Source organism: Acidithrix sp. C25, from assembly GCF_904848545.2.
This window is the reverse complement of sequence record NZ_CAJHCI020000007.1, coordinates 57,672-115,342: the sequence shown is the minus strand read 5'-3', so window position 1 is coordinate 115,342 and position 57,671 is coordinate 57,672. Positions and strand designations below refer to the sequence as shown.

Below are 57,671 nucleotides of genomic sequence, written 5' to 3'. Positions count from 1 at the left end.
GCTTCATCTGAAGATACCCTAGATGTAATCTGAGCCGGTGTTAGCCACTGATCCCCAGCCGGACGAATAGCCTCGTGGGCCTCTTGGGCGTTTTTCACGGAATTTTTATAGTCTCTGGCTCGAGCTGGAACAAATTCATTTCCATAAAGCTCTTTTACAATCTCGCGGGTCTGAACCAAGGCGGCATCGGCAAGGTATGTCGAGTCCGTTCGCATATAGGTAATGAATCCGGCCTCGTATAACCTTTGGGCCGCCGACATCGTTCTAGTCGAGGAAAAACGGAGCTTCCGCCCGGCCTCCTGTTGAAGCGTTGAGGTTCTAAAGGGCGGAGCAGGACTTCGGCGATAGGGCTTGGGCTCGACAGATTCAACCAAAAGGCTTTTGTTCTTCAAATCTGATGCGATCAAGATTGCAGACGGCTCATCCAAGACGACAAGAGGAGCATTTTTAATTCGAGCTGGATCGATCGATCCAGCTGAAGAGAAGTCTCGCCCTGTTGCCACTCGAAGCGAATCCAAACCGATCAGATTAACACGGAATGCGCTCTTGGCCTTGGTTGCATTAGCCATTACCGAAAAATAACCAGCAGAGACGAAGGCCATCCTCTCGCGCTCTCGCTGCACCAAAATTCGAGTCGCCACGCTCTGCACTCTTCCCGCCGAGAGCGAGGGTTTGATCTTTTTCCAGAGAACCGGGGAGACTTCGTATCCATATAATCGATCTAATATCCGTCTAGCCTCCTGAGCGCTGACGAGCTGCTGGTCGATGTCTCTGGTATTTTCAATCGCCTGAGATATCGCACTTTTGGTGATCTCATGAAAGACCATTCGGCGAATCGGGACCTTGGGAGCCAGAACTTCAGCCAAATGCCAAGCTATCGACTCACCTTCACGGTCCTCGTCTGTTGCTAGAAGAACTTCGCTCGCTTGGCTTACAAGTGACTTTAAATGCTTGATGTGAGCTTTTTTCTTGTCAGAGATGACATAGAGAGGCTTGAATGAATTTTCGACGTCTACACCTAAACGAGCCCATGGCTCTTTCTTGAGCGAATCTGGAATCTCCGATGCACTCTTTGGGAGGTCTCGTATGTGGCCGATCGATGACTCGACAAGAAATTCTGATCCCAAAAACTTCGAAATTGTCTTAGCTTTAGCCGGAGATTCTACGATTACAAGTGGCTTAGCCATCAGTTTGCTTCAACCTACCCAATATTTAATGTGCCCACATAACAGACTCAGATCTATTACCATACGAGCAATTGCGGTCAACTACCGCTATTTACTGCGATCGAATACCAAAGTTTCAATCAATTGCACTTTATCAAATACAAAACTACAAGGTCATTACGGATTAGGACCTTGTAGTCGTAACAACTTTTTTTATTTAATCACTGGCATCAGATTCAGATGCCAGAAGTTCAAAGGTTGGATTCATGATTGCTATGTGCCCATCGATGTCTCCTACGGTCCCTTGAGCTATTAGGCGTTTACCTGGTTCTATGCCAGGCACCCGGCGTTTACCAGGAAAGACCAGCATAAGTCCACCACTTGAGTCCTCAAGACGAACCGCCAACGAGGCAATTGAATCCAGAGATTGAACGCGAACTGACTTTACCCTGCCAACCACCTTTGCGGGACGTCGATAGACAACGCTCCCAATGGCAATCGCTCCGGGAACATCGGAGGTGGGCGAAGTGTTTGTGTTCCCCACTGCTCGCTTGATCTCATTTTCAGTCTCATTTTTACGACGAAGGCTCGTGCGCAGGCGATCCTTGCCTGGCAAATTGACCTGGAAAGGAATTATCGTAGCATTTACATGAGGTAATTGGCTCAAAACTCGAGCTATCGAATCCGCAGTCCGATCGTGTAAGATTCGACGAAAAAATCCCGGATAGCTGCGTCGCGGTAAAAGAGCAGTAACCTCAGCATCCCCAGGGGAGACGGCTTCGGCAACGACATCAAGCGCGGCGCGACGTATCCGACGATCGGAACACTCTACAACTTCCAAATCGATTCTTCGAACACCAAGACGGCTCCAATCGGACTCGAGTTTCCTCGCCACTTTGACATCGAGCTCAATATGGACTGCCCGAATCTCATCAGGAACCAAAGTTCGTGCATACTGAAGTGCTCGAGCTGTTGCTAAATCAAGCTCTTCCACAAAGAGAATCACCTTGTGCTTTCGCAAAACAGGCACCTCACAGGCGAGCGCGACATCGCCTTCGAGGCGCTCTTCTTCAGCAACATATTGACGGTTGAGACGAATGAATAGATAAACAAGGATTGGCCCAACTACAACTACAACCCATGCGCCTTGGGTAAATTTGGTTACCAGAAAGACTATGACCACGATAAAGGAGAGGATTGAAGCAATGAGGTTTACAACGAAGCCGCGTTTGTAACCCGGCTCCTTCTCTCTGAGGTGATGCTTTAGCATTCCCGTTCCGGCCATCGTAAAGCCGGTAAAGACTCCAATTGCGTAGAGGCCGATTAGTGCATTTACGCTCGCATTAGTTCCGATAAGAATAACTTCAGCAATTACCGTAAGGAGAATAATCCCATTTGAAAATGAAAGTCGGTGGCCACGCCTTAGAAATTGTCGAGGCAAAAACGAGTCCTCTGCCGCAAAGGAGACTAGAAATGGAAATCCATTAAAACTTGTATTCGCCGCGAATATAAGGATCAGATATGTGCCAATCTGCAATAAGTAGTACATGACAGTACCAAAGGTTGAAGAGCCATACACGGTCTTAGCGATAACGGAAATTACGGTAGGCGTTCCAGAGATTCTTGGAACTGGATGAATGTACGAAGCCAAAATTGACAGACCAAAGAACAAAGTTCCCAGGATAATAGCCATATACATAAGCACCCGTTGTGCATTTTTCCATTGAGGCGCCCTAAAGAGCGAAACTCCATTTGAAACGGCTTCAATACCCGTTACCGCAGAGCCACCATTGGCAAAGGCCTGAAGAAAGATAAATAGTGAAGCGCCCATCAAAAGGCCCGATCCTGGATGACCAAGGTGATAGCCGCCTGGAACGTGGGTTGAAAGTGGGTGTAGCTGTCCGCTTAGAGCCTTATAGATTCCCCAGCCCAACATTACAAACATATTCAAGATAAAGAAATACGCAGGTAGGGCAAATAGCCGGCCGGCCTCTTTGATCCCGCGCAAATTTCCATACGCAAGAACTAGGACAAATAAGAGCGAGAGTTCAAGATTGTATGGAGCTAGAGCTGGAACCGCCGATGATATCGCATCGACTCCAGCGGCAACCGACACAGCTACCGTGATCGTATAGTCAATCATGATCGCGACCGCGGCGATCTGTGCAATTCGTGGTCCAAAGTTGTCACGGGCTACCACATAGGCGCCACCGGCCTTTGGATATGCTTTGATAACCTGAAAATACGAGGCAGCGACCGTTACCAAAATTATCAAGATCAAGATTGATATCGGCAAAACCATGGAAAAGGCAGCTACGCCAATTACCGGTACCAGAATCGTCAAAATCTCTTCTGTCGCATAAGCAGAAGATGAGATGACATCAGATGACAGTACCGCCATTGCGGTAAAGTTTCCGAGTCGCTCTCCCTTTAAATCCTCGTTGACAAGTGGTTTGCCTAGGAACTTATTTTTCAGGCGATAGATTCTCGACTCTGGAAGATCATAAGAGCCCAAAGGCGCAAGAGTAGTTGGCTGCGATTCAAAACTCCGCGCACCGCGAAAACGTTCGCCACGACCGTCACCGGCTGGTCCCTCTTCACCTTTAGATAAGGGGGGAACTTTTGGATTGCTTTCTGGCAAGGGAAAAAGCCTCCGAACTCAATTTTAATAAATAGCATTTATACTGTGTCGCGTCTTTGTGTCTAGAATCTAGCCACAGAATCTCTAAAATACTCAACGCGACCAGAATAGATTACTAGGTGATAGACCGTGCATGTAATTGTTGTAGGATGTGGCCGCGTCGGATCTGAATTAGCGGCACGACTCTCCTACGAGGGCCACTCAACCGTAATTATCGACAAGAACTCATCAGCCTTTCGTCGGCTAAGTCCGACATTTAACGGAAAGACCATAACGGGGCTCGGTTTCGACCGAGAGCGCCTCGAGGCAGCAGAGATAGATCGCGCCGACGCACTAGCGGCAGTCACAAGTGGAGACAACTCAAATATATTGACTGCAAGAATTGCAAAAGAGACCTTTGAAGTCCCAAAGGTAGTTGCCAGAATCTACGACCCCAAAAGAGCCGAGATCTATCAGCGACTTGGGATCGCTACGGTAGCTACGGTTACTTGGACGACAGAACAAGCTATGCGTCGCCTCTTCGAAGACTATGCACAGCCGGATTGGATAGAACCACACGGTGGATATGTCCTTTTGGAGAGGGGCCTTCCGCTTCACATGACTGGCCATCGTCTTACAAACCTAACCGAAATACCAAATGCCCTTCCGATTCTATTGACACGGGGAACCTCTGCAAAGCTCTTCAATAATGAGCTGGTCGCACAAGAGGGTGACGTAGTTCATTTCATGGTGGAACGCGGATCGATTCAAGGCCTCGACAAGGCGCTTTTCGAGATTGGAAAAACGCAATGAAAGTCGTAATCGCAGGTGCTGGAAGCGTGGGTGCGTTCATCGCTCAAGATCTCTTTGAAGCTGGCCACGACGTTATGGTCATCGAACAAAACGGTGACGAAGTAGCCAAACTCAAAGATCACATCGGATGTAAATTCTCTGTCGCCGACGCATGTGAAGTTTCATCGCTTCAAGCCGCCGGCTTGGCAGATACCGACGTCGTAGTAGCAGCGACTGGTGATGACGAAGATAATCTTGTCATCTCGCTCCTCGCAAAGCAGGAGTTTATGGTTCCCAGAGTTGTCGCGCGTGTGAACAATCCAAAGAACCACTGGCTCTTCAATAAGACATGGGGCGTGGACGTCTCGGTTTCAACACCTCACCTTCTCTCTTCGTTGGTCGAAGAGGCAGTATCAGTAGGATCGCTTGTAAGGTTGCTCTCCTTTGAAAAGAGTGGTGCTCGCCTCGTCGAAGTTACATTAGCAGATAACTCTCCAGCCAATGACTTTGAACTAGCAACGCTTGCTTTCCCCAAAGAGGCCTCGATCGTCGCTATTATTCGCGACGGCAGCATTATCGTACCTCGAGGAGAGACGATATTTCGCTGTGGCGACGAAGTTGTAGCACTCGTGACAATCGATTCCGAGGCAGAGTTGAAGGCAATTTTGATCGGCACCGCCCCCATGGGCTAGCAGAGATTAACAAATTAGCTGCAAAGCTCTAGAGTTTTTTACCAATGCCAGTCTCTCCAAAAAAAAACTGCCACCTTTACCCTAAATCCCTACTTCATCCCTACTTCGTCAAGAAAATTTGACGAAGTAGGGATTTGAATCGATTGAAAGATTCATGGTTTGCACAAAGATCAAGTGGAATAACCCAATTGACTTCTGACAAAAATGCAATATTAAAAGTCCCAACTAACACCTCTGGGGAACCTTTAAATTTTGGCGTAATCTTTAAATATTCTTGGAACACAAGAGCCAAAACTGCAAATGGCTAAGGATATTATGGCTAGAGGATCTCTGGATGCTGCACAACAGAAGGCTTATTCACTACTTGAAGAGATGATCGCTCAAGGCACGCAAATAGTCATCGAATCGAACACTCCCACCGATGAACAAGGCGGTGCCACCGAGATAACCGAAAAGATCCTAGAGTCAATCAATCAGATCGGTCCACTTAGTCAAAGTCGCTTCAGCGTCATAGAGTGCTCTGAGACTACCGATGCATTAGACCTCCTACTAGATGCGATACAAATCACAAAGAGATCTAACGAATCGATCTTGGTCTTTGTTGAGGGCGCATCAAGTGCAAGAAGCACGCTTCGGATCCTAAAGGCAAAGAACGCTTCGTTGGAGATTCTGGATCTATCGCAAAAACATTCCCAAAAGAGTCTCGCCACAAATGGCCTAAGGGCCGATCTAATAATTGCGACACCCGAATCAATCCATAGACAACTTCTCCCTGAACAGTTCAGCCTCTATCGTATTATCCAACGGATTTCGTCACTATGGATCTTTGATATGGTGGAGTTTCGTGGTCTTTTAGGTTCAAACCTTTTTCACATCCTAAAACGCTTCGAACTCGCGGCTAAAGATCTCGGCCGAGATATTTCCCTTGTTGGGGTCGGAATTGAATTAGGCGACGCCGATCGATTTGCGTGTGAATTATTTGACTGTGGAGGCGACCAACTCGCCAAAATCTATCTACCACCTGACCGACCGGGCTCTATTTCAATTGGGTTTATCGATCCAAATATCGAGGTAGATCCTTCTTCTGCACTTACAATCGCCTCTAAACTTGCTCGACTCGGATGGCAGGCAAATCTAAAGACGGCAGTGATCACCTCATCGCGACTCAAGGCAGAGCTAATCTCCAACTTCATAATCGAATCATCCAGTAACATTCCAGCAGAAGATCTCGTTCTCTATCGAGGAGGATACTTGGGGGAATTGAGAGTCGAGCTAGAAGAGCGACTCCTTGTGGACAGGGTGAAGATCGCAGTAGCCACATCCGCCCTAGCTCGAGATCTGACCCGCTTTGATCTAGTAGTTTTAGTTGGATTTCCAGGCACGATTGCTCGTTTTCGGCGCGATTTTCAGCGAATTTCAAAGGCGGGCGGGATGATAGTTTTGGTCGCCTCCGCAGATCAATTAGACCGTTGGATAACTAGAAATCCCCACGAAATCATCACACGTAAAAATGAGGGGGCGGCCATCAACCCCTTCAATAAAAGTGTATGCCACCACCAGCTCATCGCAGCGTCTTCAGAAAGGTCGATCACTGCGAGTTCTTACCTTAGGGGAGAAAATGGAATTAGAGAGGTAACCGATTCACTCGAGCAACTAGTTGCCCAATCGACCTTGATAAAGACGCCGTTGGGATATCAATATGTAGGTTCAAGGCAACCAACAAGAAACTATGGTCTCAGGGGTTACATAAGTCGGAAATACCGAATGATCACCACTACTGGTGAAGTGCTAGAAGAGATAAACGAAGATCAAATTCCAACGAGCGCCTTTATTGGAGCGGTCTATCGCCATCGCAGAGCAAGATTCAGGATCGTAGCGATCGACGATGACAATAGCTTTATCTTCGTCGAAAAGACCGAAGATCAAATTTACACAAAAGCACTCATCGAATCCAACTACCAATTTTCAAAGATGAGATTACTTACCTCTCCATCGCTTGGCCTTTGGATTGGCGTAGCCGACCTCTTCGTCACCGAAACACACCTTGGATATGAGACCTACTCTGAGGCCGGAGCACTCTTGGGCATTCAGCGAAATCGCCTTCCATCAAAAGAGTTAGATACTGAGGCATTCTTTATCTCCTTTAGTGATGATGCCACCTCTGATATTGAGACCGAACTCCTTCCAGGCGCCCTTCATGCCATGGAACATTGTGCCATTGGAATACTTCCTATAGTTTCAATCTGCGATCGATGGGACGTCGGAGGCGTCTCCTTTGTGGCCTCACCAGGCTCTGCTAACGGCCTTGATCTGGACGAAATCTCCGGCGCTGTGGCAATTTACGATGGCTACGCTGGTGGAGTTGGAATTTCTTACGCCACCTACGAAGCCCAAGCTACTTTAATGGCCTCTACCCTTGAGACTCTCGTCAACTGTCCCTGCACCACAGGATGTCCCTCTTGCATAGTAAGCCCAAAGTGTGGAAACAATAATGAGCCGCTATCAAAACGCGGAGCCCTAGAACTGACACGACTTGTCGCAGATTCCTTAGCAGGCAAGAGAAATCTCAAAGGATCCTAATCTCAAGGCGATCATTAATCTGCAAACCTCAGAGTAAGGTAAGTCACCAAAGAATGATAGAACCGTCCACTAGCAATCCCACTTCATGGAGACCTGGGCGTTAGCCCAAATAAAAGTCAACCAAATAATTTACCAAATCACCAAAGAGAGGTTGCAACTAGGATGTTATTGTGAGAGCTGCCTTCTTTGACCTTGATAAAACTGTAATTGCCAAAGCATCTATGCTCGCCTTTGGAAGGACCTTCTACAAAGAGGGGTTACTATCCCGCCGAACCATTATGCGCTCCGCTTATGCCCAGGTCTTGTATAAATACACCGGGGCAAACGAGCGACAACTTCAAAAGCTCAGAGAAACAGTTCTTTCTCTGACCAAGGGTTGGGAAAAGTCATTGGTCTCAGCAATCGTTTCGGAGACAATGACCGAGATAGTGGAGCCTCTTATCTTCAAAGAAGCCCTCGACTTGATAGAAGAACATAAAAAAAATGGGGACCTTGTATTCATTGTTTCGGCATCGCCCAGCGAGATCGTAGTTCCCCTTGGTGAACGACTCGCCGTCGACGGTGTAATCGCGACTATATCAAAGGTTGACGCCGACGGAAGATACACCGGGGAGATGGAGTTCTATGCATACGGCCCATACAAGGCCGAAGCCATGCAAAAGTTGGCCGAAGAATATGGATTTTCTCTAGAAGAATCGTACGCCTATTCCGACTCATACACTGACCTCCCAATGCTTGAAGCCGTAGGAAATCCAGTCGTAGTCAATCCAGATCGAGTCTTAGCTAAAATTGCCAAAGATCGATCCTGGAAGATACTCAGTTTCACCAATCCCGTGCGAGTTCGTGAAGGACGCGTCCGACCATCTACACCAACCGCACTTGTAGCATTGACCCTGGGAATCGCATCCGTCGCGGCCTCAAGCTTCTACCTGCTCTATCGAGTACGACGTTTGTCTGCTCAGATTCGTTCCATTCTTTTGTCAGCGGCAGATTAAAAAAGAGGTCTCTGGCGCGGTCGAGCTATCGATATAGTCGATCCGTAATTGAGCTTTAGGGTTATGAGCTAAATTAACAAGGTGTCCGGCAAGCCAAAAGGCCACCGGACACCAGTTTTTTTACATTAAATATTCGAATCGTTCGCCTGCTATCAATTTGACACAAGACAACTCATCCAATAGATATCTTCATATCGTTGGTCCCTTGAATCTATGAGACAAAGCGATCACCGCCGAAAAAGACGAATCTAGCCTACGCAGTGGCACGAAGTTTCTTGGCAGCAAGCGCTCCAAGGCCCGCAAGCAAAATTACAAATATTAGCTTCTTCATAAACAGCCTCAATCTTTCAATACATCTATAGTTTTACAATATTTCATCAATCCTAGTTTCTCTTTATTTTAGGTCGCCTATCTCATCGACTCCAAAACCCCGATAACTAAAGTTCGAAAAACGATCATCCATCCGAAAGCAAGCTCCAGATTCGCCCGACTTCTGATTGAAAAAACAATTCCTACTCGTCAATCTAGCCTAGGCGCCCTCAAAGCCAAGAATCAACTCTTCGTCAATCGCCTCAGCAAGTCGCTTTGGCGACTTCGGTAGCATCAATGCGGAAAGCGAGGCGAATACTGCAATTACCGCTGACGCTGTCATGGCGACACCGTACCCATGGGAGGCAGCCATTAAAACTGCGGCATGATGGCTCACGTGCACATTTGAGGCTAGCGAGCTCAGATTCGAATTAGTGACCGCTAAAGCCAGCGAAGAGAGCCCCGCAAGCCCGACCGCACCTCCAACCTGCCTAGCAGTATTCAAAACGCCTGAAGCCAATCCTGCGAGGTGACGATCGATTCCCGTCGTAGCGGAAAAGGCCAATGGAGTGAAACAAAGCCCCATCCCGAGTGTCACCAAGATGCTTGGAAGAAAGAGAGATCCTAAATAGCTCGAAGTTGGGGAGATGTTACCCAACATCAAAAGACCTATAGCAGTTATTATCGGACCACCAATCACAAGTGGCCGCGACCCGATCTTAGATATCAATCGAGACGATATCTGTGCACCGGTAATGATGGCCAAGGTTTGAGGTACGAAGGCAAGACCTGCCTTTAATGGGGAATAGCCGAGGATCTCCTGCATAAATAGCGACAAGAAGTACCAGCTCGCAAAGATTGAGCCGCCTACCAAGAACATGGCAATATTGGCTACACTCAAAGCCCGATGTCTAAAGATAGCGAGCGGAATGATTGGGCTTCCAGCGATTTTGGCTTCATAATAGACAAAGAACATCATCGAGGCTGCCCCAATAGCAAACGCTACGAGGGTTTCAACGTTAGCCCAGCCTAGATTTCCCCCTTGTACTAGGCCATAGACGACCGCCGTGAGGCCAAATGTAATTAAGGCAGAACCCACAACATCAAGGCGCGCTCCTTTTGTTGCTTGGCTTCTCTTGAATTCAGAGAGAAACATCCATGCCAGAACGACTTCGAAGATGCCGATTGGCACATTGATGAGAAAGGTCCATCTCCAGCTCAAGTAATCAGTCAAAATACCGCCAAAGAGAGCACCTGCAGCACCACCTGCGCCCGCTACGGCACTCCAGGCACCCAAAGCTTTAGCTCGTTCACGGCCCTCTTCAAAGGTTGTAGTAATAATCGTCAATGTCGATGGAGAAAGGATCGCTGCTCCGACGCCTTGAAGCGTTCGAGCAATGATGATCTCCCTTTGTGACGTAGCGATAGCACCAACGAGCGAAGCCACCGAAAAGAGAAAGATGCCGCTGAAGAAGACTTTGCGTCGACCGATAATGTCTACCAGGCGGCCACCGAGCAATAAAAGCCCCGCGAAACTCAAGGTATATGCATTTAGGATCCACTGCAGGTTAACCTGACTAAATCCCAAGGAGTTACGAATCGACGGTAGAGCGACATTCACAATCGAGACATCGAGCACCACCATGAACTGAGCCACACAGGCGATCGTTAAAATCAAACCCTTATGGGTCGAAATACTTTCCGATCTACCTTTAAAGCGTTGGCGCATTGAGCGAGCGCTACCCTGAGAAGTTGTTGGAGTCATCCGTACCAAACCGTTCTATCTATAAAATCTGTAATTCACTGCCGAATACTTTTAAAATGTTGCCAACTTATGGAGCACAAAACATTGAATAGCCCATCTAGGTATTCTTTGTGCTTTATGCAAATCAACTCATGCCAGCAATTTAATTGGGCAATCGAATAGTTCGCATTGCAACTAACGACGCAAGCAAACTATAAATTCCCCCAAAGCTGAGAGAAATCAACCAAGTTGGCATCTACCAAAGGTTGAAGAATCAAACTGTATCCAAAACTATCGCCTAGCGGCAAAACTTTTGGCCCCTACATTCCGAGGTAGAACTTTACACGAAGTGATAAGCAAATTCGACCCCTCGTTAGAATGAATAGTGCTTTTCTATCTGCAATCGATCACTCCTGGCCAAAGTTCTAAAATCTACGTTGAAAATCTCGGGGTCCGAGGTAGAAATTTTACCTTCATCACAGCCCACACGTATTTTGGCAGTTTTTGGTCGAGTTCATTTACTATCCTTTTTCTAGCCAATGTGGATTAAATGAGCTAGGTGATTCGAGTGCTAACAAAATTTGACAAAGATATAGAAGCTTCGTCGATTGGAAACAATAAGTTTCTCGGAGAAATTGCAACCGGATGGTCAACTGGAAGAGGCCCCAACGGCGGATACATCGCCGCGTGTCTTATGTCTGCGATGAACAAAACGATCGACGATCCCACACGTTTGATTAGGTCACTCACCACCCATTATCTCTCCCCACCATCATTAGGCGAATATGAAATAACCCTAGAGACTGAAAAATCAGGGAGATCAGCTACCTTTATTACCGCTCTTATGAGGCAAAGAGAACGAGTAGTCGCCAAAGCATTCGGGGCATTCGCCATCAACCTTCCCGGCCCTTTCTTTCAAGACGTTCAACTAGGGGAGCCTCCCAGACCGAATCAAATTGCACCTTCAAGAGTAAATGAAGGTCGACTGGTCGAAATGCATGAACGATATATCTCCAAGGTGGTTCCTGATAAAGAGTCATTTCCCAGTGGGAGACTAGCTAAGAGCAGTGGTTGGCTTCGCCTAAGTGAAAATAGAAAAACAGACTCCTTGCTTCTCGCGGCATATAGCGATGCTTGGTTGCCATCCATCTTCACGAAGTTGGATGGGGACTTCGCCGTTCCAACTCTAGATCTAACGATTCACTTTCGCTCCGATTGTGATCCGTTAGATCTAGATGAAGATGCCTTTTGCTTTGTGAAGTTCAAATCACAATTAGCAAACGGCGGATTCATAGAAGAAGACGGCGAGATCTACGACCCCGGCGGCAGACTTCTGGCCCAATCACGACAACTTGCACTTTTAGCGCCAATGTAGTCGTCCTCGCAGGGTCCACAAAAATAAGATGCTGGCTTTAGTGGCGACTTGAGCCAAAGAAAACCAGCATCTTAATCCAACGACCCACGACAAAGAAATTTCATGTAACTAAGCAACTAAAGAGTTAACAAGTCTCTCGCACCTGTATCCGAGGAAGGATGGCGAAGCTTTGACATGGCTCGGGCTTCTATCTGTCGAATTCGCTCGCGTGTCAAATTAAAATGCTCCCCCACCTCTACTAGAGTCCTGGGTTCACCTCGGTCAAGACCAAAACGTAACTTCAATATATCTCGTTCACGATCATCCAAAGGTGCCAACAATCGAGCAATCTCGACTGGTAACAGCGTCGTCGCTGCGACTTCAAATGGAGATTCCGCAGCGCGATCTTCCACGACGTCTCCGAGTTCCGCGTCACCATCATCCCTCAGTGGCTCTGAGAGTGAGAGAGGCTCGGCACGAAACTTAAGAGCATCCAAAAGCTTAATTTCATCTATTTCAACCTCTTTAGCTAGCTGGGCCAAGGAAGGTGGGTAACCCAGTTTGAGCTCTAGACGCGCTGAAGCTTTTTGAACACGAGAAAGCGTATCTCCTGCATGAACAGGAAGTCGTATAGTCCGGCCAGTGTTAGCGATCCCTCTGGTAATGGCTTGCCGTATCCACCAGGTCGCATAGGTGGAAAACTTAAAACCTTTACGCCAGTCGAACTTCTCAACTGCATGCATTAGTCCTAAATTACCCTCTTGAATTAGATCCAAAAGAGGCAGTCCAGAGGCCTGATACTTCTTGGCGATAGATACCACCAGCCGTAGGTTCGACTGGACAAAGGCTCTTTTTGCCGAATTACCCATAGTAATATCGACTTTTAAGCTTGATCGACGCTCGATAGGCATATCTTTAGACCTGGACGAAAGCTCTTTTTGAGCTTTAGCGCCACGCTCGATATCCTTAGCTAGCCTTACTTCGTCATCTTTTGATAGAAGGGGATATTGACCTATATCCGTCAGATACATCCTGACGAGGTCTTCTTCGTCCTTATCAATCCGGTCCTTGGCCACCAAGTCCCACCTTTTCCAAAGCAGTGTGAAAATTAAATATCTTCACAAAATTCAAACCAAACTAGTTGGCCGACTATTTCCGAATCTCAAGTCCGACGGCATTTTGACTGATCGATAGAATTTTACCTACTATTGATAAAAATCCATCAGTGCAATTATCGGGACTTGGATTAATCCAGTAAAAAGTGCGCCATATCGACTATCTCATTAAGATTGCAATCATTGAGTTTTGAAGATCCCCATCCATTTCAAAATATCTCGATTTGCCTTTCCAAGTTCGGCACTGATTCATCAGTTACTCCTAACTTGTGAGGAACCCTTGAAGTTAGGTCACCCCCAATAACGGTTTAGCATGGCTTGAAATCATATTCAACAAATCTAAAGCCCAAAGCACCGTGACAAATTCGAAATGAAACAGTATCTAACCATAAGTATCATGCTCCATTTAGAAAATAGGTTAGCGTCGACTTGGGCTACCGACCTCAAAAGCTAACATTCACAATAATATCCTGATTCAAAATAAGACCAATGTGACAAAAAAGTAGATACAGCGCCCACACGATCACATTACGATCCAACAAATCCACATCGCTTCGCCCAGCCCAGCAGAAGGGTGGAAGAGACGTGGAAGAGACGTGGAAGAGACGTGGAAGAGACGTGGAAGAGACGTGGAAGAGACGTGGAAGAGATAAAGCCCTCGAAATTCCTATCGGATTAGATTGACTTACCATATGCTAACCAATTGATTCCAGTCAATCACCACATATCTCATCCATAGCCCACATATCTCATACATAGTCCACGCATGCCTCTATTCGTCAAAAAGCAATTCAGAGGCCATAGCGTCGCTGGTCAAAGCCATTGGTTATAGGCATTCGCCGATCTTTGCCAAACGCTCTCGGGGTAACTCGAACCCCGGGTGCACCCTGGCGCCTTTTATACTCGCTCCTATCGATCAAGGTCGATATCTCAGAAACCAATTCGGGATCAAATCCACTTGTGACCATTTGGCTCGTCGTCATGTCTCGCTCCACCAACGCCATTAAAACTGGATCTAGCACTTCATAAGGAGGAAGCGAGTCTTGATCGAGCTGATCGGGACGCAACTCAGCGCTGGGAGGCTTTATGATCACCGACTCAGGAATGACCTCGCGACCAAATGCCACCTCGTTGATATATCTACACAACCTGAATACAAGTAGCTTTGGCAAATCCTTTATCAAAGCAAACCCACCAGCGCTGTCTCCATAAAGAGTGGAATATCCAGTGGCTATTTCAGACTTATTGCCAGTTGTTATAACCATTGCGCCGGTTGCATTCGAGTATGCCATCAGTAGGACTCCACGAATTCTACTTTGGAGATTCTCATCGGTCAGACCTTTGGGATCTGATCCCAAAAGGCCCTTCAATACACCTCGAAACTCTTGATGAAGAGATGATATCGCGACGACATTCATCGCGATTCCCAAGTTATCCGCCAAAATCTGCGCGTCATCAAGAGATGAACCCGCATTATAACGCGAAGGCATCGCTATACCAAAGGTCCGCTCTTTTCCTAGCGCTAGGGTACAGATTGCTGCACACAATGACGAATCTATACCTCCCGATAGCCCCATGACTACCGAGCGAAATCCATTCTTATTTACGTAATCCCTAAGGCCCAAAATCAATGCCGAAAGCGTCTCGCCGAGATCATAATTATCCAGAGAATCAACCCAATTCAAGTCAAAACGAGGCGCTGGATGTGTCCATAATGCAGCGTTATTATTGGAAGAACTCTGGTCACTTGGGTAAATGGATGGCACCTCTAACGAAGGCTGATTATCTACCACTTTGATGATTTCCGGATCAAGGTCGCTCATTAGACCCCTAGGATCTAGTTGAAACTTCCGACCTCGACCTACTAGGTCTATCGAGACAACTTCCACCTTTTCGACAAAGGCTTCGACACTCACTATCAAGGATCCGCTTTGATCAAATGCCATAGATCCCCCATCAAAGACGAGTTCATCTTGGCCCCCAACTAGATTCACGTAAACTATCGGAGTTGACAGATCGCTCGAGCGAACCGATAGCATCATTGCGCGCTGCCAGCGTCGACCGATAGAAAATGGAGATGCATTCAAATTTAAAATGAGTTCTGCTCCACCTCTAACCTCATCTAGCGCTGGCCCTATCGGGCTCCAGATGTCTTCACAGATCGAGACACCCACCTTGACACCACAGATCTCAAAGAGCTTGACAGGTGAGTTAGCTGCCACAAAATATCTTTGCTCGTCAAAGACCGCGTAATTTGGGAGTAATCGCTTCCTGTAACTCTCAAAGACCTCACCGCCAAAGGTAAACGAGGCTGAATTATAGAGACGCCCATCTTCTTCTGGATGACCGATAAGCAGAACAGATTCGGGGACACTTTTAGCAATCTCATTCAAATGCTCACGGGTCGCCCTTATGAATGAAGGCTTCAAAAGCAAATCTTCTGGCGGATAGCCACAAAGTGCCAACTCCGGAAAGACGCTAATTTGACTACCTAGCGAATGTGCCTTCCTAGCCGTTTCGACTATCAAGTTGGCATTACCTTCTAAATCGCCCACCTTCGGATTGATTTGACAAATACCGATCCGAATCGAGGCGAGTTCAATATCTGACATACTTCGAACCTCAGATGGAATGCTACTACCCAAAAGTCGTAATCCTTGCAATGAGTTAGCAGATGAAGTTACGTGCGACAAAATAACTCTGGAAAAGAGATGACATTGAGAATCTAGCTATTGCGATTCTCTGGGCAACCCCAGCTAAGTCGTTGGATCCTAGAATTGATTCCTAGGCAAACTTGCGAGCAAGAGATCATGGCATGTGCGCCTACGTCAATCTTTGCTATCGGTACTTGAGGGCAAGTGATGGGTTCGTCCTAACAACTAGAAAAGATATTCGAACTAGCTATCATTGAAAACAAACTCCGTCGATATTCAAAACGGTATTGTTCCCTTTACTATCTAGACATATCGCACCTATGGCAGCGCAGCCAACAGAAATAATTATTTCCAAGACAACAAACAATTATCGGCAACGACATTTATAGACCGCTTACCAAAAAACATCAAACGACTGATTTGTCAGCAATTTATCCAAAAGCTCTTAGGGCTAATTTCAAATCGATCAACCTGTCGTTTAGGCCCTAATTGTGATAATTATCTCGAAATAGAATCAATTCGCTAAACGTGCAAACCTAAAGTCAAAATTATAAGGTTCTATCAACTAGAAGTTAGGCGATATCAGACAAGGGGTTGATCGACTTCGAATCTTTGTCCAAATTGATTCAGGAGCAAACTTTCGCATCTAAAAGACCTGGTTGGGCAAATAGAGCCGTCTAGCCAAGATCATCCTAAATGAAGGCGCGTTATATGATATGATTTTCTGATATGGTAGCAGCACCAATTATCACTTCAAGGCTCCGCCTCGAGGCGCTCTATCCCGAAACGATCGAATCCTTACTCGCTCATGATATTGCGAGTGCCCAAAGCATCCAAGGGACTGTTTTTTGCAAAGAGTTCCTTGAATCAGCTGATGAGACTTTCTTATATATACAGCTCGAGCAGATGAAGTCACGACCATCCAGCCAGGAATGGGGTGTTCGAATTATTGTTCGCAAAGAAGATGGCGAAGTCATCGGGCATTGTGGTTTTCATGGCCCTCCCGAGATCATTGGTAAAACTGAGATTGGTTACACTATCCTGTCTGGATATCGCAGACAGGGATACGCGGTAGAGGCAGCTCGGGGATTAGCAGATTGGGCGCGGCTGCAAGGGTCGGCCGTCGTCTTCGCTTCAGTCTCGCCGGGCAACTCTGCTTCAATTGGAGTTTTAAAGAGGTTGGGTTTTGTAATCACGGGAGTTCGAGACGACGAGGTCGATGGTCAAGAGTACATTTACGAACTTGCCTTATGACCACCCAGCCTTAAACCCTATAAGCTCAATGCACCCAAAATTAACCAAACACTATAGGTCGGTGGCTTTCACTTAATACTTATCAAGTTTCACAAGCAACAGCTATTTCGGAGTCAGACTCTCAGAGTAGCGGATGGGGAGAATCAAAGACGCATCTATAGAGAAGTCGCTCGACCAAGGATTTTTCAACCTGCCTTCAGTAGAATCGTTATAGAAATTCCTCGACGCACAAGTTGCTTACGTTCCCAGCGTCCGTGGTAGGTTCTGTCGATTAATTTCTTACAGTTTCCAATTGAGGATCTTGATCCAATTAAATGTTGCATGTTACGAATCGTATTTTGATAAGTAACTGAATGTGCTATCCCAAGTTCTTTGAGTACATGCTTCACAACTGGGGTTACCATTGCATATCAGCTTCGTCTCAAAATCTAGGGGCTTTGCATAAACATCTTTGGGCGATTTGGCGGTGGTGTCTTTGATAACCTTTATAAAAACAATTAGACCTCTGCTCCATTGCTAATCGACATTCCATTAGGACACATTGGTGCGGGTCGTTACTTTTCCTCTTCTGCCTTTGCTGTGGCTCTCACCACGAAGTAAGAACTCACCTAACTAGACGTTTGCTCCAAGTCTGTATAAGCCATTACTCCTAGCCCATTACTCCTAGCCCATTGCCTTTCGTTGCTTTATTAGCATTAACCGGCCAGTCGGATATGAGACTCGGACGAATTTAGCTAGGGTGGTGGCCGAAAGACCACGCTTGTCGTTGGACAATAGGCAGCGAAGAACCACTGGGATAAAGAGATGCGACTTCGATAAAAGATAGACCTCGATGTAACTGAAGTTTGACAGTGGCACGATTTACATTGAAAAAGTAGAGCTCAAGATGCTGTATTTCCTGTAATGGCTTGGTCTAATTAAGGCAACTGATCGAAGTCACACTTTGGGCATCTAATGCCCTCTTTTGATCGCAATTTGATCAAATGATCTTCGCATGCTTCTTGCTAAGAGAAACCTACCATAACATCCGAGATATCCACCGTATCACCTCAATCGAGCATCTGCCCTACCAAGAATTAGCTCCATTGCGGTCTCGGTGGAGTCGAAACTTACGAAAGTTGATGAGTTTTTACTAATTTGTTGTGTTACAACTCCTTTAAAGTATTGTTGAGAGATGGAAACCGCCGACCCGATCGTTGCAGCTACTCAAATCGTCAATGAGCGCTTTCCAGAGTGTCGGGGGGCGTTCTTGTCGAAGAGCGTGCTGACCTCTCACCGAACCCCAACTTCCGACCTCGACATCGTTGTGGTTCTGGACGGCCCTCCAGCTCCGTACCGGGAAAAGATTCGATCTCACGGTTGGATCACTGAATTATTCGTCCATTCACGAGACTCGTTGACGCGCTTCTATGGCCTGGATGCACAATCGCGAACCTGCACGCTGGCCAACATGAGTGCGAACGGCTATGTGCCACGAAGCAATGGTTATGAAGTGACTGAAATACAAGAAGAGGCCCGGGCAATTATCGATGCTGGCCCCGCCGCTTTGACGAATGAGGATCGAGCTCGACGTCGGTATCGGCTGACCGACCTGCTCGAGAATCTTCGTGGTACTTCAGACCATGTTGAGACTGTCTTTATAGCGAGTCAATTATTGAGAGAAGCCGGGGACTCGCTTTACTGAGTGAATGTCGGTGGCTGGGTGTAAGCAAGTGGATGGCACGCCACCTCATGGATGCACCGGATGGCTTCGCAAACCGCCTTGCTGACGCATTCGCGTCACTGCTAGTCGATGACAGGAAGGAACCGATGATCGAGGTAGTGGGCGATATTCTACACTTAGCTGGCGGACCCCTGACTGAAGGCTTCGTCGCTCATAAGGCGACTGAATGACCACCTTATTGCTGGTTCTTAATCCTACCCTCGGATTTGGTACGGTGTTCGTAGTGGCTCGCGGAGCTCAGGGAACGTCGTTAGAGTTGGAAAAAAGACACGCAGTTGAAACTCCTCTGATTTATAATCCGTAATTAGGTCCGCTATCACAAATCGACGATGGTTTTCGATCCATTTCGCAATAGAAAGCTTCCAGCCTAAAATCGTTAAAAGTTGTTCGATTGGCCACTAGCATTCGCCATGGCGCGGTCGATGGCCAGAATTCCTCCATGGAGTTGCATTTGGTAAATCTAGTTTGCAACTGTTTGGCCTCAAGCCAACTTGGCTGGCTGGAATTGTATATGATGATATCTTAGGATTTTGGCCTGACTTCAATGCTATCGGCGGTTCACCAACTTGAGCGACCCGACTGTGCATATTAAGAAATAGAAACGACCCAATCGATCGAGAGATCCCAGCACAAAGGACTATCTTTCATGTACCACAACCGTAAATCGCCACAAAGCTCCGTGATGGCATGACCAAAACATCTCAAGATTCCAGCGATCTGGTCCATGGCTTTTCGTTCGAATTGGGAGTGCGAGCCAGCGAGCAAGAGCGCAATTCCCACTTAATTCGCCCGGGGTTCGGGCGGATACACACCGATCACATGGTTTCAATTTCATATGATCGTCAGCGAGGCTGGGACGCCGGATCACTTCATCCTTATCGTCCGATAGTATTAGACCCAACAGCGATGGTGCTACATTACGGTCAAGCAATTTTCGAGGGGTTGAAAGCCTATCGCCAGCCAAATGGCACGATAGCCGTCTTTAGACCTATGGAGAATGCCAACCGCTTTAACCGTTCAGCAACACGACTATCAATGCCACAACTTCCGAATGACTTGTTTATACGCTCGATCCGCGCTCTTTTGCATGTGGATCGCGATTGGGTGCCCAAAAACCTCGGACAGAGCCTTTACCTTCGTCCGCTCATGTTCGCATCAGAGCCGATGTTGGGAGTGCGACCGTCGGATCAATATGAATACATCTTGATCGCAAGTCCTGCTGATCCGTTCTTCTCCGCGGAGCCGACCCCGCTACGCGTCTGGATTACTCATGAATATGTGAGAGCAGCCCCAGGAGGGACCGGCGAGGCAAAATGCGCCGGAAACTACGCCGCGAGCCTACTCGCTCAGGCCGAAGCTTTTGATGCAGGATGTGATCAGGTCGTGTGGCTCGACGCAATCTCCAGAACGCAGGTCGAAGAGATGGGCGGCATGAACCTCTTCTTCGTGGAGCAATCTGGCGACCAAACACGTATAGTGACTCCGAGATTAACGGGAACACTCCTCGCTGGAATTACTAGGCTGTCGATCCTTCAGTTGGCCGCAGACGCAGGCTTTCAAGCAGCCGAGATAGACCTCTCAGTAGACGAATGGCGGGATAGATGTGCTAGCGGGACTATTACCGAGGCATTTGCTTGTGGAACTGCGGCCGTGATCGCTCCAATTGGCGAAGTTAGGTCTTCAAAGTCCTCATGGCTTGTAGGTGATGGAGGTGCTGGACCCATTACGATGCGTCTACGGAAGTCACTTCTCGATATCCAGCACGGGATCAGTGAAGATAGGCACGGCTGGATGGAAGAGATGTGACCGATCCAACAACTCAGCGGCGAAAACTCTTTCAGTGACACGGAGGCATCGTCGAGCAATGAATGGGTGGCGGTAAGACTTCTATCGCGCAGATTTCTATTATCGCTAAGATTCTCAGCTATTGAAACTTGGGTACTTGCTCACGTCGTCAAACTTACATGGCGGTCAAATAGGCCACTTGAACTAACTTCCAATTCGCCGACGTTCGGAAAGGAACACACCAATATCAAAGTGTTACTTTCTAAACGGTGTTGCATTGGGGTAAATTAGACGACGCAAAATTAATTTCAACATCCACTGTCTCAAACGAAAGAGCGAGGATCTCCCTGAAACAACTTGTTACGCCAAAGCTAGAATTACTCATTATCTGACAATCCTGACCAAATAGATACCAGGAGTGACAGTTTTTTGCCAACCGGTTGCACCCAAGCATTAGTCTTACTCAAATTCTTGACAGGCAACCGCAACGTTCCCTGGGGACTCCTGGAGGAAAAAATCAACTCGGTGAATGAATCTATATTCTCTAGCCAAAATTCCACCCTGGGGTTTGGCTACGACAGTCACCGCAATTTCAAGATAGCGATCCGTTTGTTTGGCAGACGGTCTGACACCTCTGAGCTAGGTTATCAAAATGCTCTTTTACTTGCGTAACCAAGTGGAGCAATTCTAAACATAACTACCGGAACGCCAAGAAGTCTCTTCGATACAAGCCGATTTCCTTCATCTTTGGAGGGAGCAAGCTTTGATATTCGTTATAGCCCTGTCTTGCTTGGCTTGGTGTTTCATTCATATCTTTGAAATTAAGCTGTGGTGTTTCTTGAACGTCTCAATTTCTCGAGCAATTTATCGACAACTAAGACCTTACGCATTTGGATCAACTATGTTCATGAGTTACCTACCAGTGCATATTTAAAACCCCTTCATAAAATTAGATTTATCGCTCCAAAGTATTATCTGTTGGGCCGGTCAATTTCATCGCACTCTTTACGCCTTGATGCCAGTTCTCACATTCGACCTCCTCAGCATCCCGATTCGACTTTGCAAATGATCTTTGGTGGTGGGCCAATTTAGTGTCGTTGGCAAAGTCCATTGGCGGATGAGAACACAGGAGCGAAGTTGAACCAGCTTGCCATCATCGGCCCAACATCTACCGCTCCCATCGGTCGCCCCGCCAACGAAATAGCCCATCCAAAACTCCCGCAGATCGGCTGCTTAATATGCATAGTTGGCCTCGGAGGCCGAAATGGAAACGCATGAGACAATGGGCTCCTCGGCTCTTCAGGTAGCAAGTGCCAACGGTACCCCGATCATCGGGGCGGAGGCAAGTAACACATGGGGGAGGATCCTGTACTAGAAGCGAAAAGACCCGCTATCACCTACCACAACCAGTCTGACATGGATCTACAACGTTGAAGGCCTGGCCTTGGGTTTACCAACAGCCTCCTCAATTATGACAACAAACTTGTCGCATCGGTTGGCCGACATTTAGCGGCTTAGGGCCAATGCTCAGGTGAGCGCGCCCCACAACCAAAAACCAATCCGCAACCGTTATAGTCAAGCAACAAAACTGAGTCATATTTATAAAAAAAGTGGCCAATTGTAAATACTATATTAACTGAGAGACCCATAAAGGGGTCAAATAGCGGGAAGTTGCAATCCATCTACTAGTAATAACTATGTGGCAACTAAATCGGACAAACAATCAAAGATCGAGTACGTCCTAAAGACTGTTGAAGAGAGGAAAGTTGGTTTCATCCAACTTTGGTTTTCCGACATCCTGGGAACTCCAAAAAGCTTTCAAATCACTCCCGCAGAACTCTCCAGCGCGCTCGAAGAAGGGATGACCTTCGACGGTTCGGCTATCGACGGATTCTCTCGAATTCAAGAGAGCGACGTGATCGCCTTACCTGACCCCACTACCTTTAGCCTTTTGCCATCGGACCAAACCGTCGCACAGGTCTTCTGCGATATTTATAATCTCGATGGCAGCCCATTCGAAGGATGTCCTAGAAATACCCTCCGAAGGGCCTTGGATCATGCACACAGCTTAGGTTACTCATTCTTCGCAGCCCCCGAACTCGAATTCTTCTATTTCGACAAAGACGTATCCAACGGCCCCAAGCCCTTGGACTCGGGATCATACTTTGAACTTACAGTCTCGAACCTTCCCTCGCAACTTCGAAAAAGAACCGTCCTCGCCTTAGAAGATATGGGAATACCAGTCGAATATTCGCAACATGAAGACGCACCAAGTCAGCACGAAATCGACCTACGTTATACAGATGCCCTCACAATGGCAGACAACATTATGACTTCCCGCCTTATCATCAAGGAGATTGCTGCGGCGAGCGGCGTTTTGGCGAGCTTCATGCCAAAACCGATCGTTGGAGTTCAAGGTTCAGGAATGCATACACATTTTTCGCTCTTCAAGGATAACAAAAATGCATTCTACGACGATCGTGACGAGACTGGCTTATCAAAGGTCGCAAAACACTTTATCGCCGGGCTCCTTCATCACGCACCTGAAATTACCGCGATTACAAACCAATGGGTCAACTCCTACAAGCGTCTCGTCGTGGGATACGAAGCACCCGTTTACATCTCCTGGGCACGCAATAATCGATCGGCTCTAGTAAGAGTTCCGACACCAAAGACGACCAACTCACAATCCACAAGGATTGAATATCGGGCATTGGACCCAGCCGTAAATCCTTATCTAGCATTCGCGGCGATACTAGGAGCTGGCTTGGCTGGCATTGAAGGAGAATACGAACTGGCCCCACAAATCCAAGACAATCTCTACAAGCTCTCTACCGAAGAAGTGGATGCTCTTGGAATTGAATCTCTTCCTGGGAACCTTGACGAAGCTGTAAGAGAGATGGAGCGATCATCCCTTGCGCGAGAAGTCCTTGGCGAACACGTCTTTGAATGGTACGTTAGAAACAAAAAAGACGAATGGTCTAACTATAAGACACACGTATCTCAGTTCGAACTAGACCGATACTTAGAGCAGTTGTAGATGGAACCACTACTTATTTACCCCGAATCAGCACCCTTTCACGTGGTAAAAACGCTAGAAGAGGGCGGCTACCCATTTATACCGGTCGGCCTCATATCGCGAATTACCCAACTGGAGCCCGAAGAAGGATGGTCTGGAGCAATCATATGTGCGGATCAAAATCTCGACGATGCCTTCTTCATCTGCCGTCACCTTCGAACCAAAGAACGTCAGATTTCTCCGCTGCTGCTGATCGTGGATAGGACCAACCTCGACAAGCTTGAGCTGCGCGAAGATCTATTCGACGATTTTGTAACGTTACCTCTTGATCCTAGAGAATTCCAAGTTCGCCTCCAGAGACTCTTCTTTAGAACTGGCCGAGGTTTGACTCAAGAACTAATTGAATACGGTCCTCTAAAAGTCAACTTGGAGACCTATCAAGCCTCTGTGAGCGGAAAATTGTTAGATCTAACTTATATGGAGTATCAACTTCTAACCTTTTTGGCGTCGCATCCTGGCCGAGTTTTTGATAGAGAAACCCTTCTCTCTAGGGTGTGGGGGTATGAATATTACGGTGGTGCAAGAACAGTCGACGTGCATATCCGTCGCCTTCGAGCAAAACTCGGTGAGCAACACGAATCAATGATTGAAACGGTTCGAAGCGTAGGCTATCGCTTTGGCCGTCATCAAAAGTAACCTTTGTTAAGGCCCCTCGGATCAAAACATCCGACCTTATCAACAGTCTTTAGAATTACCTAGAAGCATTGAAACGACTCGCCCAAATCCGCGTCCGCATGGACGCCTTGCTTCGACAAAAGATGCGGTTATCTCAATCTTCTAGGTTGAGACTAGTTCGATCGTGTGCTCGGTCTAAAGATTTGGCAAAAGAGATCGGCTAGATTAAGTGCGATCTTCTTTGGTAATGAGGCAAAAAGATCGGCGCCCTGGCGGATAATTTCAACAACACCAATATAAAGATCACAAAAATGACAATATTCAACAGGTATATGACCTATCGAATGAGCCACCTGGCTCCACATTGTCACAATCCCAGGTGAGGGCTATCAACACTTCTAAGTCTAAAAAGCCATAGAGCCAAAACAGTGCTAAGCTGAACACTTCAGCCACACTGATCGGCTCTAATTCGCAGATAAATATTCCCAGATAAATCCCGAGAGACAAAACGTCTAGGTTTCACCGTAAACACGAGAAGCTAGATTAGCCAAAGGACCTTGCTGACTAGGAAAACGAGGATCCACATCCACAAGTTCTAGATGCATTCGGATTGGAAATGTGAAAACCCGCGCCTTGCAGACCGTCACGATACTCCAACGTTGCGCCCTTTATCAACGAAAGAGACGAAGAGTCCACTACGACCTTGACATTATCAAACTCGCTGACGTTATCGTCATCAGCGAGTTCAGAATCAAAAAACATATCGTATGAAAAACCTGAACACCCGCCTGGCTTTACTGCAATTCTCAGAAATAGCGCCTCTGCGCCATCTTCCTCTGCGAGTAATTCGGCAACTTTAGACACTGCGTCTGGCGTAACCAAAATTGACGAAGGTCTCTTACCAATCTTTATGCTGCTTGCTGAAGCCATATGACCAGTCCTTTCAAAGATTCGATCCTGTTTAGAACAGTATCTACCAGCGAACTACCAAAAAAATTCCAATTCATTTGTATTTCATAATTTATTCTACACAGATAGGAGAAATAGGACAATACTTTTTCACTATAGGTAGGCTCTGAGTAAAAGATAATGGTCGGCCCGAACCAACCTACCCAGAGAAGTCCAGAGTAAATCAGCGAATCCATAGAAGACCAAAGAGTCCAAGATCTTAAAATAAGACGAACCTATTGCTGGTAGAAGACATTTATAGCGGCTTTGATGCAAGGGTGCGAACCAAACTTAAATTGGAAGGAACTTTCATTATGTCATCTCGTGAAGATTCGATTGAGATCACAAACAGCGCAATGATAGAAAACCTTGAATTCAAAACGATTGCATCACAAATAAGAGCGACACTTAGTCCAATTATTGACCCAGAATTAAAGGTCTCAATCGTTGAGCTCGGGATGATCGGAGGGATAGATCTCATAGAGGGAGAAGTGAAGATCGACCTTGCCCTGACGACGATCGCATGCCCACTGAGAAGCCAGATTCAAAAAGAGATATCATCAAAGATCTCAACACTGCTTCCCAACGCCAAGGTATCGTTCAACGTAATAGCTATGTCTCAAGCCGACAAGGCAAAGGCAATGCAACTTGCTCGCTCGGCTGCAAGCAAAAATGCGCCCAATAACTCAATTCCCTCCAATGCGAGAATAATCGCAATAGCTTCAGGCAAAGGGGCGTAGGCAAATCCACCACCACAAGTGCAATGGCTCTCGGTCTTGCAGAACTTGGATATCGCATCGGGATTCTTGACGCCGACATATGGGGGTTTTCGATACCGAAGATACTCGGAATGCAAGCTAAAGTCTCGGCGTCGGGGACGACAGACCAATGGAAGATTGATCCTCTAAAGATACAGTTCGGCGATGGAAGTATCTCGGTGGTCTCCATGGGATTTCTCTCTCAAGACCCCACTTCGGCGATAATGTGGAGGGGATTGGTTCTAAATCGCGCTTTCCAACATTTCATAGAGGATGTCGATTGGAGTGACATCGATTATTTGCTTATAGACATGCCTCCAGGTACCGGAGATATTCAGATGGGCCTTTCAAGGATGCTGCCACAAGCTCAGGTCATAATCGTCACAACCCCAAGTGACGCAGCCAACGAAGTTGCAATACGCATGCTAGATATGGCTCAACGGGGGAATCTCTCAGTGCTCGGCTTCATAGAAAATATGGCCTATTTTCTTTGCGACCACGGTCAACGTTACGAAATATTTGGCAAGAGCGGCCTTGACTCAAGTATGGCTACCAAGGACATTGAGGTATTGGCAAGAATTCCAATCTCCAAAGCAAATTCAGATCTGAACTTAAATGACATGCGAGCAAAGTGGACCTCGAACGACCCCGACCATTCCGTAGAAGTGATGAGGAAGTTCGCAAAACAGTTAACGACAGAAATTGCACCAATTCAAGAGATGTCCGGCTGTACTTCGAGAATTGAGCAACTCCTAAAAAAGATAGAGCTCGACAAAAAAGAGTAAATTCCCTAGATGAGATCGCTAGTTTGCCTTGGCCAGTGCCACCGATCATCCTAAAATCCATATAGGCAAACCAAAAGCTCAATAGAAGAAGAAGCTTCGGAGCTTCGTCTCGGACTTCGCGCTAAAAGCTGTTGTTTGCTCTAAATTGCAGGACCGCCAGGGCGCCCAGGCAATGGCCTAGTCGGAGAGAACTCCGCCGAAAGTGCCTCTTCGTATCCCTGATCTCCTGGGAGGAGTATCCGAACTCCGTTACCATCTGGCACCATTCGAGGAAGAACGGTCGGGATGGTTTCAAAGGCGCTGGCCGCACTGATCACCTCCGCCACATTTGAGAACCTTGCCAAAGCCTCCAAATTTTTGATCGTTGGAAGGATCAAATCGAACTCCGAATTGCGATGGCGATTTAAGGCGTCATTTGGCGAGATCCAACAATTAGCGACGGTCTCGCCATTGTCGTGCAAAGCAACTTGATCTGGAGGAGCAACAGCGACAAAGAAACGCGTATCGTAGCGCCTTGGAGCTCCTTCGGGAGTTATCCAATGGCTAAAGTAAAAGATTGAATCCGATAGTAAAGTCAAACCCTCTGCGCGAAGTATCGATTCAAAGGTTGCCTCCTTTCGATTCAACGCTTGACGATAGCCATCAAAAAGTGCGCGATCACCTGCATCTACGAGTGAAAGCACCCCCTCGGAAGCGCTTCTTCGCGCCAGCAGCACTCCTGCTTCTTCGAAACACTCCCTTATTGCTGCGACCCAAAACTTGACCCCTCCATCATTGGTTCCCAGAAGTGAGCCAGACTTATGGTCGGGGCGTCCAGCCAATTCCTGATCGTCGGCGATGGCTTGATCAAGTTCATCCACTGCTCCCCCAGGAAAGACATAGGCACCTCCGACAAAGTCAAGATTGAGATTACGCCGGAGCATAAAGACCTCAATTGGACCTTCCGAAGAGTTGTCACTATTCCTAACTAGCATTACAGTTGCTGCATCACGAGGCTCCATAACCCATAAACCTAGTCCGTATATCACCTCAGATTCTTTCAAATTGATAGTTGGAAATAGTAATTCATCTTCAAAATTGTAAAAATAGCTCAAATTACAGCTAATGAGCTCCTCCAAGTAGTCATATTCCCCAGTAAGAGCGACTCGATCTAAGTTACTCACCCTTAGAACCGATCAAACAAAGCGAAAGTCTTGGACTTATGTTCGGCATTTTTCAACACTGATATCGATCCCCATAACATTCAAATCACAGTAGGGAGCTCAAAAGGTCAAATTGCAATATTGAACAGTTCTCGCAACGAGTTAAGGGGCGGTTGAACTATGGGTCCGTTAGGCTGAGAGTTATCTTCTAATCCGCTAAAAAGCCACTAATCAGCCCCGAAAATTGCATGGGCGCCTCGAAAGCCCAGCTATGTGTTCCATCAAGTTCGACAGAACTGGCCCCAATAGCGTCGACCAAGCCCAAAAAACTCTCACGTGGAATAACAACATCGTCTTTGGTCCAAATGCAAAGGACAGGGAGTTGGCGACTCTTTATTTGGGCCATCTCAGCCCTTAGGTCAACTGCCTTTGCAATCAGTGCACACTTTACGACTCTTGCGGGATTCTTAGCAAATTCACCAACCGCCTCTACGATGACCTGAGGCAGGTAGGAACGCTCCTTGGTTCGTCGTAAATCTACCAAAAAAGCTCCGGCCCAATCGTTAATTGAACGGTTGCCAAGAGTTGAGCTCAAACCCTTGCGATCTATCCAGTCGGGATGACCAACTGAACTTATTAATACCAGTCTCGATACAAGCAAAGGGTGGTTAGCGGCCAAAGAAGTAGAGATGCCGCCACCAAGTGAGTGACCAATCAAACTAAAGGTCTCTCCGCCAAAAACAAATTCGCCAAACCTTGCAACAAAATTACTCAAGGAGCTAAGACCGTTGTCGAGGTTTATCTTTGAACTGCCGCCGTAGATCTCAGGTACAACCACCCGATACCCTTGGCGAGCAAGTTCTAAGACGCTATCGCAATAGATCCGGGGAGAGAGAGACCATCCTGGAACCATTAAGACATTTCCTCCTGTTCCTACGTCCAAGAATGAAACTTTGGAACCATCCAGAAATATCGATTGTGACTTAACACTCTGTCGCGTCAAATCCAACACCACCTCTACTCACCTCCCTTGCTATGGATAGCGAACCACAACCAGACCCTAAAGCAAAAATCGGCCATGAGAATCTGGGTCTCTCAAAACCGATATCGACACATGCTACAACCTTGATAACGATGTTTTTTAATGGTTTTAAAATTTTAAGTAACCCTGAGCTTCACATTTCAAACAATGTGAACCTAATAGCCAGCGAGATAGGGTGCGCCCTAAACAGAAGCGGTCCTGAAGCGACCCGGCACTCATCAACTGCCATGCACTAAAAATCAAAGGAAATCCCCCAGGTGAAGTTTTAGATCGAATCGCCAATTCCAATAGAGCAGCGTCGGCCCAACAGCGCTGAAAAAACGCTAATACTTCATTTGATTTTCTGATTGACAACCAATTTGAAGTGGATAAATGCCTCGAATTATCTCTTAAAAACCCAAAGGGTACTAGGTTAAATGGCAAGAGTCAAAGCCACTGGGCGAGTTATTGACGGCGCTATCGTGCTACTACAAGGAGCTTGAAAAAATTTATGGCACAAAAAGCTAAAAAGTCAACGAAGTCCTCACGTCAAGTGACCGCCGCGAAAAATAGTGGATCACAAAAGGGTATGGTCTATTCGGCTACCGCCCTAGTTGTAATCGTTGCAGTCATTGCGACCTTTATTTTAATCAAGCTAAACAAAAGTTCATCATCGGCGACCGCGACAAACTCGCTTGCGCCAGCTGCAGTTGTTTCAGCTGTAACGAAGGTGCCGAACTCTGCACTTGCAGCAGCAACCGTGCCCACTAGTTCAATTCCACTTCCATATGCTGTAAAGAACACCGCGCTACTCACCAGTAATTCAAAACCAGTAGTGCTTTACATGGGCGCCGACTACTGCCCCTATTGTGCAGCGCAACGCTGGCCCCTCATAATTGCTCTATCAAAATTTGGAACCTTCAAGAATCTGCATACGACGTCCTCGTCAAGCACTGACGTCTATCCCAACACTCAAACCTTCAGCTTCTATGGATCGTCGTACTCAAGCCCCTATATCAACTTCCAGAGCGTCGAGATGCAAACTAATATTCCATCCAACGGAAGCTACACCACACTTCAAACTCCAACAACAGCGCAAAATAATATCTTCAATACATACGACAAACCTCCTTACACTGCGACTGCGACTGGTATCCCATTTATCGACTATGGCAATCAGCTGATCGAGGGCGGACCAGCCTACTCGCCTGCAATTCTTGCCGGTCTTTCGAGAGCCTCAATAGCTGGCAGCCTTACCATTACAGGAACGGTAACCAATCAGGCCATTCTGCCATCGGCCAACCTTATAATTGCAAGCATCTGTAAGATTGATAAAAACCAACCGGGTTCTATTTGTTCGATGGCGCCAGTTGCCACCGTAGAAAAGCTACTTAAGTAATTATCAAGATTTGGGTATAGCCCTAAAAGCGGCATTGTGGGGGTCCCTGGCGCGCCCTTTGGCCATTATGGAGAAGTAGAGTGATCGAGACGATCCAAAAGACCAAGGTCTTAATTGTCGCGGGTAAAGGCGGCGTGGGCAAATCAACACTTGCTGCCACGATCGCCAGTGCCGCAGCTTTCGCCAAACGAAAAACAGTTCTTGTATGTCTGGGCGAAAGCCCAATTACAGCCGAGCTAAGTGTTGCTCTTCAATCAAAATCAGAGCCATTCAACGATGATCTACGCCTTGATATCCTAAAGCTAAGGCCTGAAGAGATACTTATTGAGTATCTAGAGGACCATGGAATGGCCTCTATGGGACGAAGGCTGATTTCAAGCGGAGTTGTATCAGTAATAGCCACAGCCGTTCCTGGAATCAGAGAGCTACTAATTCTGGCCAAGCTAAAACAGATGGAACGCTCGGGCGAATATGACACGATTGTCCTAGATGCACCAGCATCAGGTCACCTCTTGACCTTTTTATCTAGCCCAAAGGGGCTCAGTAATATCGCAAATGTAGGATTACTCAAGACACAATCCCAGGAGGTAGAGGAACTTCTTAAAGATCCAAGTCGATCTCGACTCATAATGGTAAGCCTTGCCGAAGAGACGCCGGTTCTAGAGACGATAGAGACGATCTCACGACTGCGAGACCTTTCGGTGATAAACCTTGGGCCGGTAATTATAAATCAAGTCATCAATCCTCCTTCCTTGAGTGATGAAGCCAAGGCCACGCTCGAGGCCTCCGCAAGGTCTACATCGATCGCTGCAGCCTATCAATACATTGCATCGCGTTCAGCCATGCAAGTCCGCAATCTAGAATTACTCGGTCGCTCCCTAAATGAAACCGATACGATTCAGTTGCCATTTTTGTTCACAACACAAATTCGGATTCAACATATCGTTGAGCTCGCTCGCTTGCTCAATTCGCCATCAGTCAGATAGAAGGTCATCTTGGACGCGAACAAAAATGCAATCGCCATCAACACCTCAAAACTAAGCAGCCTGATTCGGGAAAAGACTGTCATCATAATGACTGGGCCGGGCGGTGTAGGTAAAACGTCAAACTCTGCAGCATTAGCCATTGGGTCAGCTCTTTCAGGTATTGACACATGTGTTGTAACGATAGACCCCGCCAGACGTCTTGCTGATGCCCTGGGTATCGAGACGATAGGAAACGATCCAGTTGAGATCGGAACCAGTTCACCAGGAAGACTCTTCGCGGTAATGCTAGACGCAGATGCAACCTTTGATGAATTGATAGTCAAGTACGCAAAGACAAAAGAACAAGCTGGCAAAATCCTGTCGAATCGCGTCTACCAAAATCTAACCAAAAACCTCTCTGGAATCCAAGAGTACATGGCAATGGAGAAGTTATTCGAACTACACAACGACTCAAGATTCAAACTCCTAATCGTCGACACTCCCCCTAGCTATAACGCCCTGGATTTTCTAGATGCTCCGCGCAGGTTAATGTCATTTCTCGACAATCGGGTCTTTCGGCTCATCATGACACCGGGCCCAGCAATTCTTCGACCCCTCACATTTGCCACTAAGGCAGTGCTACGGACCATATCGCGTGTCGTTGGGTCAGAGATTGTCGATGAGGCCGTTGCGTTCTTTCAGGATTTCGAGGGCATGGAAGACGGCTTTAGATCGCGGGCTGAGGCGGTCCAGTCACTTCTTCATGAGCAAACCACAGCATTCGTTCTAGTTACCGCCCCCCGAGGCGACACCATCAGTGAAAGCATGACATTCGGGGAAAAGTTGACTGGTTTTGGATTTAGTCTCTCTGGATTGATTTCAAATAGGGAGACCCCCGACTTTTCGATTCCAGGTGAACCCATTGATCAAAATGAAGGCCTTTCAAAGGATGATCTCGCCAAACTTCAGGACAATCTTTCAAAAATGAAGGTTTTAAAGGAGTTTGAGAACCGGGAAATTCAAAAGATCTCTGCAGCACTCAACTCCGAGAGAATCATAAGAATCCCCACGCTGAATCGAGATATTGCCAACTTAGAAGACCTTGCTCAAATGGCCCGCTATCTAATATGATGCCAAAAAACCCTCTATATCCAAGCACACTTTTGCATCAACCTACATCTCCGGCTAGGATCTTTATCTATGGCCCACATCTACGTAGTGAGCGACGCGAATCAAGTTTTAACCGAAGTCGTATCCGCTTTAGAATTCATCACCTCAGACATCACCACCTTCCCAAGTTCGCAAGAATTCTTGGAGGCGTGTCATAAGTCAGCACCAGACCTTGCCGTTTTGGACTTCCAAGTAACCAACATGGGCGCGATGGCGACGTGCCTTGAACTCCATTTAGAAGAGTCAGGTGGTCGACTTCCCCACATTCCAGTACTTATTTTGATAGATCGCCGTCCTGATGTATTTCTAGCGCGAAGATCCAAAGCCGAGGGATTCCTCGTCAAGCCACTTGACTCTATCAAACTAACAAATGCTGCTAAGGCTGTTCTAAGTGGCAAGGGATACCAAGACGAGAGCTACAAACCAATATCTATCACACACTAGAGCGATCTTCCAGCTTTGATTTAGATCTGAAGGTCCAACCTAGGAGGCTATCAGACCTAAATAAGCAATCGAACTTCGACCGTAGGCTAGCTAATTTGCCTTAGAATAAAGATCTGTTCACGACGGAAACAAACCGTAGTGGATCGGGCGGGAAGTAGCGCAGCTTGGCAGCGCGCAGCGTTCGGGACGCTGAGGCCGCGGGTTCAAATCCCGCCTTCCCGACCAAGGTCACTGTTTTTGAGTTACACCAAAATCCCAAAACGACTTTGACCTTCTAATAACTTGCTCCTAAAAGAGTGGAACTTAGCCACCCTAGATGACAACTTTACTCATCTAGTTAGATCACCTAGTGTCGAGTGGCGGGGAGGAACTTCCCCTCCCCGCTCTCACAGAACCGTGCGTGAACCTCTCAATTCACACGGCTCCTAGCGAACCGACTTTTGGTATTACCCCAAATGACCAGTGAGCCCAAAGATTGGGTTCACGTTCGGCTATTTGAGATAGGTATTTCCAAGCATTTGCTCGTATGCTAAGTCGCCTGTACTTTTTGCGTGCCCATCTAATCAAATAGATATTGATACGACGGAGGAGTTGGCCTAATCTGGATTTGTAGAAGCGTCCATAGTAGTTGATCCAGCCTAAGATCACCGGGTTGTAAAGCCTGGCGAGTTCGGCTATGGTTTGGCCTGTTTGGAGGTGAATACGAAACCGCCTAAGTTCTCTGCCCATTTCTTCTACCGCTTTATCTGAAGCCGCTGGCAGGAAGTTGTTAAACTGCTGCTTGAACTTATTGCGGGCGTAGCGTGGTGCAAAGGTAAATCCTAGAAAGTCAAAGCGTATTTGTTCGAACTCTCCTTTACGGTTGGAGTCCTTACAATAGACGATTTTGGTCTTTTGTGGATGTAACTCCAACTTGACCTGCGTCATTCTCTGACCTATAGCCTCTAGGATCTCTTCGGCTCGTTTCTTTGTTTTCACATGTACCAAAAGGTCATCCGCGTATCGTTCAAACGGGGCATAGGGTAAGTTCTTTACCATCCATTTGTCAAAAGCGTAATGTAAGAACAGATTCGCCAAAATCGGAGAAATCACCCCGCCTTGGGGTAATCCTTGCTCTCGATCTATTAGTTGTCCATCTTTGTTTTGCATTGGAGCTTTCAACCAACGTTTGATGTAGAGAATTATCCATGGCTCTGATACGTGCATAGAGACAGCTTTTAGCAGCAGTTCATGATCTATTGTGTCGAAGAAGGCCTTGATATCTAGATCAATGACCCAATCGTACTTCCAACATCTCTTGCGTGCTTTTTCAATGGCATCATGGGCTGAGCGATTCGGCCTGTAACCATAGGAGTCTTCGTGGAAGACCTCTTCCAATCTTGGCTCTATGTAGGCTTTAGCTACCCCTTGGGCGATGCGATCTTTGACGGTTGGAATACCTAGGATTCTTTTACCGCCATCTGACTTGTCTATCTCGACATATCTAGTTGCCGCTGGAAAATAACTTCCAGAAGCCATTCGATTCCAGAGTTGGTAGAGATTGTTCTTTAGATCCATCTCAAAGACTGAGATGGACTGCTTATCAATCCCTGGTGCTCCTCGATTGGCTTTTGCCTCTTTGTATGCTTTAAGTACGACGTACTTGTCTTTTGTCAAAAGCTTTTTCTTGTCGTGGTCTTGTCATTTGATCCCTCCCTCTCAACTTTTACCTTGAGAAGTTGTTCATTTGCCAATTACAACTAGATCTGCTGTTTACTCCATCCCCTTGGCTCCATCCTCATTACAAGGACTTCGTAGCTACTACGGGATGGTCCGCCCCCAATCCATAGGCATTTGGTACTTTCCCTCTTGTTGATCTGCAACTTGTAGGTTTTTCCTCATCTTTGGGCTTAGCCCATGTGGCCTTAGCCAAGAACGTCTAGGACTGGGTTCTCATGTTCCACATAAACGCCTGATGTTAAGCTCACGCCACCTACACGCCGGATGCCCAAGGAGCACTAATTGGGTTAGTCTCCAAGTTGTCCCGAAAGTTCGACGTCCCTCGGTTTCGACATCATCCATACCAATTTCGAACGCTTCGTCAGTGGTTTGTTTTCACTCGTCTTCTTAACTCATACCTGAAAGAGTCATTGCTCTAACTTTTCCGTACCGCTTTGGACAACAGTCTTTAGCTAATGCCCCGTACGGTGGTTTGGAATCTCCTCCCAAAAGGCGATCCCGGAGGGCCTACCTCCATCATCTATGTAGCATTGCAGTGTGATTGTTATCAGCTTCTACATGATTTACAACCTCTTTCATTCATGACGCACGCCGCTGCTTAGGGCTAGCCAAGCGCAGTTCACCCTAGCGAAAATTCATCCATAGCCGCTTTGGAAAGATAGGAGTTCAAAGCTTTCCAAAAATCAGTGGTACTTTGCCTATAGGCTATGGCCAGATTTGCAAAACAAGCTTTACGCCATTTTCATTCATCCTTACTTTACTTTGCTTCGCCGAAAGGTGCGATTAACAGGGTCTCTCACTTCCTCTTTTAGGGGCCGGTCTATCATCTTGGCTCTCATCGATTTTTTGATCCGTTCTACCTAGGCGCGCTACCATCTAGCTTCATCCTCGAAGACAGCAACTTACTCCGGTCCTATCGCGCCATATCTATCGCGCCATCTCCTTTAGTGATGAAGAGTAGAGCAAAGGATAGATTGAATCGGCCTCTAAATAAGATCTCACCCTGGCCCATATCACTGGTCGCCTAAAACAAAAAATGGCCGATAAAGGTTACCCGATTATAAAAGAGTTAACCTATCCTTTAATTCCATCCACGAATTGCAACCGTTTCAACTTCGATAAACATCGAAAGACTCACCCATCCACGGCATCTTAGGATTCATTTCTTATGCGTTGGAATCACAGGTTCAATTAGCAAAGCTCATCAGGTCTATCTCTCATAACACATCGCTTGATGAGCGATCTAATACGATAAATAGTTGTCGCCGGCCGCGACCATCACCAAATTAATAAGACATCTAGGGATAAATCCTCCTCGGTCAAGCCATAGTTTTTATCGGAGAACCACTTCGACTCGAAATTTAGGAAAAAAAACCCATATTCGCTATAGGCTTACATCTAAAGGAGTCGTACGCAAAAACAATGAGGTAACAAAGACGACACATCGCATCTTTGAAAATGACAGAGTTGGGGTAAAGTCAACGTCTACTAAGGCGGCTTATCTCATCGCACTACTCCCAAACTTCTAATTAGAGTACCGAACCTACAATTAATTTTGGTACTCATCAGCAGCTAAACGAAAGGCATTATTACTATGCAACTTGGAATGGTTGGACTAGGCAGAATGGGTGCAAACCTGGTTCGACGCTTAATGCGCGACGGACATGAGGCTGTCGTTTACGACGTCAATCCAGATGCGGTAAATGAGCTAGTCAAAGAGGGAGCGATCGGAGCAGATTCAATCGCTGACTTCGTATCTAAATTATCCACACCAAGAGCAGCTTGGATAATGGTACCTGCCGGTTCGATTACACATGATACTGTCGAAGAGTTGGCTAGTCATATGACAAAAGACGACATCATCATCGATGGAGGAAACTCCTACTATCGCGACGATATCGATCGCGCTCATCGCCTCTTCGAATTGGGCATCCATTATGTAGACGTAGGCACATCAGGAGGCGTCTGGGGCCTAGAGAGAGGCTACTGCCTGATGATCGGAGGAGAGGTAGAAACAGTAAACCACCTCAATCCAATCTTTGAAACAATAGCACCTGGCTATGATGCAGCTCCCAGAAGCGCTACCCGAGTCGGCGAGATCTCAGCAGCAGAAAAAGGATATCTCCACTGCGGCCCAAACGGAGCTGGCCACTTCGTAAAAATGGTTCATAACGGCATTGAATACGGGGCTATGGCTGCCTATGCTGAGGGATTCAACATTCTAAAAAATGCAAATATAGGAAAACATCAGCGAGATGCCGACGCTGAGACAGCTCCATTGGATCACCCAGAATATTACCAATTTGACATCAACATAGCGGACGTCGCAGAAGTATGGCGTCGCGGCAGCGTAATTGCCTCTTGGCTTTTGGATCTAACCGCCTTAGCTCTGGCTGAATCGCCAGATCTCAGTGAATTCTCCGGAAAGGTATCAGACTCCGGCGAAGGTCGCTGGACCGCTCTCGCAGCAGTGGAAGAAGGAGTTCCTGCTCCAGTCCTAACATCAGCGCTCTACTCTCGATTTGCATCACGAGACCTAGATCGATTTGGAAATCAAATCCTTTCAGCGATGCGAAAGGGATTTGGTGGCCACAATGAAAAGTCGGCTCAATAGTTACCGGTCAAATAGGGACTTGGCTTGGTCTATCCAACTCGGAAAGCAGGACGATGACAAGCGATAAAGTAGCCATTTTATTCGATATCGATGGAACTTTAATTGTGACAGATGGTGCCGGTTCTACCTCTTGGTCTATGGCGTTCAAAGAAATCTATAACATAGACGCACAAATCGATCGATATAGCGACATTGGAATGACCGACCCAGAGGTAGCTCGTCGCACCTTTGAAGCAGTCATTGGTCGAGCTCCAACAAAGGCCGAATTTTCACGACTCTTAGAACGAAGAATGCACTATCTGACCGAGAGCGTTCAAGATTCCAAAGGCTATCACGTCCTTCCTGGTGTCGAAGATCTCCTGCCAAAACTCATAGCACAAGGGTATCTACTTGGCCTGGTTACTGGCAACCTCGAAGCCGCCGCACACATAAAACTCCACAGAGCCTCGCTCAATCGATTCTTCTCCTTTGGTGGATATGGCTCTGATTCCCCAAGTCGAACCGAATTGACAATATTAGCCATGCGCCGTGCCAATGTCATATACGGAGGATCGATAACCCATGATGAATTCATCGCAATAGGCGATACTCCAAATGATATAATCGCTGCACACGAAGCCGGAATCGAGTGCATTGCGGTTGCCAGCCATAAATATGATGTAGACACCCTAAAAGCCGCTGGTGCTGACTTTGTTCTTGCAAGCCTTTTAGATGAACTACCATTCAAATTGAAGATGTGAAGCGACCTACCAAGGACGAAGAGCCAAAAACCGCATTTGAAAAGCTGCAATAACGCTTCAAAATTTTCATTCAACCCCTCGATCGATTGGGCAAAGAAGATGAAACCACAAGACCAAGTGTCAGACCAAACAGTACCTACCACGGATGCTCTATTTGTGCTCTTCGGGGCTATGGGGGATCTAGCTAAACGCAAACTCATACCGGGCCTCTACCACCTGTACTTGGCGGGTTTGATGCCCAAGGACTTTCGAATTATCGGAACCTCACCGACCGAGATCAAAATGGAAACCCAATTATTTCAAACTCACGTCCATGAATCACTCGCCAACTTTGGAAGAAAAGAGATCGAGGAGGAGTCCTTCTCTATTTTCTCCAAAAAAATCTCTTATATCCCAGCTGACACCACTGACTTCTCCAAGTTGCAAGAGGCCATTCACGCCAACAAGGCAGCGCTGAGCGAGGGCGCTAAAACCATTCTTTATCTAGCGATACCTCCCCCTGCCTTCATTCCGGTTATCGATGCACTAGGAGCGAGTGGGATCGCCAAAGAAGCTCAATTGGTGATAGAAAAGCCATTTGGATCAGACCTCGCAACCGCGAAGGAGCTCAACTCGGCCATACATCGATCATTCGACGAGGAGTCGGTCTACCGGATAGACCACTTCTTAGGGAAAGAGGCCGTCCAAAACATTCTGGCACTTCGATTCGCGAACGGGATTTTCGAGCCATCCTGGAACCATGACTCAATCGACTACGTCCAAATAGACATCCCAGAAACTCTCACGATCGAAGGCCGAGGCGCCTTCTACGAAAAGACTGGGGCGTTCCGAGACATGGTGGTAACCCACCTCTTCCAAGTCTTAGGTTTTCTGGCAATGGATCCGCCTGAGCGCTTAGATGGGATATCGCTAAACAAAGCCAAAACTAGCCTCTTTAAAGCCATGAGACCGATTACTAAAGATGACGTCATCTATGGCCAATACGCCGGATACCTTGACCAACCTGGCGTAGCTCCAAATTCATGCGTTGAGACCTTTGTTGCCTGTCGAATATGGATAGACAATGACCGCTGGGCTGGAGTACCCTTTTACTTGCGAACTGGCAAGGCAATGGCAACAGGAAGATGGCTCTTGACTCTTGGATTCAAAGTACCAGATTTGAATAGATTCCACACATCAGGCCTTTCAAACGAGCACAGCAGTCCAAATGAGCTCGTTATCGACATGGCCGACCCTGGATCAATTGAAATCAACTTTATGACAAAAAAACCTGGACCGTCATTAACGCTCGCTAGCGCATCATTGAACTTCAATTTTCTTGACAACTTCAATGTCGCCTACGAACTAGAGGCGTATGAACGTCTAATTCATGATGTTATGATAGGCGACCGAGCACTCTTCAATGAGGCCGAAGGAATCGAGACACTTTGGGAAGCCTCTGCGCCGTTGATATCGGATCCTCCCCGACCCCTAGCCTACGAGCAAGGCTCATACGGCCCACCCGAGGCACTAGAGACCCTCATAAGTCCGTATCGCTGGTACCTTCACTAAAATCTATACCACAGAGAAAATAATCCAAAAATATCAAAAGAACAACGCTTCAAAAGGGCTAGGTGGAAACTTTGAATCAAAGTAACGACGAGCTAATTCTTGGTGCCGACATTGGCGGTACGCACTTTCGAATGGGACTTTGCGATGCCAGTGGCAAACTGCTAGCTCACCAAGTTTTACCTACCGCCACATTGGCTAGCGCCCAAGAGGGCTTTACGAAGTTAGCCGACATACTTGATCCAACCAAAAAGGCAAAATCCTTTGTCGTTGGTGTACCCGGGGTGGTTGACTATCGCGAGTCCAAAGCCATCTTTGCCCCAAATCTGCCACAAAACTTCATACCGGAGCTAAGCGGTGAAAAGATTGCCAAATTGCTCGGACGCGAGGTCTTGTTGGTGAATGATGCTGACCTAGCAGCCATCGGCGAGGCGCACTTTGGAGCTGGTCGGACTAAAGAATCCATGTCATATGTAACCATTTCAACTGGTATTGGAGCCGCTGTAACCGTAGATAAAAAGCTGATCCGAACGCGATATTCCATAGCTGAACTAGGTCACAGCTTTATAGACGCCTCCGATGCGCTAGCAAATGGTCGGGGCTCGGTTGAATATCTAGCTTCGGGAACCGCGCTAGCACGAACCGCGAAAGAGGCCGGTCTCAGCCTCACAAACCAACAACTGGTGGTAGCCGCTCAAGCCGGCGAGCCAAATGCCTTACTAATTGTCAAAGAGATGGCACACAATGTCGGAGTAGCACTTGCTAACATGGTTCATCTATTTTCCATAGAGTCGCTTGTCCTTGGCGGGGGTGTAATCCTCTCTGGAGACTTCATCTTCAACTTAGTGGAGGAATCATTTCAAGAATTAAAGCCAAGTTATCTAGAGGTAGAAGTAGCCAAAGCAGAATTAGGAGATGACGCTGCGCTGCGGGGATGCGCCGCAGCAATCGCCGCTTTCACATCACCATCTGGATAGAGTCGATCCTCGCCAATTGATAATGAGAGACGTGACAACTCCTGCCATGGGGACCGTCTCTCCAGTACACCTAGTCTTCGCCTCCTAGCTCATTTAGCCTCCATAAGTGACCTTTTTACATAAAATAAAACAACAACCGACCAATGACATGGTTATTCCTTGGTGCCGTTTTCTTTCGATGTGAGCACTCATGGGAGACATAAAGGAGCATGAACCTTCTCAAAAGATTGGGGCCATGCGATCCGTAACCCAATATAAGCCACCTAGCGACTTAGAGGACGACCATAATTTTTAGGCAATTTCATTGCCAAAAATCAATCTATACAACGTGCAACGTTCTCGCAAATATTAAGTGAATCAATTATTGCGATAGTCATAATCGTTATGATCTTCAAACCGCATTTACACTAAACCTTATGAATCCACGTGCTTTCATTTCCAAATCATAAAACCTACCATTGCCCTTACACCTAGGGACTTCACCCAACCGCAGTAAGACTAAGCCACGACTAGGGTCAAAAAAGCGTCGCAATTTGAGCGCTACTCAAAAGTTGGGAATCTATTAGGAAGCTTGCGATACTTTGGGCATCGATATCTCGACGATCGACCACACTCCTGGCACACCCAATGGCCCTTGCGTACATATCATAGGTAAATTTATAGATTTACCTCCTGAGTTATTCTTCTTATTTGAATAATGATCCGTAAGGAAAAATCATCACCCAACTGGCAACTGCAATGGCATAGGGTAGCAATGAATCGGATCTTAATCTTCAAAAAGAGAATCGACTCATTAGACATAGTCGACTTTGAATTGCACTAACTTGCTGAACCTAGTAACAAGGCGCAACGATCTTCGTCGTAAAAAGCGATCGAAGTCACCCGAAAAAGTCGTCGATTGTACCAGAATCAACGCTTTTGTAAAAAGTCACGCGCAAAACCACATAGACCACTCAAAGCATTCAGATTCCAGAGTCTAACGCGACTAAAACCACATTGGGTTGTATGAAAAACCATAGCTTCCATAACCAATCCAAAATCAGTCATCTCCCAAACGCAATATAACACCAGTTCAAAGGCACTAAATGACCCCTGCCTCCAATAAAATTCCCAAAATCCTAAAGAACAGATGAGAAGTTGCGATATAGAATACATGAGCAAAACCTCACTCTCCGTAATAAAGTCACGAAATATAGTGAAGCGACCGAACTTCCGTATCGCTAGCGTGGCGGTCGCCACGGCATCACTCTCATTGGTAGGCATGTTCGCAACTAGCAATGCACCGGCAAAAACTACTATTACACACACTTCTCTCATGGGGATGCTCGATCCGAGCGCAATCAGTGGAGCTGTCTCAATCGCCCCTGCTCCAAATGGTACCGGATATTGGATCACCAATGCCCAAGGCCAGGTCTCCTCATATGGCGCAGTAACGTCATATGGAGACATGTCAGGTACCAAGCTTAATCAACCAGTCGTGGGCATTGCCGCTACGCCAGATGGTAAGGGCTATTGGTTAGTGGCGGCTGATGGTGGAATCTTCACCTTTGGTGACGCAGGCTTTTATGGATCTACGGGCGGAATGCACCTCTTCAGGAAGATAGTGGCCATGGTGGCCACCCCAGATGGCAAAGGATATTGGTTATTAGCGGCCGATGGTGGAATCTTCACCTTTGGTGACGCAGGCTTTTATGGATCTACGGGCGGAATCGCTCTCAATAGCCCAATCGTAGGAATGGCCGCCACCCCAGATGGTAAGGGCTATTGGTTAGTGGCGGCTGATGGTGGAATCTTCACCTTTGGTGACGCGGGCTTTTATGGATCCGCTGGGGCGTTAAAGTTAAATAGACCTATCGTGGGAATGGCCGCCACCCCAGATGGTAAGGGCTATTGGTTAGTGGCGGCTGATGGTGGAATCTTCACCTTTGGTGACGCGGGCTTTTATGGATCTGCTGCCAATGCTGGCGCATCTTCGCCCATTATGGGAATATCACCAACCAGTGGTGGAACTGGCTATTGGGTGGTTACTCAAACTGGCCAAGCCTTCTCCTTTAGCTCCTCGAACGCTCCAGCTCCAGCTCCAGCTCCAGCTCCAGCTAATGTAAGCTTGACGCCGACAGCCGTTGTCCTGCCATCACCGATCAACTGCAAAACCGTAGCAACCGAGAACAATTGCATGCCTTCTAACCTTCCTTCGGGAACTTGGAATTCATTTGGCCTAACGTCTAACAACAGTGTCTATCCGACACTTGGCTCCATATGGCAAACCGAACCAAACGATGAAAACATTCCGGCCCTGCCCCCAACGTGGGCTCCGATGTTTGAGATTGGCACCAGTTCACATTCGCCTACGGCGGTTCCTGTCCGCTGGAACCCCTGCCAAGTGATTCATCCTTATATAGATATGACCGATGATCCCACCGCAGGACCAACCACACCTGCCGAGCAAGCTTCTGCAACGGCAATGGTCCAAGACGCCTTAGCTCAGGTAGCCGCTGCCACTGGCCTTAGCTTTGCACCCCTACAAACCACCACGGCTTATTCAAATTCTTCGCTACCCTATGGCTCAATCCTCTTTAGTTGGCCATCAATTGCTCACCTACAGGCTCAAATCGGCTCCACCTACCAATTGAGTCCGAACTACCTTGGCTTTGGCGGTCCCGTAGCAGAGACAACTTCATCAGGAATAACACTTTACGTATCTGGCATCGTAGAGCTAAACAACGAAAGCTGGTTGAACCTATCGTCATCAACCCAACAGTCACTCCTGCTTCACGAACTCGGCCATGCTATCGGTTTGGACCATAGCAGCTCCCCCCAGAATGTAATGTACCCCTATGACAACGGTGTAACTTCCTACTCCACCGGAGATCTTAGCGGTCTAGCAAACCTCGGACTTGCCCGAGGTTGCCTTCCATCTGCATATTAAAGATGGAACTCCCAGACAAAGAAGATTTACAGAAGAATTCAATACCTCAAGTTATAGATTGATCTATCGCACAAGGCTCTTGGCATTCCACCAAGAGCCTTGTGCGTATCAAAATCCCAAAAAGTCCCATCTCATGCCGCTATCTCACAAATCGAAGTAACTATAGACTCTGGCAATTACCTGGGCATCTCAGCGAACCAACAAACCATAAGCATCAAAGATAGATAGATCTGAGCTGGAAGTCAAAATTACGATTCCGTGCGAAAACTCGACTCTGTACGTGTTACATTTACCGATATGGCCTCTTTGCAATCCATTGATCCTTTAGTTACGAAACTCCGCGAGATACTCAGAGACGATTGCTTAATGGTTGAAGACGCGATCTCAATAGATTATTTCCACGATGAGAGCCTTGGAACGACTCCAGTTCCACCTCGATGCCTGGTATATGTGACCTCAACTCTTGAATGCGCGCAAGTCATCGCGACAGCAAACGACCTCAAAGTCCCAGTTACAGCTCGAGGAAGTGGCAGTGGTCTTAGCGGAGGAGCGCTCCCAATTCAGGGTGGTATCGTAATCTCGTTCGAAAAAATGAATCAGATTCTAGAGATTGATACTCAAAACCACACTGCAACTCTCGAAGCTGGGGTAACCCTGGAACAACTTGAGTTATCCCTCGCCGAAGTGGGCTTTGTCTATCCGGTATATCCTGGCGAAATGTCCGCGACCATAGGTGGTAACGTTGCTACGAATGCGGGCGGAATGAGAGCTGTCAAATACGGCGTAACTCGTCATAACGTCCTGGGTGTTGAATTTGTGACTGCAACTGGGGATGTAATTTCTAGCGGTGGAAAATTCGTCAAATCATCATCTGGCTATGACCTAACACAACTTGTAATCGGATCCGAAGGAACGTTAGCCCTCGTAACGAAGGTTATAGTCGCCATTACGCCAATACCACAGGCCTCAGTGACATTGCTGATCCCCTTTGACAAACTCTCGTCTATCTCAGTGGCTATACCTGAAATACTTAGATCCAATTGCACACCTTCAATACTCGAATACGTAGATGCCGTGGGGTTGAAGGTAATGGCATCTAGGGAAGGGCTCGACTTAGGGTTGCCAAAAGCCATCCAAGATGAGGCTCGTGCCTATTTAATTTGCATGCTCGAAGAAGCAGACCCAGAGGGCCTCGAAAAACAACAGCTGATCATATCAAACCAAATGATTGAAAATGGGGCTCTGGACGTCTATGAGCTGTCCAAAAGTCAGGCACTGCGCCTTTTACGGGTCCGAGAAGCAGCATTCTGGGTTACAAAAGAACTTGGCGCGACCGATATAGTAGATATCGTCGTGCCAAGAGCACAAATTCCAAACTTCATGGATCAGATAGACCTAATAGCCCAAGAATATGGAACGATTATTAGCGCAGTTGGTCACGCAGGCGATGGCAATATCCATCTCTCGATATTTGAAAACGACCATGCCATCAAAGGATCAATCATGTCGAAACTTTATCGAATTGGACTCGACTTAGGTGGCGCTATCTCCGCTGAACACGGTATCGGAACTGCTAAACGTCCATATTTCCTGGATCTAGAAGATCCAACAAAACTAGAACTAATGCGACGAATAAAGTACGCATTCGATCCCAACGGGATCCTAAACCCGGGAAAGGTCCTTTAAATGAACGGTGCCGAATCACTCCTAAACACCCTTGTAGCTAACAAAGTCGAGGTCTGCTTTACCAATCCAGGCACCTCTGAGATGCACTTTGTGGCCGCTTTAGATAGGGTACCCAAGATGCGAGGCGTTCTATGCCTCTTTGAAGGCGTAGCCAGTGGGGCCGCCGACGGATATGGGAGAATCGCCAAAAGACCTGCGTCAACCCTTCTTCATCTTGGCCCAGGCATGGGAAATGCTCTCGCCAACTTCCACAATGCACGCAGAGCAAAGACTCCGATAATTAACGTCGTTGGCGATCACGCAACCACCCACTTAGCCTATGACGCTCCCTTGACTAGTGACATCGAAGGAATTGCAAAGTCATTTTCAAAATTTGTAGTCACGCCCAAAACGCCGAACCAAGTAGAACCGGCCGCACAATTAGCCCTCCAAGCTGCGACCATGGATCAACGTGGAATCGCGACTGTCATAGTTCCAGCCGATGCCAGCTGGAATGAGCTCACGCCAGAAAAATCGATGGACTTTGGGAGGGAACTTTGGAACAAAGAGGTCGAGACAATCGAGACGATCGGCTTTACCGAGATGAAAGCACTCCTAGAACGTGGCAACGAAACAATGCTGCTGCTAGGCGGCCAAGCACTTAGCGCTGGGGGGCTTAGGTCAATTTCAAAGATTCTTTCCCTATACAATGTCTCCATATTGGCAGAGACTTTTCCCTCGGTCCTCGAACGCGGAGGGGACCTTCTCTCCATCGACCGCCTAGCATATCTGGGCGAAATGGCTGTCGCACAACTTGCTAACGCTAGTCACGTAATCACAATCGACGCAAACGAGCCCGTCTCCTTCTTCGCCTATCCCAATACACCAAGTCAACTAGCTCCAGCGAACGCGACGGTGCACCATTTTATAGCTCCCAATGAAAACTTGTTAGAAAAGCTAGACGCGTTGTGTGACTATTTAGGGGCAAAGACCCCACTTGCCAAGGTTGCCTATCAAACTCCAGAACTTCCCGACGGGGATCTTACGGGAACAAAAGCAGCCCAAACCATAGGCGCGCTGTTAAGGGAAGGTACGATAGTAGTTGACGAATCAAATACCTCAGGTCTCTTTCTGCCATCCTTTACCAAAGGCGCACCTGCCCACAGGTGGCTGACCTTGACCGGAGGCGCAATTGGCCAGGGCCTTCCATTGGCGACCGGAGCAGCCGTAGCAGACCCAAATTCTCGAGTACTTTGCCTTGAGGCTGATGGTTCTGCGATCTACACATTTCAAGCGCTTTGGAGCCAAACCCGCGAAAAGCTAAACGTTACAACGGTCCTATTTAATAACCAAAGCTACGCCATCCTTGAACTCGAATTGGCCAAGGTCGGAGCGCTAGAGTCCAGTCCCAGCGCGCGAGCCATGTTGGAGCTCAAACCTCCTTCCATCAGTTTTAGCCAACTCGCCCAAGCAATGGGGGTAGAGTCGCTAACAGTTCGAACCGTATCCGAACTCGCAAAAGCTATCACCCACTCCTTTGACAGCGTTGGGCCATTTTTGATTGAAGCGATTCTTCCGCCTGGCATCTCCTGATCTCGAAATATTACTAACTAACTGGTATTAACTATTTTCAACCGCGCACTTCGGCCAAACCCACCGTTTGAGGTGAAACTTTTTATTCGAATAAATGAGGTCTACGATTGGTTTAGTAAAGCAAGCTTCAAAAAACCTTCAACGAAAGCAGAAAAAGATGGCCGAACTTCAAAAGATAGTCCGTGGAACCATGGAGCAAGTGGAGGCCGAGGTGCGTATTGCCCTCTCAAAATCAGGTTTCGGCGTTCTCACTGAGATCGACATATCTGCTACATTAAAAGAGAAACTAGGAGTCCAGAGGCCCCCTATGAAAGTCTTAGGCGCCTGCAATCCAAAACTTATAAACCAAGCTTTAGAGATCGACACCTCCGTCGCGCTTTACGTACCTTGCAATGTTGTATTAGAAGAAGTTACCGAGGGGATTCAAATCACGGGGTTGGACCCACTAAAGATCATGTCAACCCCAGAGTTGGAGACCCTTGGAAGTCAAGCTCGGACTCTTTTGGAGGATGCGATCACATCTGTTATTGGCTCTTGACCATATAATCACTTGACCACACATTAAAGAGATGCCATTTTGAATCATACTTATCAAGTTTCGTAAGCAAGAGCCATTTTGGAATCAGATTCGCGGAGTAGCGGATGTGGAGACGCAAACACACATGTATTGAGAAGTCGCTCTACCAAGGACATTTCAAAGTGCCTTGCGTTGAATCGGTATGCGAATTCCTCGAGGCATAAGTTGCTTATGTTCTTGGTGAGTCCGTGGTAGGTTCCGTCGATAAATTTCTTGGAGTTTACAATTGAGGATCTTGAGCCATTTGAATGTTACATGTGATTGTTCGTCTTTGGATAAAGTGACTAAAATGCGCTAGTCCAAGGTCTTTCAGCACATACCCCGTAACTTGGGTTACCATCACTTATCAGCTTGGTATTAGAATCTAAACGTCTCACAAAAACATCTTTGGGTGATTTAGCAGTGGTATCTTTGATTACTTCCATGAAGCAATGAGTAGGAGCACCATTGCTAATCGATACTCCAATTAGAACATTGGTTTGTTTTGTTCCCTTTCCTCGTTAGCCTTCGCCATGGCTCTCACCACCTAAAAAGAACTCATCTACTCAGGCGTTTTCTCCAAGTTTGTATAAACCATCTCGGTCAGCCGGTACGCTCAGCCATTACGCTCAGCCATTACGCTCAGCTATTGCCTTAGGTAGCTTATTTAGCATCAACCAGCCAGTCGAATAAGATACTTGAACGAATTTAGCAAGGGCTCTGATGGCTGGGGGAGGTAGTAGCTGAAAGACCACGCTTGTCGTTGGACAATAGATAGATAGCAGAAAACCACTAGGAAAAAGAGATATGACTTCGATGAAAGATAGTCCCGGAGGTAACGCTAGTTTGACGTCGACAAGATTTACATTGAAAAAGTGTGTTACTGGCCATTGAGAACTGCAAGTTGGTGGACACGAAGAATGCATACAAGTGGCCATCACTTTTGCACATTTTACCACAGCTCGCGTTTATCTGAGGCCGCTTTTTTTACTATTACAGTAGCTATTTCATTCGGTCCTTCTATGGGCATTTCTTGTCGAGGAGGTGAAATAATGTAACCTTTGGTCGCAAAGGTCTATTAACTACTCCAACTTGCATCCAAGAGGAGTTAATTGTCGATTAGATGAAAGTGCTCCATCGAGGCGCAGTGTGATTTTTAGATAGGGTTGAGATTTCGTTGAGGGCGACTTGGAAAAGATCTCTTTATTATTCTTTTTTATGGGTAGTAGCTACAGGTTGAAAGAGCCTCGTGGGCGAAGATCGTTGGATTGTGCGTAAACGCGAAGCGTTTTCCACATTTCAACTTTCGTTTGCGTAGCAATCGTCCACAACTCAATAACCCCCATTACGTTCCTGGATAGGTGGAGGTTCTAGATTCTAGATTCTAGAGAACTAGCGAGTATTGACGGCACCGCAAGTTACCCAAGCCAACCAAGAGGCTCCATCGTGAACCCCAATGGCCCGTTACGCGACGATAGAGCGACGATAGGTTTGCTTGCAATCGAACAAATTGGCCCCATCAGCTCTTGGGCATGAAGTTGACATGGCGAATCAGTTGACATGGCGAATCAATGAGATCGTGGAACATTCGCGACAAGGGTTGGATCCCGTGGGCTTTGTCTATATGGTGACGATTCGCTATCCTTGTTGGTTCTCTTTGGTCAAGAGCTAAGACATATCGTCATTAGTTCTCTAAAGTGTGGGGTCTAAAGCGTGAGATCCATGTGTGGTCATTTGATTCATGAGGAACGGAGATTTCTCCGAGTCTGGTGACAGTAGGGCACCAGCAGCTATCAATCGAGAAACCGAATGGATATATCAATCGTCCTGATAGTCGCCGATATAGATAGAGCACTACACGGATAGAGTCCTATATAGATAGAGCCCAACCAAGGACTATGTTAGGCCTTGGTTGGGCTCTTATTTGATTATTACTGGGTTTCTAAGAGTGTTATCTCTATATCTCTCCCATGAGTTCGCCTACTGCGAGAGGCTCGTCGCAGTGAGGGCACAGCCCGCCAATGCCAACGCGAGTCATGAAGACTCCACAATCGCTACAGCGTTGTATGCCGAGTTCGTGCACTCCACAAGAAGGACACTCATAGATACTGATATTTCGACGAGGTTTACTTATTCCAACTATGGCATTGCTCACCAATCCTTGATGGCGTCTTCGATAGGCTCTATGTTTACAAGTTGCCGAACAATAGATGCGTCGACCGATTGAGACAAATTGACCTCCACAGATAGGACAGGACTTCTTTAGAGAGGGATCATCTAACGCCTCTCTATCGTTGTGATAGGAGGGATCATCTAACGCTGGTCTCTGGCTCATAGTGGCACCACACCTTTACCCGAAAGAGCTTGGCTAAGGCGAATAGAGTCTCCTTTGGTTTCTATGAGATGGCCATGATGAGCCAGACGATCAACAAGTGCTGCAGCGAGAGATCTAGGCGTGATGATCTCGTCGAAGGACGCTATAGGGTAATTCGAGGTCACAATCATTGAAGTCTTCTCATAACAAGCATCGACCGCCCGATAGAGAGACTCTGATTCCATAGAGTTCATAGGAAGTATTCCTAGGTCGTCAATGACAATCAAATCCATTCTCATCAATTTGAGCATCATCTTCGCCAAGGTGTCAGTGGCCTTAGCTATATCCATATAACGACACAGAGTTTCAGGGGTGTACCAAGCTACCCTGAAACCTGCTTCGATTCCAGCACTTGCAAGTGCCTCCGCCAGAAAGCTCTTACCCGTTCCAGGAGGACCAAGAACCAGTAAGTTCTCTTTAGTCTTACCCACTCCAAGTTGGACAATCCCATAATGGTTCTATTTGGAATCGATGATATGGATGAGTCAAACCCCTCTAGGGTTCGATTGGAGGGGAGATTCGCTGCTATGCGGCGAATCTCTAACGTAGAAGCATTTCTGCCTTTTAGCTCGATTTCCAATAGCAGCCGGATCATCTCCATGGGATCCCATCGCTGTGCTCGGGCCGAAAGAGCTAAATCATAGTAGCTCCGCCTAATATGAGGAAGCCTAAGACGCTTGGTCATAGCTTCGATCTCGTCTTGGATTATATTATCGGCCATTATGACACCGCCGCAAGTTTGGACCAGGCGTCAGTAGATGCACCATAGGGACCCTGTGGTGAGCTAGATGCACCATTAGAACTCTGTGGTTTGGAACTCTGTGGTGAAGTGGCCTTAGTTCCACTACGAGCTGACCTTTTGTGAATTACCAAGAGATCAGCTATTACCGAGTGATTGAAGGCTCCAAGACGAAGTGACTCCTCAATTATTGAAGAGGAGACTTCATTATTGGCGTAGCCCACTAGATCTGCTATCGAGGTTTCAATACCGCTGGCTCCACTATTACAAGCCCTAATGAGCCATTGGCTAGCATCAGGTGTAATTGAAAGAAACTTAGCCTGAGTTTCATTGGTCGGAATCGGCATCCTCACAAGTGGGCCATTGGGATGATCTGGTTCCTTATGAGAATCGTCAATGACATAGCTGAAAGCTTCTCCTCTTGCATGGCGAGCTATTTCGTTAACATATCCACCAGCTTCTTCCTGGGCTACGATGACCACTTCTTCCCCAACGCTGCGAACATAGACTACTTCGCGACGATATTTCGCTGGTACCGAGTAACCACAGTGGTTGAACCTAACGATGGGCATCTTTGGCTCTACCTTGCGCATCACTCCATAAGCACCGAGATAAGGCACTTTAGGAAGGCTATGAAATGTCATAGCCTCAGATTGAAGTACCACTGATGGGATCTTGCCTGAGGTTGAGTGGACAACGGAGTTGATAGAAGTGGTATAGGCGGCACATGCAGCTTCAAGTTCAGCGATGTTCCTGTAGTTTTGAACGAGGTTGGTGTCTTTTGGGCAGATATCTTCTTTTGCCACCCTAACTGCAGCTTCTACTCCACCTTTTGATGCTGGATCATAGACAACGCAAGTTTGGATACTAAAGCCATACGCACTAGCGAAGGAGACCATCTTGGGGTTAATGACAGCCACCCCTGCGATATGCTTCACCGCAGCAGTCTTAGCGTTGTCGGTGAGTACATAAGCCGGAATACCCCCTATGTACCTAAAGCAGTAATCTAAGGCCATAATCACATTGGGCAGTGACTGATCCGGGATCCATTTAACGATCCTCACCTTAGAGAAAGGGAGATAGAAGTGAAAGAGTGTGGTCTTTTTCCCATCGATCACAGGACCATGAAGAAAAGTCATACTGTGCCCATTTCCCCATCTCGGCAATCCAAGGCCAAAAGATTCTTTGCGTAGATTTCCTCCAGGCGACCTTGGCTGTAGCTACAGCTCTTCTAGTGCTTCGAATTGAACCGTTATAACCTAGCGCCACCAGCCTGACATGGATCGCCTTAGCCCGGACCTTAGCCTTAGACTTGTCAACGGCTTCCTCAATTACGCCAGCGTACTTATCGGTGGCCTTAGGACGCCTCTCATATTGACCCTGTCGTATCAGTTGTCCGGCATTTCTTGCTTGAACATACTTCTTTAGGGGTATTAGGAGAACAGCCAACGAACTGCGCTGCTCCGTTATACGATCCAAAAAGATCGTAAGCCTCAATAATTTCCATGGATTCTTTGCTATCCTTCACTTTGGGCCCTTTCTTGGCATTAGGAACTGGATAAATCCATAATGCCCCAAGATAAGGGCCTTCATTCTTCTTTTTTCTCAAAAAGTGATAGCCAGACCGCCTTTGCGTGCCCACTCTCGGGTCCGGGGGACCCGAGAGTGGGCCGTCACGCTAGGCGGTCATCCTGTATGCAATTTTCGTGGCCATATTCATTCATGCCAAATGGCCATATTCATGCATTTTCAAATGGCCGTTGACAAAAGTGGAGCTCGAGATGCTGCATTTCTTGAAATGATTTGGCCTTACTAAAGTAAATTGGTCAGAGTCACACTTTGGGCATCTAAATCCCTCATAGCATAAGCAATTTGATCAAATGATCTTCACATGCTCCCTCTGAAGCGAAGCGTACCATAAAGCCTGAGATATCCACCAAGACAGCTTTATCGAACATCTGTTCTACTAAGGATTAACTCCAATCTGGTCTCGGTGAAGGCGAAACTTACGAAACTTGATAAGTATGTTTTGAATTGATCTAAAATCTCTCAAAATCGCATCCGCCGCGATCCAAACCGAGTTGGATCTAATATCTATGCCATATTGCAACTTTTCAAAATTCATGCAATCTCAAATGAAAACAGATAAACTAGCTGCCTGCCGCTCCAAAATAAAGTGCCCATGTTGGTCAAAAGCCAACTTTTCCATATAACTCTGTTTAAATCGCGATCCACTGCTTTAGTCAGTATGACCATTCCTTGATACGGTTTCTAGAAATGCTCATGTAATCAAATCATTCACTACGTCAAACCCCTAGATATAGACAACTTCATTATTTTTTATTGAAATCACTAAGGTCAATTACGCTCAATAAATGCAACCACCAGAATCGTCTATGCACTATGAATATGGATTCATCCAGTGATCGCACCCAGTAATTACAAGGGGCCATTGTTAGAGGCAATAGCAAATATACGATTCAATATTGAGCCGATATCTCGCTCGTCCTACAATTTACATCAAATTACGCCAGACGATAAGGCAAATAAAAAAAACACCCCATACCTAGTACTATAAAGTCTCAAATAAATTCCAGATGACAGAGGCCAAGGATTCCTATATGTAAATCGAATCCCTAAAACCACCCCAAAATCCTTATTTCACAATAAGCTTTACACAGCGAAAAACTCAAGGACCATTGCATTGTCAGACTTCAAAGAAAGCCCGATACCCGCTAACTCTCTTGCAAAATGGTTCAACTCTAAATCACAACTAGCCAGACAACTTATGCTTGCGGTCTAAGTGGGAGTCGTCTCGGGCTTAGGTGCAATCGTCTTCTATCAGGCTTTGAAGCTTGGTACCTTTATCTTCTTGAAAGAACTGTGGTCATACTCCATTCCCACTCCAGCTGGAGAAGGTAACAACTCAGGATCAAGCTCGTTTATCCATCCGTTTTTGATCCCCCTTATCGTTGGATTAGGCCGACTGATCTCAGGTCTCATAGTCTTTAGTTTCGCGCCCGAGGCTGAGAGCTACGGAACCGATGCAGCCATACACCACAATCCACGCTCGATAGCGGTTCGAACCGTAATCGTAAAAATCATCGCATCTGCAAAACAATTGGTAGTGGCTGCTTTGGTGGTCGAGAGGAACCAACGGCCCAGATCTCTGCTGGCTTTGGATCCCTAGTCGTAGCCTAAACCTAAATGAGGCTGATGCTCGATTGGCTGTCTCGATCGGCGTGGGCTCTGGACTTGGTGCAATCTTTTAAGCACCTCTTGGCGGAGCAATCATGGCGGCGGAGATAATCGACCGCAAAGACTTCGAATATAGCGCTATAATTCCTAGTCTTATCTCATCGTCAATCGCATATGCAATCTTTGGAACCACTACGGGCTGCCACCCAATCTTTTCCATTCCAGCATCAAATCTCGTCAATTCACCGATTTCTCTTTTATATTTCGCAATCTTCGGTGTCGTCTGTGCTTTGATAGGAATCGCGCCTACTCGAAGGTATTTTATCGTACAATTGCCCTTGCAAAGAAGCTGCCATTTTCCCGGATATTACGCCCATCTCTTGGCGGATTACTAGTGGGATCACTCGCACTTATTGCCCCGGAGGTATTGGGAACCGGATATGGATGAATCCAAAAGCTGCGCTATGTTACAGAAGCTGCGCTATGTTACAGAAGCTGCGCTATGTTACAGAAGCTGCGCTATGTTACAGAAGCTGCGCTATGTTACAGAAGCTGCGCTATGTTACAGAAGCTGCGCTATGTTACAGAAGCTGCGCTATGTTACAGAAGCTGCGCTATGTTACAGAAGCTGCGCTATGTTACAGAAGCTGCGCTATGTTACAGAAGCTGCGCTATGAAAAAGAGATATCTTCGATTCCCTTATAGATAATCGTTGCTACTCCATTTCTTAGAATCATAGCAACCTCGCTATCAATCGGAAGCGGCGGATCCGGTGGAGCCTTTGGGCCCGGAAAGGTAATTAGCACCTTTACAGGTGGTGCATTTTGGAGCCTCTTCCATCACCTGGTGCCCTCCATGGGGCTCTCTCCAACACCATGGGTAATTGTAGGAATGAGTGCCTGCTTTGGCAGCATAGCAAGAATCCCAATCGCATTGATGATAATGGTCGCCGAGTTGACTAATAGCATTTCAGCGCTCACACCTACCATACTCACCATCGGAATCGCCTCCGTCATAGTGTCGCATTTTGATGCAACCATCTAAGTGTCACAGCTTCATGACCGAAGCGAATCTATCTCAAACTCCTAAACTTTCCCAAGAAGGAGATAAGCCAGAGCTAAGCCACACCACCGCCTACCAATGCTGGGAAAAATGTCGCCCAACAACGACACCTAAAGAGATCCTCTCAGTTGCAAAGGCAAAGGTTCTCCAAGCTCAAACTGTGACCCATCAGCAACCACATCAAGCTCGGGACCCGCACCCTGGGGAGATCACGGAACGGTTGTTTAAAAAGTCCCATCAATCTAACTGGGTAACTAACTAGGTAATTTTCTTTGGTGGCTACAAAAGGGCTCGCATCGAGCGCCAATTGAAACCACCACCAAGCTTTGATCTCGCTTAGGAATAGTCGGCTATCAAAGTTGTCAGTTTCACGCCAAACTTCTTTTGAAGGCGATCTGAATCTTCACTAAGCTTTTGTCCCGATGCAGAACCCATGATCGCACCTAGAGACTCCATCGACTCAAAGGTCAGCTCTGCAATTCTGTATCCCTCGCCGAGTAAGACCTTGGCTCCGACAGCTGAAACTAGCCCCTCCATCGAGGTGGCAATCGGTAGGTGATTCGACAGATAATCCTCCTCAAAACCATCGACATCGAAAGGTTTTGACCAGATTGCAATCAACTTAACCATAGATATTCTCTCTCCTAATCCTGATAATCCAAAACTCATCGAAGTGGTCTATAGATATTGGCCAATTTGAAATTTACCACATTACCATCGAGGTCGGCTGGCTAAAATCCTCCTGCGAAGACCGCGTCGACACTTTGAGCGTTACAGAACCATTTCGTTCTATATTTAGGCAACGCTAGCAAGGCGCAACGAATAAGATTCATGGAATGTCAATGCGACTTCCATATTTGAACTCTCGCCTTCAGGGCTTTGGAACCACCATCTTTGCGACCATGTCAAACCTAGCGATTGAGACTAACTCAATCAACCTCGGCCAGGGCTTTCCAGATACAGATGGCCCCCATGAAATAGCAAAAGCTGCCATTGACGCCATAAACCAGGGGCATAACCAATACCCTCCTGGCATTGGAATCGCCGATTTACGCGCTGGGGTAGCTCTGCATCAAAAGCTTTACTACTCTATTGACCTTGATCCAAACGATCAAGTTTTGATTACCGCAGGTGCCACCGAAGCGATAGCAGCTACTTTTTTGGCCCTGTGTGAGGTGGGAGATGAGGTCATCGTCTTTGACCCTTCCTACGACTCTTACTCGGCCACAATCGCTATGGCCGGTGCTCGAGTCGTTCCAGTTACCCTCTCTGGGCCAAATTGGAGCTTCAACCCCGAAGAACTCCGTAATGCCATAACAGCAAAAACTCGTGCAATCTTAATCAATTCGCCTCACAATCCAACAGGCAAAGTCTTTTCTCGTGAGGAATTAAGTCAGATTGCCCGGGTTGTAATAGAACACGACATTGTGGCGATCACAGACGAAGTCTACGAACACATAATCTTCAGGGGAGCCCACTATCCACTTTCAACCTTTGATGGAATGGCTCAACGCACCCTCACAATCTCCTCCGGAGCCAAGACCTTTTCATTTACCGGGTGGAAGATAGGATGGATTACCGGACCTAGCGAACTCGTTGGGGCAGTCCGAACAGCAAAACAGTTTCTAACTTACGTAAATGGCGCGCCATTTCAGGTAGCAATCGCATTCGCCCTTTCAAAAGGGCGTTATTTCGCTGATATGATCGCGCCACAATTGGCTCCATCTCGAGAGATTCTCATCGACGGTCTCCGAGATTTCGGTCTAGATCCGATCAAATCGGACGGAACCTACTTTGTCACCACAGATATCTCACCAAAGACAGATCTAAATGCACTCGATTACTGCATGGAACTAGCCCACAAAGCACAGGTGGTCGCTATTCCATCGTCCACCTTCTACGCCAGACCAAGTGATGGATCAAAGCTCCTGAGGTGGACCTTCAGCAAGAGGCCACAGATTATCTCTGAAGCCATGGAGCGCCTGAAGGTGATCAAGTAAGAGAGCTTTCTCAGTTCGCCCAGGTTCATATATTGAGATGCTCTCTAAGGATAAAGAAGATGACCCCGACCTAACCAGTCCGAGTGGGGATTAGCTCTCTCGCAATTTGATTTGAGGCAAAGATCAGCCCAAACAATCACAAATAGAATAGAGTTATTTATCCTATTTGGCAACTAGCCCTCACCGATAAAGGCCAATAAAATAAAGGCCAATAAAACAGAGGTCTTTTGGAGTCAACATCCAGAGGTTTCTTAGCCCTTTTACTCTCATTTGAGCCGCTTCATCGTCATTTGCCTTGGATCTAAGAGGCCAAAATATAAAGTCTCTTTCTTGGGAGTGAGATCCTTCGTCTCTCTAGGGCGAGCCAATAACAGCATTTTTGTCTTCATTTATCTAGGTCCGGAAAAATCAAGAAGAAAGTTAGTTATGGAAATAGTCATTACCCTCAAATGAGTTTACCTGAGTTTGTTCGAAGGCCACGAGAGGGGCTCTGACAAACTCACACCGACAAGCTAAATTAGAAGCTAGAGAGGCTTATCGAGTCTCTCTTCAACCCGCTCCGAAATACATATACATTCATATGCACCTCTTTTGTTTTCGCTCTCCAGACGCCTTTGCGTGTTCTGCCCCATCCACGGGGACAGAACTAGGGCGAGTCGGTGGTTGCACACCTCCCACGTCCAACTCGCGTTGTCGTGGTATCCTTGGAGTCCTGCCGTGAGCGCTATCCTTGGCATCTTCGAGGATGTTCCGGCTTTCCATTTAGCGTAGGAACCTCGCGTCAAGAATCTTTCTCACTTCCGTGTAGGGAGTGAACCGGTCGATCTGGTGATCTTGGATCCTTGATT

The 57,671-nt window shown here is 47.0% G+C and carries 43 protein-coding genes, 1 tRNA gene and 5 pseudogenes (2 of these 49 cut by a window edge); 30 read left to right on the top strand and 19 right to left on the bottom strand.

What is annotated here, in order from left to right; translation table 11 throughout:
- Both topA and ACIDITHRIX25_RS82125 read right to left on the bottom strand, forming a co-directional pair.
- Positions 1-1,187: the 5' end (the start) of a type I DNA topoisomerase gene (gene topA, locus ACIDITHRIX25_RS82130; RefSeq protein ID WP_201731856.1), read on the bottom strand. Its footprint begins 1,591 nt before the window's first position; 1,187 of the gene's 2,778 nt are visible here — the first part of the coding sequence; its start codon is at positions 1,185-1,187; the stop codon falls past the left edge of the window.
- Between the two features lie 196 nt (positions 1,188-1,383).
- Positions 1,384-3,807, bottom strand: a complete 2,424-nt coding sequence (locus ACIDITHRIX25_RS82125) for an amino acid permease (protein WP_052604025.1) — start codon at positions 3,805-3,807, stop codon at positions 1,384-1,386.
- 129 nt (positions 3,808-3,936) lie between these two features.
- On the opposite strand from ACIDITHRIX25_RS82125, the gene ACIDITHRIX25_RS82120 reads away from it, so the two are divergent.
- From ACIDITHRIX25_RS82120 to ACIDITHRIX25_RS82105, 4 genes are all read left to right on the top strand, one after another.
- Positions 3,937-4,599 carry a potassium channel family protein gene (locus ACIDITHRIX25_RS82120; RefSeq protein ID WP_201731855.1) on the top strand — a complete coding sequence of 221 codons (663 nt, stop codon included), beginning with the start codon at positions 3,937-3,939 and terminating at the stop codon, positions 4,597-4,599.
- On the top strand, positions 4,596-5,270 hold the full coding sequence (locus tag ACIDITHRIX25_RS82115) for a potassium channel family protein (protein WP_052604027.1): 675 nt from the start codon (positions 4,596-4,598) through the stop codon (positions 5,268-5,270). Before ACIDITHRIX25_RS82120 ends, ACIDITHRIX25_RS82115 begins: the two co-directional genes overlap by 4 nt.
- A 300-nt stretch (positions 5,271-5,570) precedes the next feature.
- Complete coding sequence (locus ACIDITHRIX25_RS82110) at positions 5,571-7,850, top strand: Zn-binding domain-containing protein (protein ID WP_213333471.1); 2,280 nt, start codon at positions 5,571-5,573, stop codon at positions 7,848-7,850.
- A gap of 170 nt (positions 7,851-8,020) precedes the next feature.
- A complete protein-coding gene (locus ACIDITHRIX25_RS82105) occupies positions 8,021-8,845 on the top strand; it encodes an HAD family hydrolase (RefSeq protein WP_200891149.1) in 825 nt (274 codons plus the stop codon).
- A gap of 529 nt (positions 8,846-9,374) precedes the next feature.
- Here the strand turns inward: ACIDITHRIX25_RS82105 and ACIDITHRIX25_RS82100 are convergent.
- The gene (locus ACIDITHRIX25_RS82100; protein WP_201731853.1) at positions 9,375-10,919 is read right to left on the bottom strand and encodes an MFS transporter; all 1,545 of its coding nucleotides are present in this window, start codon (positions 10,917-10,919) and stop codon (positions 9,375-9,377) included.
- 547 nt (positions 10,920-11,466) lie between these two features.
- On the opposite strand from ACIDITHRIX25_RS82100, the gene ACIDITHRIX25_RS82095 reads away from it, so the two are divergent.
- A complete protein-coding gene (locus ACIDITHRIX25_RS82095) occupies positions 11,467-12,273 on the top strand; it encodes a thioesterase family protein (protein WP_052604030.1) in 807 nt (268 codons plus the stop codon).
- 116 nt (positions 12,274-12,389) lie between these two features.
- On the opposite strand, the gene ACIDITHRIX25_RS82090 is transcribed toward ACIDITHRIX25_RS82095, so the two are convergent.
- Together ACIDITHRIX25_RS82090 and ACIDITHRIX25_RS82085 are read right to left on the bottom strand one after the other, a co-directional pair.
- On the bottom strand, positions 12,390-13,328 hold the full coding sequence (locus tag ACIDITHRIX25_RS82090; RefSeq protein WP_201731852.1) for a sigma-70 family RNA polymerase sigma factor: 939 nt from the start codon (positions 13,326-13,328) through the stop codon (positions 12,390-12,392).
- An 830-nt stretch (positions 13,329-14,158) separates the two neighbouring features.
- Positions 14,159-15,979, bottom strand: coding sequence for an NAD+ synthase (locus tag ACIDITHRIX25_RS82085; RefSeq protein WP_082058367.1), 1,821 nt, complete (start codon positions 15,977-15,979; stop codon positions 14,159-14,161).
- 771 nt (positions 15,980-16,750) lie between these two features.
- On the opposite strand from ACIDITHRIX25_RS82085, the gene ACIDITHRIX25_RS82080 reads away from it, so the two are divergent.
- Entirely contained in the window at positions 16,751-17,275 is a 525-nt protein-coding gene (locus ACIDITHRIX25_RS82080; protein ID WP_052604033.1) for a GNAT family N-acetyltransferase, read from the top strand.
- A 121-nt stretch (positions 17,276-17,396) separates the two neighbouring features.
- On the opposite strand, the pseudogene ACIDITHRIX25_RS82075 reads toward ACIDITHRIX25_RS82080, so the two are convergent.
- Positions 17,397-18,258, bottom strand: a pseudogene (locus ACIDITHRIX25_RS82075) (IS1595-like element ISAxf1 family transposase).
- Positions 18,259-18,449: 191 nt separating this feature from the next.
- Here ACIDITHRIX25_RS82075 and ACIDITHRIX25_RS82070 point away from each other — a divergent pair.
- The 5 genes from ACIDITHRIX25_RS82070 (at position 18,450) to ACIDITHRIX25_RS82050 (ending at position 24,498) form a co-directional block, all read left to right on the top strand.
- Complete coding sequence (locus ACIDITHRIX25_RS82070; RefSeq protein ID WP_052604034.1) at positions 18,450-18,959, top strand: hypothetical protein; 510 nt, start codon at positions 18,450-18,452, stop codon at positions 18,957-18,959.
- 32 nt (positions 18,960-18,991) lie between these two features.
- Complete coding sequence (locus tag ACIDITHRIX25_RS82065) at positions 18,992-19,168, top strand: hypothetical protein (protein ID WP_160291677.1); 177 nt, start codon at positions 18,992-18,994, stop codon at positions 19,166-19,168.
- A gap of 517 nt (positions 19,169-19,685) precedes the next feature.
- Entirely contained in the window at positions 19,686-20,804 is a 1,119-nt protein-coding gene (locus tag ACIDITHRIX25_RS82060; protein ID WP_201731851.1) for a branched-chain amino acid aminotransferase, read from the top strand.
- A gap of 1,678 nt (positions 20,805-22,482) precedes the next feature.
- Positions 22,483-23,823, top strand: a complete 1,341-nt coding sequence (locus ACIDITHRIX25_RS82055; protein WP_200891150.1) for a glutamine synthetase family protein — start codon at positions 22,483-22,485, stop codon at positions 23,821-23,823.
- Positions 23,824-24,498 carry a winged helix-turn-helix domain-containing protein gene (locus ACIDITHRIX25_RS82050; RefSeq protein ID WP_052604036.1) on the top strand — a complete coding sequence of 225 codons (675 nt, stop codon included), beginning with the start codon at positions 23,824-23,826 and terminating at the stop codon, positions 24,496-24,498.
- A 543-nt stretch (positions 24,499-25,041) separates the two neighbouring features.
- Here the strand turns inward: ACIDITHRIX25_RS82050 and erpA are convergent.
- Complete coding sequence (gene erpA, locus ACIDITHRIX25_RS82045) at positions 25,042-25,407, bottom strand: iron-sulfur cluster insertion protein ErpA (RefSeq protein WP_052604038.1); 366 nt, start codon at positions 25,405-25,407, stop codon at positions 25,042-25,044.
- 332 nt (positions 25,408-25,739) lie between these two features.
- Between erpA and ACIDITHRIX25_RS82040 the strand changes: the two genes are divergently transcribed.
- Entirely contained in the window at positions 25,740-26,165 is a 426-nt protein-coding gene (locus ACIDITHRIX25_RS82040) for a metal-sulfur cluster assembly factor (protein WP_201731850.1), read from the top strand.
- Between the two features lie 23 nt (positions 26,166-26,188).
- A complete protein-coding gene (locus ACIDITHRIX25_RS82035; RefSeq protein WP_201731849.1) occupies positions 26,189-26,968 on the top strand; it encodes a P-loop NTPase in 780 nt (259 codons plus the stop codon).
- Between the two features lie 140 nt (positions 26,969-27,108).
- Here the strand turns inward: ACIDITHRIX25_RS82035 and ACIDITHRIX25_RS82030 are convergent, their stop codons facing one another.
- Complete coding sequence (locus ACIDITHRIX25_RS82030) at positions 27,109-28,131, bottom strand: NUDIX hydrolase (RefSeq protein WP_201731848.1); 1,023 nt, start codon at positions 28,129-28,131, stop codon at positions 27,109-27,111.
- Positions 28,132-28,318: 187 nt separating this feature from the next.
- Complete coding sequence (locus ACIDITHRIX25_RS82025) at positions 28,319-29,113, bottom strand: alpha/beta fold hydrolase (RefSeq protein ID WP_201731847.1); 795 nt, start codon at positions 29,111-29,113, stop codon at positions 28,319-28,321.
- Between the two features lie 529 nt (positions 29,114-29,642).
- On the opposite strand from ACIDITHRIX25_RS82025, the gene ACIDITHRIX25_RS82020 reads away from it, so the two are divergent.
- From ACIDITHRIX25_RS82020 to ACIDITHRIX25_RS82000, 5 genes are all read left to right on the top strand, one after another.
- Entirely contained in the window at positions 29,643-30,530 is an 888-nt protein-coding gene (locus ACIDITHRIX25_RS82020; protein ID WP_052604042.1) for a DUF929 family protein, read from the top strand.
- Positions 30,531-30,610: 80 nt separating this feature from the next.
- Entirely contained in the window at positions 30,611-31,516 is a 906-nt protein-coding gene (locus tag ACIDITHRIX25_RS82015; protein WP_201731846.1) for an ArsA family ATPase, read from the top strand.
- A gap of 9 nt (positions 31,517-31,525) precedes the next feature.
- Positions 31,526-32,626 (top strand): ArsA family ATPase, encoded by a 1,101-nt coding sequence (locus ACIDITHRIX25_RS82010; RefSeq protein WP_201731845.1) that lies wholly within the window; start codon positions 31,526-31,528, stop codon positions 32,624-32,626.
- Between the two features lie 69 nt (positions 32,627-32,695).
- Positions 32,696-33,109: a response regulator gene (locus tag ACIDITHRIX25_RS82005; RefSeq protein ID WP_052604045.1), complete on the top strand. Its 414-nt coding sequence runs from the start codon at positions 32,696-32,698 to the stop codon at positions 33,107-33,109.
- Positions 33,110-33,257: 148 nt separating this feature from the next.
- Positions 33,258-33,334: transfer RNA gene (locus ACIDITHRIX25_RS82000), tRNA-Pro, on the top strand.
- 189 nt (positions 33,335-33,523) lie between these two features.
- Here the strand turns inward: ACIDITHRIX25_RS82000 and ltrA are convergent.
- Positions 33,524-34,765 carry a group II intron reverse transcriptase/maturase gene (gene ltrA, locus ACIDITHRIX25_RS81995; RefSeq protein ID WP_201731844.1) on the bottom strand — a complete coding sequence of 414 codons (1,242 nt, stop codon included), beginning with the start codon at positions 34,763-34,765 and terminating at the stop codon, positions 33,524-33,526.
- Between the two features lie 1,657 nt (positions 34,766-36,422).
- Here ltrA and gnd point away from each other — a divergent pair.
- From gnd to ACIDITHRIX25_RS81955, 8 genes are all read left to right on the top strand, one after another.
- Entirely contained in the window at positions 36,423-37,442 is a 1,020-nt protein-coding gene (gene gnd, locus ACIDITHRIX25_RS81990) for a phosphogluconate dehydrogenase (NAD(+)-dependent, decarboxylating) (RefSeq protein WP_052604046.1), read from the top strand.
- Between the two features lie 53 nt (positions 37,443-37,495).
- The gene (locus ACIDITHRIX25_RS81985) at positions 37,496-38,182 is read left to right on the top strand and encodes an HAD family hydrolase (protein ID WP_052604047.1); all 687 of its coding nucleotides are present in this window, start codon (positions 37,496-37,498) and stop codon (positions 38,180-38,182) included.
- A 99-nt stretch (positions 38,183-38,281) separates the two neighbouring features.
- Positions 38,282-39,733, top strand: coding sequence for a glucose-6-phosphate dehydrogenase (gene zwf, locus ACIDITHRIX25_RS81980; protein WP_052604056.1), 1,452 nt, complete (start codon positions 38,282-38,284; stop codon positions 39,731-39,733).
- A gap of 71 nt (positions 39,734-39,804) precedes the next feature.
- Positions 39,805-40,707: an ROK family protein gene (locus tag ACIDITHRIX25_RS81975; protein WP_052604048.1), complete on the top strand. Its 903-nt coding sequence runs from the start codon at positions 39,805-39,807 to the stop codon at positions 40,705-40,707.
- 1,153 nt (positions 40,708-41,860) lie between these two features.
- A complete protein-coding gene (locus ACIDITHRIX25_RS81970) occupies positions 41,861-43,636 on the top strand; it encodes a matrixin family metalloprotease (protein ID WP_201731843.1) in 1,776 nt (591 codons plus the stop codon).
- A gap of 366 nt (positions 43,637-44,002) precedes the next feature.
- The gene (locus tag ACIDITHRIX25_RS81965) at positions 44,003-45,322 is read left to right on the top strand and encodes an FAD-binding oxidoreductase (RefSeq protein WP_052604057.1); all 1,320 of its coding nucleotides are present in this window, start codon (positions 44,003-44,005) and stop codon (positions 45,320-45,322) included.
- The gene (locus tag ACIDITHRIX25_RS81960) at positions 45,323-46,894 is read left to right on the top strand and encodes an acetolactate synthase large subunit (protein WP_201731842.1); all 1,572 of its coding nucleotides are present in this window, start codon (positions 45,323-45,325) and stop codon (positions 46,892-46,894) included. It abuts the gene before it with no gap.
- Positions 46,895-47,051: 157 nt separating this feature from the next.
- Positions 47,052-47,432, top strand: a complete 381-nt coding sequence (locus ACIDITHRIX25_RS81955; RefSeq protein WP_160291680.1) for a DUF302 domain-containing protein — start codon at positions 47,052-47,054, stop codon at positions 47,430-47,432.
- A gap of 53 nt (positions 47,433-47,485) precedes the next feature.
- On the opposite strand, the pseudogene ACIDITHRIX25_RS81950 reads toward ACIDITHRIX25_RS81955, so the two are convergent.
- From ACIDITHRIX25_RS81950 to ACIDITHRIX25_RS81925, 6 genes and pseudogenes are all read right to left on the bottom strand, one after another.
- Positions 47,486-48,326 (bottom strand): annotated as a pseudogene (locus ACIDITHRIX25_RS81950) (IS1595 family transposase); the annotation flags it as partial.
- Between the two features lie 1,081 nt (positions 48,327-49,407).
- Positions 49,408-49,785, bottom strand: a complete 378-nt coding sequence (locus ACIDITHRIX25_RS81945) for a hypothetical protein (protein WP_201731841.1) — start codon at positions 49,783-49,785, stop codon at positions 49,408-49,410.
- A pseudogene (istB, locus tag ACIDITHRIX25_RS81940) lies at positions 49,782-50,509 on the bottom strand (IS21-like element helper ATPase IstB). Before istB ends, ACIDITHRIX25_RS81945 begins: the two are co-directional and overlap by 4 nt.
- A gap of 35 nt (positions 50,510-50,544) precedes the next feature.
- Entirely contained in the window at positions 50,545-51,702 is a 1,158-nt protein-coding gene (locus ACIDITHRIX25_RS81935) for a Mu transposase domain-containing protein (protein WP_201731840.1), read from the bottom strand.
- Entirely contained in the window at positions 51,629-52,042 is a 414-nt protein-coding gene (locus ACIDITHRIX25_RS81930) for a hypothetical protein (RefSeq protein WP_201731839.1), read from the bottom strand. The genes ACIDITHRIX25_RS81935 and ACIDITHRIX25_RS81930 overlap by 74 nt, the downstream gene beginning before the upstream one ends.
- Before the next feature lie 288 nt (positions 52,043-52,330).
- Positions 52,331-52,500: pseudogene (locus tag ACIDITHRIX25_RS81925) on the bottom strand (IS1595-like element ISAxf1 family transposase); the annotation flags it as partial.
- 866 nt (positions 52,501-53,366) lie between these two features.
- Between ACIDITHRIX25_RS81925 and ACIDITHRIX25_RS81920 the strand changes: the two are divergent.
- The 3 genes and pseudogenes from ACIDITHRIX25_RS81920 to ACIDITHRIX25_RS000000104320 all read left to right on the top strand — a co-directional run bounded on the left by ACIDITHRIX25_RS81920 (position 53,367) and on the right by ACIDITHRIX25_RS000000104320 (position 54,805).
- Positions 53,367-53,753: a hypothetical protein gene (locus tag ACIDITHRIX25_RS81920; protein ID WP_201731838.1), complete on the top strand. Its 387-nt coding sequence runs from the start codon at positions 53,367-53,369 to the stop codon at positions 53,751-53,753.
- 94 nt (positions 53,754-53,847) lie between these two features.
- Positions 53,848-54,156, top strand: a pseudogene (locus ACIDITHRIX25_RS81915) (chloride channel protein); the annotation flags it as partial.
- 310 nt (positions 54,157-54,466) lie between these two features.
- Complete coding sequence (locus ACIDITHRIX25_RS000000104320; protein WP_201732140.1) at positions 54,467-54,805, top strand: chloride channel protein; 339 nt, start codon at positions 54,467-54,469, stop codon at positions 54,803-54,805.
- A gap of 354 nt (positions 54,806-55,159) precedes the next feature.
- Here ACIDITHRIX25_RS000000104320 and ACIDITHRIX25_RS81905 read toward each other — a convergent pair whose 3' ends face one another.
- A complete protein-coding gene (locus ACIDITHRIX25_RS81905; RefSeq protein WP_052607006.1) occupies positions 55,160-55,453 on the bottom strand; it encodes an EthD family reductase in 294 nt (97 codons plus the stop codon).
- 212 nt (positions 55,454-55,665) lie between these two features.
- Here ACIDITHRIX25_RS81905 and ACIDITHRIX25_RS81900 point away from each other — a divergent pair, with 212 nt between their 5' ends.
- Positions 55,666-56,823 (top strand): aminotransferase class I/II-fold pyridoxal phosphate-dependent enzyme, encoded by a 1,158-nt coding sequence (locus ACIDITHRIX25_RS81900; RefSeq protein WP_200891327.1) that lies wholly within the window; start codon positions 55,666-55,668, stop codon positions 56,821-56,823.
- Positions 56,824-57,399: 576 nt separating this feature from the next.
- Here the strand turns inward: ACIDITHRIX25_RS81900 and ACIDITHRIX25_RS81895 are convergent.
- On the bottom strand, positions 57,400-57,585 hold the full coding sequence (locus ACIDITHRIX25_RS81895; protein WP_201731836.1) for a hypothetical protein: 186 nt from the start codon (positions 57,583-57,585) through the stop codon (positions 57,400-57,402).
- A protein-coding gene (locus ACIDITHRIX25_RS81890; RefSeq protein WP_201731835.1) for a zinc ribbon domain-containing protein crosses the window boundary here: on the bottom strand, positions 57,586-57,671 show its 3' end. 1,390 nt of this gene lie beyond the right edge of the window; the window shows 86 of its 1,476 coding nt (coding positions 1,391-1,476); its start codon lies off the right edge, out of view; its stop codon occupies positions 57,586-57,588. It abuts the gene before it with no gap.

Bases quoted from the DNA above. Each gene is read 5' to 3' on its own strand.
- ACIDITHRIX25_RS82005 (WP_052604045.1), top strand. From the start codon at position 32,696: ATGGCCCACATCTACGTAGTGAGCGACGCGAATCAAGTTTTAACCGAA.
- ACIDITHRIX25_RS81955 (WP_160291680.1), top strand. From the start codon at position 47,052: ATGGCCGAACTTCAAAAGATAGTCCGTGGAACCATGGAGCAAGTGGAG.
- ACIDITHRIX25_RS81945 (WP_201731841.1), bottom strand. From the start codon at position 49,785: ATGAGCCAGAGACCAGCGTTAGATGATCCCTCCTATCACAACGATAGA.
- ACIDITHRIX25_RS82110 (WP_213333471.1), top strand. From the start codon at position 5,571: ATGGCTAAGGATATTATGGCTAGAGGATCTCTGGATGCTGCACAACAG.
- ACIDITHRIX25_RS81900 (WP_200891327.1), top strand. From the start codon at position 55,666: ATGCGACTTCCATATTTGAACTCTCGCCTTCAGGGCTTTGGAACCACC.
- ACIDITHRIX25_RS82060 (WP_201731851.1), top strand. From the start codon at position 19,686: ATGACCAAAACATCTCAAGATTCCAGCGATCTGGTCCATGGCTTTTCG.
- ACIDITHRIX25_RS82070 (WP_052604034.1), top strand. From the start codon at position 18,450: ATGGAAACCGCCGACCCGATCGTTGCAGCTACTCAAATCGTCAATGAG.
- ACIDITHRIX25_RS82085 (WP_082058367.1), bottom strand. From the start codon at position 15,979: ATGTCAGATATTGAACTCGCCTCGATTCGGATCGGTATTTGTCAAATC.
- ACIDITHRIX25_RS81895 (WP_201731836.1), bottom strand. From the start codon at position 57,585: ATGGAAAGCCGGAACATCCTCGAAGATGCCAAGGATAGCGCTCACGGC.
- gnd (WP_052604046.1), top strand. From the start codon at position 36,423: ATGCAACTTGGAATGGTTGGACTAGGCAGAATGGGTGCAAACCTGGTT.
- ACIDITHRIX25_RS82040 (WP_201731850.1), top strand. From the start codon at position 25,740: ATGTCATCTCGTGAAGATTCGATTGAGATCACAAACAGCGCAATGATA.
- ACIDITHRIX25_RS82050 (WP_052604036.1), top strand. From the start codon at position 23,824: ATGGAACCACTACTTATTTACCCCGAATCAGCACCCTTTCACGTGGTA.
- ACIDITHRIX25_RS81905 (WP_052607006.1), bottom strand. From the start codon at position 55,453: ATGGTTAAGTTGATTGCAATCTGGTCAAAACCTTTCGATGTCGATGGT.
- ACIDITHRIX25_RS81965 (WP_052604057.1), top strand. From the start codon at position 44,003: ATGGTTGAAGACGCGATCTCAATAGATTATTTCCACGATGAGAGCCTT.
- ACIDITHRIX25_RS82035 (WP_201731849.1), top strand. From the start codon at position 26,189: ATGGCTCTCGGTCTTGCAGAACTTGGATATCGCATCGGGATTCTTGAC.
- zwf (WP_052604056.1), top strand. From the start codon at position 38,282: ATGAAACCACAAGACCAAGTGTCAGACCAAACAGTACCTACCACGGAT.
- ACIDITHRIX25_RS82115 (WP_052604027.1), top strand. From the start codon at position 4,596: ATGAAAGTCGTAATCGCAGGTGCTGGAAGCGTGGGTGCGTTCATCGCT.
- erpA (WP_052604038.1), bottom strand. From the start codon at position 25,407: ATGGCTTCAGCAAGCAGCATAAAGATTGGTAAGAGACCTTCGTCAATT.
- ACIDITHRIX25_RS82020 (WP_052604042.1), top strand. From the start codon at position 29,643: ATGGCACAAAAAGCTAAAAAGTCAACGAAGTCCTCACGTCAAGTGACC.
- ACIDITHRIX25_RS82100 (WP_201731853.1), bottom strand. From the start codon at position 10,919: ATGACTCCAACAACTTCTCAGGGTAGCGCTCGCTCAATGCGCCAACGC.
- ACIDITHRIX25_RS81935 (WP_201731840.1), bottom strand. From the start codon at position 51,702: ATGACTTTTCTTCATGGTCCTGTGATCGATGGGAAAAAGACCACACTC.
- ACIDITHRIX25_RS81960 (WP_201731842.1), top strand. From the start codon at position 45,323: ATGAACGGTGCCGAATCACTCCTAAACACCCTTGTAGCTAACAAAGTC.
- ACIDITHRIX25_RS82080 (WP_052604033.1), top strand. From the start codon at position 16,751: ATGGTAGCAGCACCAATTATCACTTCAAGGCTCCGCCTCGAGGCGCTC.
- ACIDITHRIX25_RS82065 (WP_160291677.1), top strand. From the start codon at position 18,992: ATGGCACGCCACCTCATGGATGCACCGGATGGCTTCGCAAACCGCCTT.
- ACIDITHRIX25_RS81985 (WP_052604047.1), top strand. From the start codon at position 37,496: ATGACAAGCGATAAAGTAGCCATTTTATTCGATATCGATGGAACTTTA.
- ACIDITHRIX25_RS81970 (WP_201731843.1), top strand. From the start codon at position 41,861: ATGAGCAAAACCTCACTCTCCGTAATAAAGTCACGAAATATAGTGAAG.